Raw genomic sequence first — 57,671 nt, 5'->3', positions numbered from 1 at the left:
GCCGGCAGGCAATGCATAAATATAGTAGTATCCTTGCCTGTTTTATTCATTAATTCCTGATTCACCTGATATGGTTTTAAGAGTGCAACACGCTCTGCTGCCTTTTCTTCCTCTCCCATGGAGCACCATACATCGGTGTAAATAACATCTGCATCCTTTACCTTTTCACAGTCTTCTGTTAAGGTAATGGTGCTTCCGCTTACATCTGCATATCCCTGGCAAAGTTCCACCAGTTCCTTGTTTGGCCAGAGGCATTCCGGTGCAAGAATGGTAAAATGAACTCCCATCTTACTCATACCGATCATCAGGCTGTTGGCCATATTATTACGTCCGTCTCCTGCATAAACAAACTTCAGTCCTTTTAAGTAACCAAAGTGTTCCCTGATGGTCAGAAGATCTGCAAGAATCTGAGTAGGGTGATAATCCTCTGTCAGACCGTTCCAGACCGGAACCCCTGCATATTCAGCCAACGCTTCCACTGTTTTGTGTTTAAATCCCCTGAATTCAATGCCGTCAAACATCCGGCCCAGAACCCTGGCTGTATCCTCTACGCTTTCCTTATGACCCAGCTGTATATCATCTTTCCCCAGATATTCCGGATGAGCTCCTTCATCTACGGCAGCTACTACAAATGCACACCTGGTACGGGTGGATGGTTTTTCAAAAATAAGCGCAATATTCTTTCCCTTTAAAGAGTTTCCTGTGATTCCCTGTTTCTTCTTAGCCTTCAAATCTGCAGACAGATCCAGTAAGTACTGAATCTCTTCCGGTGTATAATCCTTTAATGTTATAAAATTTCTTCCCTTCAGATTCATATGATTTCCTCCGTTAACTGTATTTTTATTCATTATTATAGTATATCATGCATATTCATGCAAGCTATATTTTTAAAAATACAAATTTATTAAAAGGAAGGCTCTTCTCCCAGGGAATGGATCTTTTTTCGGATCTCAAAAAGAAGTGCTTCTACGGTATAGATCCGGAAACGTTTCACTTTTAACCGCTTTGCCAGGTCTTCTAAAAGCCCAAGATACATATCCTTGTAATCCCAGCCTTCTTTCAGTTTAAAATCCAAAGCAAGCTTGGGGAAAAGCGTCTCTGTAAATACCCGGTATCCGCTGAGCGCCTCCAATCCATTCTCACCAATCATATCCTTCATATACAGTTTTAAAAGTTCCATCTCAGACATCATCTTATCAAAATAATAAGGTTCTGTCTTTGGTGCGTCAATATAATAGATCCGTCCGGCAAGGTCATATAAGAACCGCTTGGCGTCGTAATAGCCCAGTGTTAAATTCTTTCTCGCCTGTTTCTTATCAAATTCCAATATTCCGCCAAGATCCTGTCTGGGCGCAATGTGATAGACTTTGGTTCCATCGGGTATCTTCACCACCCGTTCCTTATCAGCCCCCCAGCCATAAATCCGGATTACAATAATGTCCTCATAACCATGATCAATCAGCACATCTAAGGGGACATTGTTAAATCCACCCCCATCCATATACCGTTTTCCACCAAGCTTTTCATTTTTAAAAGCCAGAAAGTAAGCACTTGCCAGAAGCATATCCTTAACTGTGCCCATTTCCCCTTTTCTTAAATCAACCACCAGCTCTTTGTGATCAGAAACGGAATAAGTGACGGAATAAAGTTCTCTGTCAGAATCAACAATTCTCGCTTCATCCCCAACCACATTGGCAATCAGATCTTTCAGGGGAGTAATGTCAAATCCGCCGTCTTTCACAAGCTGGAACCCTTTGGCAATTAATTCCTGTAAATTCAGGGATTTAAAATCCTTCTTTTTCAGAGCTTCCATGGTTTCGTTGCTGACCGACATTACCTGGGAGTAATCGATGTTCTTCCAGATCTCCTCTGCCCGGTCTAAGTCATCCATGCAGATTAAGGCACCGTTTAAAGATCCGACAGAAGCACCTGCAATCCCTTTTATCTTTACTCCCTCTTCCCGAAGCGCTTTCCACGCCCCGATCTGGTACGCACCTTTGGCGCCTCCGCCTTCTAAAACAAGCCCGTATTCCCGGTTCAAATCAAGTTTAAGCTCCATAAAGACCTCCAACTTCCCGTCTTTGTCTGCAAAAACCGCAGCAAGAAGTCACAAGACATCTGCTGCGGTTAACTCACTCTTTGGGTAATTCAGTAATAGAGGAAACAAGTCCTGCCAATCCCTGAATCTCAGACGGTATAATGATTTTAGTTGCCTTACCATCAGCTGCAGCCTTAAATGCTTCCAGACTTTTAATAACAAGGACTGCCCGGTCTGCTCCTGCATCTTTTATCATACGGATACCATCTGCATTGGCCTGCTGAATCTTTAAGGTAGCCTCTGCCTGACCTTCAGCCTCACGGATTCTCTTTTCCTTTTCCGCTTCCGCCCGGAGAATGGCAGCCTGTTTTTCGGCCTCTGCATCAAGAATTGCAGATTCTTTTTTACCTTCTGCCACAAGAACGGTTGATTTCTTCTCTCCTTCAGCCCTTAAGATTGCTTCCCGTCGTTCACGTTCTGCTTTCATCTGCTTTTCCATGGCATCCTGAATGGCTGCCGGAGGCATAATATTCTTCAGTTCCACACGGTTTACCTTAATTCCCCATGGATCAGTTGCAATATCCAGTGTTTCTCTCATCTTCGCGTTGATGGTCTCTCTGGAAGTAAGAGTCTGGTCAAGCTCCAGATCACCGATAATATTACGAAGAGTGGTTGCTGTTAAATTCTCAATGGCCATAATCGGATTTTCCACGCCGTAAGCGTAAAGCTTAGGATCTGTAATCTGGAAAAACACGACTGTATCAATACGCATGGTAACGTTATCCTTGGTAATAACCGGCTGGGGCGGGAAATCTGCTACCTGTTCCTTTAAGTTCACCCTCTTAGCCACCCGGTCAAGAAAAGGAAGCTTAATATGCACTCCCACTGACCATGTCTCAAGAAATGCTCCCAGTCGTTCCACTACAAGCGCCTGAGCCTGGGGAACGATTTTCACGCATGATGCAAGTACTGCCAGAATAATAATCAAAATAATAATTACCAATGTAAATCCATATACTCTCATCTTAATCCTCCTGTTTCCTGCTTACAATCAGCTTGACACCTTTAATTTCCTTTACTTCTACCATGACCCCCACCGGATAGATGCTGTCATCATCCTGGGCTCTTGCAGTCCATTCCTGTCCGTTTAAGATCGCGGCGCCCTTGCTTTCCAGATTATTAATCTCTGCTGTAACCCTGGCATATTTACCAATCAGGCTGTCCGTATTGGTCTTCACTGTATACCGGTTTACATATCGTAAGGCAAAGGGTCTGGTAAAAAACAAAAGTATAAAAGATACAATAACAAAAATTGCAAGCTGCACCTGGGTATTAACGCCAAATAAGGCTAATACAAATGCTACCAGTGCTCCTCCAGCAAACCAGATGGTGGTAAGTGCCATCGTAGCTGCTTCAATTCCAAGGAGTACCACAAAACCTATAAGCCAATAGATCGCTGCCATTATCTCAATCCCCTTCCCTGCCATGATCGGCAAAGCACCACGGCAAATCTATCCGTTGACACTATCATACTATATGTTCAGGCATTTCTCAACATTCCCGCAGTAAAAAGCCCATTTTTTTCAAAAACTAGCCTCTGCGCTGTCTTGCAGTTTCAAACATCAGAACTGATGCCGCCACTGCCGCATTTAACGATTCCACACTTCCCATCATCGGAATCTTGATGTAAGCATCTGCAAGCCCTGCAGTATCTTCCGTAAGACCATTGGCTTCATTGCCAATTAAAAACCCTGTATCAACAGTATAATCTTCTTTTTCATAATTATTCCTGCCATCTAAGTGCGCTGCATACAGCTTAATCCCCTTCTTCTTTAACTGTAGAATGGAAGCAGTCAGATCATCGGTATAGGCAAACGGAACTCTGAAAACTGAACCCATGGTGGATCGTATCACTTTAGGATTATAGATATCCGCAGTGGTGCTGTTCATCAGTACTCCGGTGATTCCTGCTCCTTCTCCTGCCCTTATAATCGTCCCTAAATTTCCCGGATCCTGTATATTTTCAAGTATCATTAAAAAAGCAGGTCCGGGGACACGGATAAGATCCTCCGGGATATAAGCATGCTGTTTTACAAGAGCTAAAATCCCCTGGGGAGTCTTTGTATCTGACATCACCTGGAATACCTCGTCGGTAAGAACTTCATACTTCATTCCGTCGATCAGGTGTTTTCTCTCTTCTTCCTTTAGAAAGCTTTCCGAGACAAAGATACTGTCAATCTGATCACGGGGGATCTCCTTAAATATGCGAAGCCCTTCAGCCACAAACAATCCGCTTTCATTTCTGGCTTTGGCTTTCTTTATCAGGTTCATCACCTGTTTCACTTTCCCATTGGCACTGCTTGTTATCATATGGTACCTCTCTTTATAAATTTTCCAGTTCTAAAAGCCACAGGCGGCTGACTGCATCACTTGGCATACGCAGATCCCCTCTTGGAGAAACTGCCACAGACCCCACCTTCGGACCATCGGGCATACAGGAGCGTTTAAACTGCTGGCTGAAAAATCGTTTGTAAAATACCTTCAGCCATTTTAAAATGACTTCCGGTTCGTATTGCTTATCAAAAACAGCAAGGGCCATACGGTAAACTTTTGAAGGCCGGGTGCCGAATCTCAAAATCTGATAGAGGAAGAAATCATGAAGCTCATATGGTCCTACAAGGTCTTCTGTCTTCTGTGCGATTTCTCCATCCTTTGGAGGCAGCAGTTCCGGACTTACAGGCGTATCAAGAACATCCATAAGCACTTCTTTTAATGCTTCCTCCTCACAGGTATCGGCATAGTAACGAACCAGATGGCGTACCAGAGTCTTTGGAACTGATGCATTGACTCCGTACATGGACATATGGTCTCCATTGTAAGTGGCCCAGCCAAGTGCCAGTTCCGACATGTCCCCGGTACCGATGACAAGCCCTCCAAACCGGTTTGCCAGATCCATCAGGATCTGAGTTCGCTCCCTGGCCTGGGAGTTTTCATAGGTAACATCATGCTGACCCGGATCGTGTCCGATATCACGGAAATGAATGGATACTGCTTCCCTGATGTTGACCTCTGTCAATTCTGCCTCCAGCTTTTCCGTCAGTATGCAGGCATTCTGATAGGTCCGGTCTGTGGTCCCAAAACAGGGCATGGTGATTGCATGAATGCGGTTTCTTGGAATTTCAAGCATATCAAAAGCCCGTGCAGTCACCAAAAGAGCAAGCGTGGAGTCAAGACCACCGGATATACCAATTACCACATCCTTGCAGCCTGTATGCGCCAGTCTCTTTTTTAAGCCCATGGCCTGTATAGACAGAATCTCTTCACATCTTCGGTTCCGTTCTGCTTCTCCATCGGGAACGAACGGCCTTGGATCAATCCTTCTTTTTAAATCCAGCTCCACCTGTTCCATGGTAAACGGAATCACCAGATAGTTTTCCCTGTCAGGTGCCGGAAAGGTAGTCATACGCCTCCGCTCATGAATGAGCCGTTCCAGATCCATATCTGCATAAATGGTTTCATTACCAAAACGTTTTGATTCTGCAAGCAGAAGCCCGTTCTCTGCAATTAAATTCTGTCCCCCGAATACAAGATCCTGAGTGGATTCTCCTTCTCCTGCATTGGCATAGATATACCCGCAGACAAGACTGGCAGAATGTCCGGTAATCAGACTTCTCCGATAAAGATCTTTTCCAGTGGTTTCATCACTTGCAGAGCAGTTTACGATCACAGTGGCTCCTGCAACTGCATGGCGGATGGAGGGCGGATTTGGAACCCATGCATCTTCACAGATTTCTGTTCCGATTACCAGGCCGGGGATATCTTTACAGGCAAAAAGCAGATCCGTTCCCATAGGGATTTCATATCCCTCCCAGGAGACCAGAACGGGCTTTTTGTTTCCTGGCTCAAAATACCGCAGTTCGTAAAACTCAGAATAATTAGGAAGATTGGTCTTCGGTATCAGTCCAAGTACTCTGCCGTTTTGCACTGCAGCAGCGGTATTATAAAGCTTTCCGTCTCTTTCCCAGGGCAGTCCGATAAAAGCAAGTAAGTCGCTGCCCCCGGTCTCTTTCACAATCACCTTCAGCTCTTCTTTTGCTTTTGTAAGCAGAGCGTCCTGTCCGAAGAGATCTGCGCAGGTATAGGCAGTAAGGCAAAGTTCAGGGAATACCATGATTTTTGTATTTCTTTCTATTCCCTCCCGGATGAGCCTTACAATATTTTCTCTGTTAAACTGGGGGTCTGCAACTTTCACATCCGGAGTCGCAGCTGCAACCCTGATATATCCATGTTTCATTGACTTTTTTCTCCTATCTGTTCTTCTTTCCCTTTTGGTATCCATTTTGCTTTCCACGAATAGATACAGTCCATTCCCATGGTAGTAAGCCATGTTATAGGATAACACCACATCACCGCTTCAAAACTGGGGAAAAATGGTACCAGAAAATTAATATAGATCATTCGCAGGATACACATGTTTCCCACTCCGATCAGCATGGTCACCATAGTTCTTCCGCTTCCCCGAATACTGCCCATTAAGATCTGGTGTATTGCCATGGTCCAGTAAAACGGAAGCAGAATCAGCATGGAGGAATAACCGTATGCGATTACATCCTGATCCGGTGAAAATACTCTTAAAATACGCTCTGCATTCAGATAAAGAATGATGGAAATAAAAATGGTATAAATCATACTGATTATAAGACCCTGAAATACACCCTGCTTCACACGCCTGGACTTTTTGGCACCGATGTTCTGTCCGGTAAATGTGGTGGCTGCCATGCAAAAACTTTGAAGCGGCAGCATGGCAAATCCGTCAATCTTACTATAGGATCCATAACCTGCCATGGCAGCTGCGCCGAAGCTGTTGACATTGGCCTGAACGATTACGTTGGAGAGGGATATAATTGACTGCTGTATTCCGCTTGGAATTCCTATTTTTAAAACCCTTGCCATCATACGCCGGTCAATTTTTATTTTACTCAGTTCCAGCCGGTAACTGTCATCGGTCCGAACCAGCGCTCTGACTATAAGAAAAGCGGATACTCCCTGCGCAGCCACAGTCGCATAACCAACGCCTGCAGTTCCCATGTGAAATACAACCACAAACAAAAGATCCAGAACAATATTAACGACAGAGGAAATACACAGAAAAATCAAAGGCCTTCTGGAGTCTCCCACAGCCCTCAGTACACCTGACCCCATATTATATACCAGATTAAACAAAGACCCGCAGAAAAAGATCCGCAGATATGCAACAGCGCCCGGCATAACCGATTCCGGTGTTCCCATTAAAACCAGGATAAGGGGGGATAAAAGTACTCCAAGTGCAATCAGTAAAAAGCCCCCTATTATGCTTAATGCCATGGTGGTATGTACGGCCCAATGCAGTTTTTGCTTTTCCTCTGCACCATAATACTGGGATATAATAACTCCTGCTCCAGTGCCGATTCCCATAAACATACCGATAATTAAATTAATCAGTGAATTGCTGGATCCTACGGCAGCCAGCGCATCACTGCCGATAAAGTTGCCCACGACCACTGAGTCCACCGTATTATAGAGCTGCTGAAACAGATTGCCAACCAGGAGCGGCAGGGAAAAGGCAAGAAGCTGTTTCCAGATTACACCTTCTGTCATGATCACCTGGTTCGCATGCATTTTTTTACTCACAAATAATCCTCCTACTTTTTTCCAATCTCCCAATGAGTATTAGTATACATCCTTTTTCGACAATTTGGAAGCCGGATAATTTAAGGTTTACTTTTTAATCCCAATCGTGTAAAATATTTTAATATCCTACTAAACAGATAAGAATAATCAGGGGGGGGATTTACAGTGATGAAATTTTCTACCAAGGGACGTTATGCACTCCGCATGATGATTGAGTTTGCACTTCGTCCCGGTGAATGCACGAAGATCAACCATGTCGCAGAGCGGCAGGACATATCTGACAAGTACTTAGAACAGATTGTCACCATTTTAAGCCGTGCCGGATATGTGAAAAGCCGCCGGGGCGCCCAGGGAGGCTATTATCTTGCAAAAGACCCTTCCGAATACACCGTAGGCATGATCCTGCGGCTTGCGGAAGGCAGTCTGGTACCAGTATCCTGTATGGAAGAAGAGATTAATTCCTGCAGCAAAGCTGATACGTGTGCCAGCATGATGGTCTGGAAGAAACTGGACAAGGCAATCTCTGATGTGGTGGACAGTATCACACTTGCCGATCTTGTCACAGAACAGAAGCGGCTGGAAGGGATAGAAGACTGACTGGTCCGTGATCAACAACAAAATCCGTTGGATTACAGAAGCATCTTAGCTCTGCAATTCAACGGATTTTAATTTATCTGTCAGATCCGGTCTGCAATTTCTTCAAATAAACGGGCCTTGTCACGAAAATAATCTCTTGCAAATTCATCAGCTTCCCGTAAAGCTTCTTTTAGTGTTCCCGACTTAAGTTCTACGGACACCGCTTCGATTCCAGCCTCTATTACCAGTATATAAACACCGTCTCCATGCGTCTGCATCTGCAGGCTGATATAGTGATGTTCTGCTTCAATACTTTTTCTGGCTGCTGCTCCCCCATCGCCATACAGGACCCACGTATTCTCATATTCCATCTGCGATACCCCTTTCTGTCTGAAACGCCAAAAGATTCTGTATTATTATAACACAGAATCTTTTGAGTGACTACTATTTATCAGCAAGGGATGCTCTCTGCAAATTTACGGATATCAGAAGCGTTGGTGATCTTCTGAATCAGGCCATCCTTAACGACAACAAGTGTGGGCGCCTGCATAATCCCCAGCTTATGAGCCAGTTCTGCATTCTCTTCTGCATCTACTGTTTCATAATCCACATTCTGAAGGAACTGTTTTGCCAGCTTGCAGTTGGGACAGGTTTTCGTAGTAAATAAATATGCACCCGCAGGCATCTCCGGTTTCTTATCTGTTCCTTTTTCAGACTTCTGCTCCTGAGTGGCATTTTTCAAAACAGAACCGGTAATGTTATAGGTTGTACGGTTTTTATACTCCTGGGTCTTTCCCTCATTCCAGTTTTGCACCGGGCGGTAATATCCGGTGATACGGCTGTAAACTTCTGCTTTCCTGCCGCAGACCGGGCAGACATGATGCTCTCCTGCCAGATATCCATGATCTGCGCAGATAGAATAGGTGGGAGACAGGGTGTAATATGGCAGCTTATAATGATCTGCAATGGTTTTAACCAGCTTTGCAGCCGCTGCCCAGTCAGGAAGCTTTTCGCCCAGGAATGCATGGAATACAGTTCCTGAGGTATAAAGCGTCTGAAGTTCATCCTGAATATCCAGGGCGTCAAAAATATCGGCTGTGTAATCCACTGGCAGATGGGAGCTGTTGGTATAGTAAGGGGTATCCCCTTCATGACCAGCTGTCTTAATATCCGGATAGTACTTTCTGTCGTGTTTGGCAAGACGATAGGTGGTGGATTCTGCCGGAGTCGCTTCCAGATTATAAAGATCTCCATACAGCTCCTGGTAGTCAGAAAGCCGCTCCCGCATATGATTTAAAACAGTTTTTGTAAACTGCTGTGTCTTTGTATCGGTCAGGTCCTTTCCCAGCCATTTTGCATTCAGACCAACCTCATTCATACCAATCAGCCCGATGGTGGAAAAATGATTCTCAAAGCTTCCCAGATAGCGCTTGGTATAAGGATACAGTCCCTGATCCAGAAGCTTTGTAATTACCTCTCTCTTGGTCTTTAAGGATCTTGCTGACACATCCATCATGCGGTTAAGACGTTTGTAAAAGTCTGCTTCGTCTTTTGCCAGATATGCGATCCTTGGCATATTAATGGTAACTACGCCAACAGAACCTGTACTCTCTCCTGATCCGAAGAAACCTCCGGTCTTTCTTCTTAATTCTCTCAGATCCAGTCTGAGGCGGCAGCACATACTTCTTACATCGCTTGGCTCCATATCACTGTTGATGTAATTGGAAAAATAAGGTGTTCCGTATTTGGATGTCATCTCAAACAACAGGCGGTTGTTCTCAGTGTCACTCCAGTCAAAATCCCTGGTGATGGAATAAGTGGGAATCGGGTATTGAAAACCTCTTCCGTTGGCATCCCCCTCAATCATGGTTTCTATAAATGCCTTGTTAACCATATCCATCTCTTTTTTACAGTCTTTATATTTAAAAGCCATCTCTTTTCCGCCCACAATGGCATTTAGTTCAGCCATATCAGAAGGAACGGTCCAGTCCAGAGTGATATTGGAAAATGGTGCCTGGGTGCCCCAGCGGCTTGGGGTATTCACACCATAAATAAAGGACTCGATGCACTTTTTTACTTCCGGATAGGATAACTGGTCACTCTTTACAAAGGGAGCCAGATAGGTATCAAAGGATGAGAATGCCTGAGCACCTGCCCATTCATTCTGCATGATTCCAAGAAAGTTAACCATCTGGTTGCAGAGTACAGATAAATGCTTTGCAGGAGATGAAGTGATTTTTCCGGAAATCCCTCCCAGGCCCTCCAAAAGCAGCTGTTTTAACGACCAGCCTGCACAGTAACCAGTTAACATGGATAAATCATGGATATGGATGTCTGCATTCCTGTGGGCTTCTGCTATCTCATGATCATAGATCTCTGACAGCCAGTAATTAGCGGTCACTGCACCGGAGTTGCTTAAGATCAGTCCTCCTACAGAGTAAGTAACGGTTGAGTTCTCTTTTACACGCCAGTCCTCAACTTTTACGTAGCTGTTCACCACATCTTTATAATCCAGAATGGTGTTCTTCATATTCCGTATTTTTTCCCGTTGTTTTCTATATAATATGTAGGCTTTTGCCACATCTGTATATCCTGCATGTTCCAGCACATGTTCCACACTGTCCTGGATCTGTTCCACTGTAATCATACCTTCATTCATTTTCTCCTGAAAATCTGCCGTTACACGCAGAGACAGAAGCTCTAAAATCTCGTTATTGTACTCCTTTCCGGTTGCCTTAAACGCTTTTTTAATGGCTTCCGTGATCTTCCCCAAGCTAAATTCAGCTTCTTCCCCATCTCTTTTCACTACCTGGATCATTAAACCTTTACTCCTTTCACAAAAACCGCCACGACTTTTTTAGCATACAGGTGTATTATAGCAGAACGAAAAAGAAAACACAATATCTAGATTTTGTTTTTGTCCAAAAATCTAGATATTGTGTTTTTGTCATTCGTCAATAAATTCCCGGTTTTCTGCCAGACCAGCAAATAATTCTGCGGGCACATAAGCGTTGACCAGTATTCCATCATCTAAGTATTCTTCTTTTAAGAGCTGACCGTATTTACGGATCTGCTGAATCTTTCCTGCATCTTTGTAAGAATAAACTTTTTCCAGATAAATCCTTCTGCTTCTAAGAATGGATTCCAACAGGTTTTCCAGTTCGTCGATCCCTTCCCCTGTACGTGCGGAAATCCGCACCTGGAAATCCGAAGAGAAATCTTTAAGCGTAGTATCCGGCTGGGCGGCATCAATCTTATTAAATACCGTAACCATTACCTTGTCTGTAACTCCTAACTCCCGTAACGTCTCATAAACCACATGCATCTGGATCTCCATCTGTGGGTTGGAACAGTCCACCACATGGAGAATAATATCACTGTATTTGGCTTCTTCCAGAGTACTTTTAAACGCTTCAATCAGATGATGAGGCAGTTTTCTTATAAATCCTACCGTATCGGTCAATAGAATCTGCTGACCGCCTGGCAGGCTTAAATTCCTTGTGGTTGGATCCAGCGTGGCAAACAGCTTGTCCTCCGCCAGGATTCCGGCGTCAGTCAGGCGGTTTAACAATGTGGATTTTCCCGCATTGGTATAACCCACAATCGCAGCTACAGGCATATGATTTTTATCTCTCTGCTGCCTGGCCACCTCTCTGTGACGCTTAACATCTTCTAAATCAGACTTTAAAACACTGATCCGGTCATGAATCAGTCTTCGGTCTATCTCAAGCTTCTTCTCACCCGGTCCTCTGGTACCAATTCCTCCGCCCAGCCTTGATAAGGAACTTCTTAGTCCCACCAGTCTTGCAGAACGGTACTTTAACTGGGCAAGCTCCACCTGTATCTTTCCTTCTCTTGTGGTAGCTCTTGCTGCAAATATATCAAGAATCACCATGGTCCGGTCCATTACCTTAATCTGCAGGGCATCCTCTAAATTGCGCATCTGGGCAGGGGAAAGTTCATCGTCACACACCACTCCCGTTGCTCCAAGTTCGAAGACTCTTTCCCGGATCTCATCAATTTTACCTTTTCCAAGATAAGTTCCCGGATGAATCCGTTCCCTGTTCTGAATGACCTTATCCACAGTAACAGCCCCTGCTGTTTTAACCAGCTCTTCCAGCTCATCTAAGGAGGCACTCACATCTGTGCCGTCTCCTGTACTCACTGCTGTTAAAATAACCTTTTCTTCTATCTCTTTTAACTCGATCAGTTCTGCCATTCCCTCTCCAAACTATCTAGATTCCAAAAATGTAATTTCCCGTTGTGCTTCTTCATCCGGTCCATGTGTTGAAACATACTGTTCCATGGTATCCAGTGCTTTTTTAAACTCTCCCCTTCGTTCATAAACTACGGCAATGTTAAATAACAGCTCCGGTACCTGATTCGCATCAGGTGCCGACAGCCCTTTCTGGAACGATTCCAGGGCTCCATCCCAGTCTTTTTGTGCCATCTTGCATAAACCCATTCGGTTGTAGATCATGGGCCCCGCCTCTCCTCCAGCTGCTGCACTTTCATAGAGAGTCATGGCATCCGATGCTGATCCTGCTTTTTCCATGGCTGCACCTGCTGCCATAAGAGCATTCATTCTTCCCGGGGCTTTGCCATCCGGATCAAGTTCATTGCTCCGGTTATAATCAGCGATCGCTCCGTCATCATCTCCTGCACCAGCTTTTGAAGCACTCCGCATATTATAATACTCTGGTTTTTCCCCATCTACCTTGATCAGGATGTCATAGGTTCCTACAGCTGCCTGATAATCACCGGATAAATACTCCGCTTCTGCCCTGTATTTTAATACATCCATATCAAATTTTCCTACCAGGCCTTTTTTTGTATCAATTGCCTGGTCAAATGACTGTATGGCGTCTTTGTAATTTCCTTCACCCAGCGCCTTAATTCCATCATCCCGGTAAGTGTACCGATTCTCTTTTTTGCCGCAGCCCGCTGACATGGTAAGAATCAGGGTCAGAACAATTAAAAGTGTTCCATATCCGGTTTTTCTTTTCATTTTAATATCTCCAACTTTAACAAAAATATAAATGTTATTGTAATCCAGTGCTGCCGTGTCCGCCTCTGTCTTCATGATCTAACGAGTCAACAGCCTCAAAACAGATGGCTGGCTGATGCTCCATAATGCGAAACTGGCAGATCCGGTCATTGACACGGATCACGGTATCCCGAAGTGCATACGCAGGGAAAAACCACTGGTCATTGTCCCCGCAGTAAGTCTCATCAATAATTCCCATGCTGTTGGTCTGAATAATGCCGTAATTTTTAAAGGTACTGCTTCTAGGAACCACATGGGCTTCATAACCGGCAGGAAGTTCCATGGCAATGCCCAGAGGGATCAGTTTAAATTCACCTGCTTTTAACTCCACTTCCTTCGCCGCCCGTAAATCAATCCAGTCGGATTTGCCATCTATGTATCTCAGTCTTTCTATTTCGTCTGTAAAATATTTAATTTTAATATTTGCTGTCACTATATGTCCTCCTGATGCCTGTCTTCGTTGTTTTCTTCCTCCGTAAGCAATAAACCGCTTCCGGAAAGTTCTTCTTCCACTTCCATACGAATCTCCGCTGTTACCAAAGGATCTGCAGCGGGTAAATTCTGAGTGGAGCCAATGCCAAATCTTCTTAAAAATTCTTCTGTTGTTGCAAAAAGTGCCGGGCGTCCCGGTGCATCCAGCCTCCCGACCTCGTACACCAGATTATATTCTACCAGTTTGTTTACCGCATGATCGGATTTTACTCCACGGATCTTCTCGATCTCAAGCTTTGTAACAGGCTGTTTGTATGCAATGATGGAAAGTGTCTCCAGAACCACCTCCGATAATACCTGCTTTTTCGGAGCACAGGCAACACGGATTAAGTTCTCATAGTATTCCGAGCGGGTACACATCTGATAGCTGTTTTCCAGTGCAATGATCTGCATTCCCTTTTTCCCTGTCTCATACCGTTTCATCAGGCGAAGAACTGCTTCCCTGGCAGTATCCTCATCCTGGTCGATGGCTGCAGCCAGCCTGCTAAGTTCCACCGAATTCCCCATGGTAAAAAGAACTGCCTCAATGACCGCTTCCCATTTCTTTTCTTCTTTCGCGCTCTTTGCTGACCTGTCTGCTGTCAGAGTTTCTTTATCCATTAACTTTTTCTTCCTCTCCCAGATCCGAAAAATCCAGTTCCCCTTCCTCGCCTTCCGGCTCCAGGGTTTCAATCATCATATCATCAAATAAATGCTCCTGGGTCAGGGTGATCTTGCCGATCTTCATGAGTTCCAGAAGCGCTAAAAAAGTGACAACTACTTCTATCTTGTCAGGCTGTCCCTCAAGCATCCTGCGAAAGGAAAACTTCCGGTTCCGCCTGGCAAAATCCATCACTGATTTTATTTTATCTTCCAGGCTTACCGCTTCCTTACGGATATTGCCAAACCGGCTTCTGATGGGATCCACCCTGTCTTCTGTCCGTTTTGTCACCGCACGGAATATTTCCTGCAGCTTTGCCAGAGTAAGCCCGTCAAGGAGCTTGTCCAAATCTACAGGCGGCTCATATTTCGCCACCTCGGCAGGCACGGTAGGAGTCTTAAAAAACAGGCGGTCTGCCCCTACTTCCCGGTCTTTTAATTCCGATGCCATATATTTAAAATATTTGTACTCCAGAAGGCGGGCAACAAGTTCTGCCCTTGGATCTTCTTCCTCCCCTTCTTCATTGACCTCTTTTGGAAGAAGCATACGTGCCTTAATGTCAATGAGAGTTGCCGCCATGACTAAAAATTCACTGACAATATTTAAATCCTCGGTCTCCATATGATTCATGTAATCTAAATACTGTTCCGTAATTATCACAATGGGAATGTCATAGATATTCACTTTATTTTTATCAATCAAGTGAAGAAGCAGATCAAGCGGTCCTTCAAAATTATCCAGTTTATAAGAGATTCCCATATATTCCTCCAAAGCAGATTAAAACATACCAAAAAGCAGTATACCAAATTGAGACCGATCTGTAAATATATGGAAGGTTCAATTTGAGGATTTGGGTTTTAAATCCACAACTACCAGCTGAGGTTTGTTGTTCAGCCGGATATTAATGGAGTGGGTTCCAAGGCCTCTGCTTACTATCATATATTTTTCATCTTTTTGAAACGTCCCTCCACAGTAGGGATTAAAAAACTGGTACTGGGGAGTCATCACTCCTCCCAGAAACGGAAGGCGTATGGTTCCTCCGTGAAAATGACCGGAAAGGGTTAAATCAGCGCCCCAGTCCCGATAAGTGTTAAAATAAAGGGGGGAATGGGACAATAGTATCTGAAACCGCTCTTCTCCTGCCTTCCCTGCTTTCTGTTCCAGTTCTTCGGGAAGAAGGCGATCAGGTATGAAATCCTTATAACAGCCTTCTTTTAAATCCACACCGGTAATGGCAATATCCTTCCGGTATAATTCCGTCCGGTCTCTTAACACGATCACTCCAAGCTGTTTTAAGCTGTTTTCATACGTATCATACTGATCACCATAAACCAGCCGTTCCCGGTCCATCCGGTTTTCGTGATTCCCGTTTCCATAAAAAACCGGGTAACGATTTGTCAGCTTTTCCATCAGTTTTAAACTGACCCCGGTATCTGCTGTCTTCTTTACAACCATCATATCACCGCCGACAAGCACCACATCCGGATTCACATGGTCAATCGCCTTAAGAAGTCTTTTATTGTCTTCTCCAAAGCAATGACTGTGAAGATCCGAAAGGAATACCAGCCTCAAGTTTTTTCCGATCTTACTGCTTTTAATAACAGTTCTCTCTACGGAAAGCTGTTCTCTTTCGTATTCAGACCGCAGTAAGGATACTGCGCCTGCAGCAGCACAAAAAACTCCGGCAGCAAACCACATCTGTTTATACCTCATCTTCTCTCATTCCTTCTTTTGCTGTCCCTCCATCATACAATGAAGAACCTGTCCCCGTCAAGTAAAAGGCTTTCTCTTTTCCCTTCCCCTTTTGTATAATGGAAACCAATTATGGATAATATGCAATACTGGATAATCACGGTTTAATAAGAGTGTGAGGTGACTAACCATGATTGTTTATGACAGACTGTGGGAAACCATGAAAAAGAAAAACGTCAGCCAGTATCATCTGATCAAATATTGCAAGGTCAGTGCCGGACAAATCGGACGGCTTAAGAAAAACAATTTCGTATCTACTCATACGATTGATATGCTGTGCAGAATTTTAGACTGCGGCGTAGATGAAATTATGGAATATCGGGCCGATATTTGCGAGGCAACAAGTGTGACCTGTAATACTGACCCTGAGGAAAATAAATAACAGGCTTTTCCTTCAGAGGATTTGGCATAGAAAAAGAGCCGCAAGGCTCTTTTTTCTATATTATGTTCCTTTTAGGATATCCAGACACCAGCTCTGTCCAGGCGGTAACCATCGGGTGTTACCGTATCCTTTAACATCGCGCCATCACTGCCAAGATAATACCACTTCTCATTGGTTTTCACCCAGTAATTACATGCCTTGGTTCCATCTTCCCGGTAATAAAACCACTGATCCCCTGACTGCACCCAGCCGGAGGAAGCATTGGCTTTTACACTGCCGCCGCCTGACCCCTTTAAGGCAAAACCATAATCCAGAAGCGCTTTGGTATCGTCATAATGGGTGGACTTACTTTTCATAATCACTACGATTAAGCGTGATCCATTCTTCTCTGCATAAGTTACCAGGGTATTGCCAGCCGCAGAGGTAAAGCCGGTCTTTCCTCCCAACACTCCGGGGTAATAACGGGTGTCGGAAGAATTGATCATCTTATGTCCCATGGTTACCGTTCTGGCTCCCGCTTTCTTTGTTGCAGGAATCTGGTAGCGGACAGTAGAGCACACTTTTCTAACCACACCATTTTGAAAAGCTGCTTTTGCAATCAGCGCCATATCATGGGGTGTTGTATAATGATTGGAATTATTAAGACCGTTGGGATTGACAAAATTTGTATTGGTACAGCCAAGTTCTCTGGCTTTGGCATTCATCAGCTGGGCAAAGGAGCTGACGCTGCCGGATACATGCTCAGCAAGACCATTGGCCACTTCATTGGCCGACTTAAGCATAAGACCATAGAGACTCTGCTCCACCGTCAGTTTATCACCTTCCGTTATATTTAAAGTCACTGCCCCTGCTTCCAGATTGGTAGTAGCTGCCTTGGAAAAGGTAACCGTATCTGAAAGGTTGGTCCGTTCTGCCACAAGAAGCGCAGTCATCAGTTTGGTAATACTGGCCGGATAATACTTCGTCTCACTGTTCTTAGAATAAAGAAGTGCTCCGGTATCGGCATCCATTAACACAGCTCCCTCGGAAGAAATCTGAGGCACACTTACTGTGGAGGCTGATGTGGTGGACGTTGTGGAGGTGGAGGCCGCTGTGGAATCCGCTGCGGCTTTATTACTGTCTGCATTGCTCTGGTCCGCCTGTCCGCTTATGGAAGCACCTGGTCCGGCTGCTGCCTGTGTCTCCTGCGTGGAACCTGGGAAGGGCGAAACCGTGGGGATATCCGTTGCATAAGTAACAGTTGATGCCAACATGGAAAAGCCAATAATAAGACTGATTAATCTGCAAGTTTTTTTTGTCATAGCCAATTATCTCCTGTATTTTTCTGCCAGTTCGTTCTTCCATCAGTATAACATAAAATCCAGTAATTACCGCTTAAAATTTTCTTACAAATCAAAAATGCACCACTTATAAAAGTGATGCATCGTCTAAAACGACTGTATTAATCTTCTTTTTCCAATTCTTCCAGCCTGTCCATGGCAATATTTAAAATTTCTGCATGGTCAAATGCCAGCTTCTCCTGGTCAAGCATATCAATTGCAGGCAGAAGTTCAATGTCAATGTCTCTCTTCCACATCATGCCATCCCGTTCAAAGGTTTCCGTAATCCGATAGCTGATAAATATATGTTCTTCCTCATTCTCAATGGTAAGTGCATATGTCGCGCCATTCTCAAGGTCTGAAAGCTTCTTTTTCTTTACCTCAAACCAACACGCCTTGCCGGCATCGTCACCGGCTTCCACGTTTAACTGTTCCTTTGGAACTGCCGCTAAATAAGAAACGGAAATCACTCTTGTTCTGGGATCCCTTTTTACACTTCCCCAGGTATAAAGCTGTTCCATGTAGATTCCCTTTAATCCGGTTTCTTCAAACAGTTCTCTGGCTGCTGCTTCTTCCAGGGATTCATCCATGTTAACAAATCCTCCCGGAATCGCCCACTGACCGATGCAGGGGTGGTTTTTCCGCTTAATGAGAAGAATATCTGTCTTTGATTCTTCCTGGTCATATGCAAATATCAGCATATCCACCGTTACCGACGGGCGTTCGTAATCTCCCGGACGGTACTGTAAAAGAAACTCTTTTTCCGTCAGCCCTTCTTCATTCTTTCGTTCCATTCTGCCCTTCTTCCTACCAGTTTTTAAAATACAATGGACTGAAGCGCTCCAAGAACACCTGCACTGGCAAGTCCCATAATGATTCCTGCCATTAAAACTCCGCCCATCACAGCTAAAATACTGGATTTAAAATCAATATCAAGCAGGCTGGCTGCCAATGTGCCAGTCCAGGCACCGGTACCTGGAAGTGGGATACCAACAAAAATCAATAGAGCAATGAACAATCCCCTTCCGGCTTTCGCCTGCAGTTTTTCTCCGCCGCGTTTTCCTTTTTCCAGGCACCAGGTAAAAAAGCCGCCTATTACCGGCTTATCTACTCCCCACTCCAGAACTTTTCTGGCAAACAGATAGATAATGGGTACCGGAAGCATGTTTCCCAGTATGGCAACAATATAAGACTGAACCAAAGGCAGTCCCATTACTGCAGAATAGGGAATTGCGCCCCTTAGTTCAATAAGAGGAACCATGGAAATAAAAAACACTGTTATATATTTTTGTAACATCATCCATTCCTTTCATAATAAAAGTCTGCCTTTATACTATACACAAAGATGGACAGTCTATCAACTATTTTATAAAAAGATTATATTTACATACATGATTCCAAACCTTTCCTGAATAAAATATTAACATTTCTGAAATACTATTGTACTGACAAAACGAGTGTGATATAATCCTCAAAAGTTGATTATTATAATCCCACGCATTAGTTAAGAAGGGTGTCTTTTTATGAATATCAAACAGTTTCTTACCAAGTACAGGCATGCCTGGATTCTCAGCTACGCCTTCATTTATCTGCCATGGTTCGTGTACCTTGAAAAGACAGTGACAAGCAACTATCACATCATGCATATAGCCATTGATGACTATATCCCGTTTAATGAATATTTCATTATTCCCTACCTGATGTGGTTTGGTTATGTGGCCGTCTCTGTCGCCTATTTTTTCTTTCATGATGTAAAAGAATACTACAGGCTCTGCACCATGTTGTTTACAGGAATGACCATAAGCCTTGTGATCTGTACTGTCTTTCCAAACGGAACAGACTTTCGGCCTGTCGTTGATTCCAATAAGAATATTTGTGCTGCAATTGTTAATCTTCTCTACTCTGCTGATACCTGTACCAACGTATTTCCAAGCATACACGTGTATAATTCCATTTGTGTCCACATTGCCGTATGCCGGAGTGAACGTCTTAAGAATCGCACACAGCTAAAAACAGCGTCTCTTATTTTAATGATTTTAATCTGTCTGGCTACTGTGTTCTTAAAACAGCACTCTGCTTTTGATGGACTTGGCTCATTAGCAATGGCATATATCATGTATCAGTTTGTTTATTCTGATTCTCTTGTTCCTAACAGAAAAAAGGTATCCGAAAAAGCAATCAGTTAAAAAAAGACCTTCCCTGCCGGGGAGGTCTTTTCACATCCGATTCTAATTAAATCCAAAAAATTTCTGAGTCATCTTATAAATGGCGATGGGGAATTTCATTCCGCCCTTACCAGGCAGATTGACTCCCTGTCCTAAAAATCCGTAGCGAAGCCTTAAATAAAGCTTTAAATTCTGTTTTCGAAGACTCTGCCACAGCTCTTCCTTTTTCTCCATATTTTCCTCTGTTCCGGACTTAATAGCCAGAATGGAGGAAATGACCATCATAATCTCTAAATACCGCACCATATAACGACGAAGCTTGCGCTGCTTAATCTTCATTACATCATAATAGGAAAGCATCAGCTTTGTCACGCGGATCTGCTGGTCTATCCGTCCGATCATAACCTGTTCATTGACAGACTGATCGTCTCTGCCTATGAAGTAGCGATAAAAGTTTACGTTTAAATAATACAGGGTTTTCACATGGGGAAGGGGCTGATAAACAAAAATATTATCCACATAGAAGGTATGCTTTGGCAATTCCAGACCACATTGCCTTAAAAGCTCTGTCCTGTATATAACAGAATGCATCAGAATGTATTGTCCCAGAATAAAAACCTTCACATCATCCCAGTCAATCAGCTGGTTCTCCGGAAGTGCGGTCCGGTAATTCATTACTTTTTTACGATCAGATCCCTGTTTTTCATAAACAAAATTACTTACCAGCATATCAAGTGTCTTTTCGCCGTAAACGAAACGTCTGAGGGTATTAAGAATCTCCATATAAGCGGATTCATCCACCCAGTCATCACTGTCCACTACCTTAAAATAAATCCCGGACGCATTCCTTAATCCTGCATTAACTGCTTCTCCATGTCCGCCATTCTCCTGATGGATCGCCCTGCAGATTCCCGGATAGTTCCGTTCATATTCATCTGCAATTTCGGCTGTACGGTCTTTTGTGGAACCGTCATCTACAATAAGGATCTCAACCTCATCTCCGCCTGGAAGCAGGGATTCGATGCAGTGCCTCATATAGGATTCTGAATTATAACATGGAATTGCTACAGATAAGAGTTTCACACAATATCCTCCTTTAGGTTGTTTTTCCAATAAATCCGGATAATACATATTACAGTTACAACGAATGATAACACTACTACAGCTGCAGTCACTCCTGCATGTTCTCTTTGAAACAGAAGCCCGGACAGTTCCGTGTTGGTTATAAAAAGCGAAAGTATATTAGCCGAGATGTGAAGCATAATAGGTGCCGACAGGGCTTTTGTTCTCTCATAAAGCCATGCTGCGGTAAGACCAATGATAAATGCATATACTCCCTGGGGAAGATTTCCATGATAAAGGCCAAACAAGCCGGCTGATACGACAGCCGATAAAACAAAAGAAAACTTGTCCCGGATGGAAGCAAAAATCATTCCTCGAAATATCAGTTCCTCCGCTACAGGTATGATAAGTCCGGAGGCCAGAAGCTGAAGCGCAAATGGCGGAGAATACAGTGCCTTGGCCGCTTCCTGGTACGTCCTTGATATTCTGGTCAGTCCCATAACTTCCACAGCTGAATTCCCCAGAATGCAAAGAGCTGCTCCAAGCAGCCAGATCGAAATCAGGCTGTCTGCAGGTTTCAAACTCTCTGTCATGGAAGATCCTCTGTTTTTTTGATCGTAAGAATAAAACCACAGCAAAACCGGAATATTCAGTAATGCAGATACTCCCGTAGCCAGAAGTGGTTCAAGAGGCACCGCCAGATACAGGAACGTGGTGGCTAACGTGTAGGTAAACAAAGGAAGAATCAGATGCAGAATCATTACTATCATAAGTACCTGTCCTTTCATTTTCTGTATCTTCTTAAACATTATACCACCTGATTTCAGGATATCCACTTAATTTTTTTAAAATTATTTCTAAAAACTATTGAAATCTTTTCTCATACCCCCTGATACCCGAAAGCGGTTGCTTTTTTTATCTGCTGATAATATAATATCCTTATATTTTCTGATTAAAACTACATGAAACTGAGAGGAAATAATATGGCAAAAAAACGTATTGTGATAGCTTTGGGACACCATGCTTTGGGAACAAACCTTCCGGAACAAAAGACAGCAGTAGCCAGAACTGCCAAAGTAATTGCAGATTTTATTCAGTCCGGCTGGCAGGTGGCCGTTACTCACAGCAACGCTCCACAGGTTGGAATGATCCACACTGCAATGAATGAATTCGGAAAACAGCATGACGGTTATACCTCAGCTCCCATGTCTGTCTGTTCTGCCATGAGCCAGGGATACATCGGCTATGACTTACAAAACGGAATCCGTGCAGAACTTATGACACGGGGCATATATAAGTCCGTAGCTACCATTTTAACCCAGATGATGGTAAATCCATATGACGAGGCTTTCTATACCCCCATGAAGCCCATCGGCCGTTTCATGACTGCAGAGGAAGCAAAAGAAGAAGAGAATAAGGGGAACTATGTGGAAGAAGTTCCTGGCAAGGGATTTCGCAGAGTTGTGGCTTCCCCTAAGCCAGTTTCCATTGTTGAGATTGATATCATAAAAGCCGTTATGGATGCAGATCAGATTGTGATCGCCTGCGGAGGCGGCGGTATTCCCGTTATGGAACAGGGCTGTTATTTAAAAGGTGCCAGCGCTGTAATTGAAAAGGACAGGGCTGCCGGGCTGCTGGCTAAGGAAATCGATGCCGATGTGCTGATGATTTTAACAAATGTGGATAACGTAACCTTAAACTTTGGAAAGCCGGATGCCAAGCCAATCAGCCTCTTGAGCAAAACGGAGGCAGCTTCTTATATTGAGGACAATCAGTTCGAATCCTCTTCCATGCTCCCTAAAATTGAGGCATCTCTTGATTTCATTGAACATGGTAGGAATCGGAAAGCGATTATCACTTCCCTGGAAAAGGCAGAAGAAAGCCTTGAAGGAAAAGCAGGTACTATTATAACAGAAGCATAAGTATAAAAAGGATTTTTGTCCTATTGTAAAACAGAGGACAGAAATCCTTTTTTCTATTATTATAGAACCAGTTCTGTTTTGAAAACTGTCACAGCTTCACCAGTGATTTTAACCTGAACCGGATTGCCGTCTGTAATTTTTACAGAAACGAAAAATGGTCTGAACGTTAATCCTCCAGCATATATTCCCGAAACTCCGTCATATATTGAAACAAATGGATTCGACGGAGTATTACTATGAAATGGTTTAACCGATTAAGACTGGCGGAGAAAATCAGAACATTTTCCATTTCGCCGGAAAATGGAAAGAAAGGCCTGAAGATATTTCTGTTCCTTTTATGTGCCTTTTTTGCCGGGCGTCTGGGAGCTATGCTGATGGAACATCATCGCGCTGTGGAAACTGCTGCAGAAGGAAACTGGGGATTAAGCTTCCAGCAGGAAGGGCAGCCTCCTGTTGCCAATGCCACCATGGATTATTTAAAGCAGTTTAATGCCTATTATGCACAAAAAACCCAGGATAAGGTTTTATATCTCACCTTTGACGCCGGATATGAAAACGGAAATACTGCTGCGATCTTAGATGCACTGAAAAAGCATCACGCACCTGCAACCTTCTTCGTTGTGGGCAACTACATAGAAACTGCACCAGAACTGGTTAAGCGGATGATTGCGGAAGGTCATACAGTTGGTAACCACACCTATCATCATCCGGATATGTCAAAGATGAGTTCTAAGGAATCTTTTGAAAAAGAGCTGGGGGACTTAGAAACTTTGTTTGAACAGACCACCGGTCAGAAGATGAAAAAGTATTACCGCCCGCCGCAGGGCAAATACAGTGAATCCAATCTTCAGATGGCAAAGGATATGGGATATAAAACCTTTTTCTGGAGCCTGGCTTACGTGGACTGGTATCAGGATAAGCAGCCTACAAAGGAAGAAGCCTTTAAAAAACTGTTAGGACGGATTCATCCCGGTGCTATCGTTCTTTTGCACAGCACTTCCAGTACCAATGCACAGATTCTTGATGAACTGCTGACTAAATGGGAAGAGATGGGGTATCAGTTTAAGTCTTTAGATGAACTGTGTTCACAACAATAAAAAACAGAGGTAAACCTTACCCTTTCTATACGAGTATCGTTTACCTCCGTTCCTTTTTTAGATGGAATAATCTTTTGACGTCTCATCTTCGTTCATAATATGGGAGAGAATAATTTTTTCATAATAGCTGCTGTCATTACCGGTAACTCTTGGACGAGGCAGCTGGATTTTTATATCCTGCCTGACTTTATGTTCATCAATGATTATAACACGATCAGCCAGTTTCACTGCTTCTCCAACATCGTGGGTCACAATAATTGCCGTAAACCCAAGTTCTTTCCATAGCTTTTCAATGAGCTGCTGCATATCCAGCCTTGTGAGCGCATCCAATGCCCCCAGGGGCTCATCAAGAAGAAGTACCTTCGGCTGACCGGCAAGAGCTCTTGCCAGTGAAACACGCTGCCTCTGACCTCCGCTTAAGACATGGGGCCAGCAGTCACTCTTATCCATTAGTCCCACACTGCTTAAAGCCCTTTTCGTTAATTCCGGGGTATGCCCGTAGCTTCCAAGGCGAACGTTTTCTGACACTTTCTTCCAGGGAAGAAGCCTTGGTTCCTGAAACACAAACCGAATGTTGCTGTCCACTCCTGCTTTTGTCACACCATTGACTGTAATACTCCCATCAGAAGGAACCTCCAGACCTTCAATGAGCCGTAAAAGCGTACTTTTTCCACAGCCGCTTTTGCCTACAATTGCGACAAATTCTCCTGGTTTTATCTCTAAATTAATGTCATTAAGAATTATTAAAGGTCCATAGTTTTTTGATAAATTCTCTATTTTAATTCCATATCCATTTTGCTTTTCTTCCATGTTTTATACTTCCCTCCAGCGAATGAGTTTCCGGTCCAGGAATCCTGCTGCAGCATCAGACAGTTTTCCCAGTATGGCATATAAAATAATGGAAAGAAGTATCTTATCCATCTGCATCAGTTCCCGCGCAGACATTGCCATATAACCGATTCCGGCATCAGTAGCTATCTGCTCTGATGCAATCAGTAAAAGCCACATGGTTCCAAGGGATAGCTTAAAGCCGACTAAAATGGAAGGAAGCGCTCCAGGGAGGATAATTTCAGTAAATATTTTAACTTTTGAAAAACCGTAAACCCTTCCCATTTCCATTAGTCCTTTATCAATTGTCTTAATACCATGATAGGTATTGATGTAGATTGGAAAAAACACACCGAAAGCAACCATATAAACTTTGACTCTTTCGCCTATTCCAAACCAGATAATCATTAATGATATGGCGGCAAGAACCGGAATCGTCCGAAGCATTTGAATGGTTGTGTTAAGCGTTAAGTCCAATCCTCGGTTTAATCCTGTCATAAATGCAAGTAAAAGTCCGATTAACCCGCCAAGCAAAAGTCCTTTTCCCGCACGTCCTGCACTGACCGTTATATATTCTAAAAGCTGTCCGTTTCCAATCATATCCACCGTGCGTTTTAAAACTTTATCTGGTGATGGCATCAGTGTATTATTCATGCCTGGCAGCGTCGTCAGATACCACAAAATAAGAATCAGCGCCGGTATCAGCCAAGGGACCAGCGGCTTAAGTAGGTTTCCTGTCTTTTTCCAGTCCATATTCACTCTCCGTTTTATTTTAAATCTGCCAGCGCCTTCTTATATTTCTCATAAAATGATTTTTCGTAGAATGATGACACATCAACCTTTTGATCCAGTACGTTCAGCTCATAAAAGGAATCTGCAACGCTTTGTTCTGAATGCACCACCTGATCGTCAATTCCCACAAAATGATATAAATAACCTCTGTCATCATAGGTTCTCTTTAAAAGATCATAAGCCTCATCGTATGTATTTCCGGTTGGCTCCGCCTGAATTTCAGCCCACTCTTTCAGGTGACCCTCTGCCCATTCGTAACTCTATTGCACTCTTGCAAAGTAGTCTGCAATTGCCCCCACTTTTGCTTCATCTTTTAACACAGCATCTGATATCTCAAAAGGGAAGTTACCGGACAGAATATTAACTGCAGAAGCAATTGTAACTGCACCATTGGCTTTTGAAGCGTTAATAGAGTTTCCATAGCTGGCAAATGCATCAATCTGACCTCCTGTTAAAGCGGTGACACCATCGGCAGTTGTTATTTCAACTGGTTCAATATCCTTCCAGGAAAGCCCTTCCTTTTTTAACATTTCATTCAGGAAATAATGAGCCGTTGTATTTTTAATATAGCCCACCTTCTTTCCTTTCAGATCAGCAATTGACTTTATCCCCGATTTTTCCAGAGCAACTACTTCCTGATTCTGCGGACTGCTGCTGTTAATCAATACAATTTTAAAATTACCGCCGTTTTGTGCCATGGAGGCAGATATAGGGGGAATTTCACTGGTACCTGTAAAATCAATCTGATCGGCAGCCAATGCCTCCATGCAGAGATTCCCTCCCTGAAAAACAAAGTATTCTACGTCATATCCTTTAAAATCATCCAGTCCTGCTGCCTTTAATAATGCTTCGTGGTTTTTCCACCCGGTAATTCCATAGCGGAGGTGAATCTTTTCCGAAGAGGCCGGTACCGATTCAGAAGAAGCAGTTTTGCAGCCAGTTAGTCCTACTGCCAGCAGGGCCGTCATAACTCCCAAAAGTCCATTTCTAAATCCCTGTTTCATAATCGTTTTTCCTCCTGCCAGTCTGCCTCTCTGCTATTGTTTTCAGTACTTCAATTACTTTTTCATTCTCCTCGTATGTCCCCACTGAGACGCGGATCCAGCCATCAAGCCCAAACTCACCGGCATTTCTGACAATAATTCCATTTTGCAAAAACGTGTTGTCTACTGGCTCTTTTCCTGTTTGAATGAGTAAAAAATTGCCGTTGGACCGGATATAGGGAAAACCCAGTTTCTCCAGCTCTGTATAATACAGATTGAGACCTTTTCTGTTATTATCCAGGACAGAATTTTTAAACGCCTCATCATCAAGGCTTACCTCAGCCGCCTTCTGCGCGGAAAAATTCACATTGATGGGACTTCTTACCCTGTTGATCCGTTCAATTAATTCCTTATCTCCAATTCCGTATCCAATACGAAAGGACGCCAGGCCATACAGCTTTGAAAACGTGCGGAGCAGGATTATATTTTTATGCTCCTTAATTAAATCAATGGTATTGAAATATGGTTCTTCGGTAAAATCGATATAAGCCTCATCAAGGACTATCAGTACATGCTTAGGAACCCTGTTAATAAAATCATTCAGCTGATCTTCGGCTAAAATGGTTCCCGTTGGATTATTGGGATTACAGATCCAGATGATCTTTGTTCTTTCACTAATGATCTCTAAAATCCGGCCTGTGTCAATGGTAAAATCCTTTAAAGGTACCATAACAGGCGTTCCATTCATCTGCAGCGTAACATTACGATACCAGCCAAAGGATGGATCCGGTATCACTGACTCCTCCCCTTCTCCCAGAAACGCATGTGCTGCCAGCGAAATCAGTTCAAAGGAGCCGTTCCCAAAAATCAGATTTTCAGATGACACATGATGAAGGGTGCTTAACCGTTCTCTTAATATGGTACAGTTGGGATCCGGATAAAAAGCAAACTGGCTATTCAGCTGATTTAACACTTCTCCCACTCTGGCAGAACAGCCCATACGATTTTCATTACCGGCAAGCTTTATAACCTGACTAAGACCATACTCCCTTTTTATTGATTCCAGTGACTTGGCAGCCTGATATGGAGCTATTTTATCCACTCCGGACCGTTCCCTAACCATTGGCATATGCCCCCTCCCTTCCATACTTTTTCACATATCCATCAGCCTGATAGGCTGCTTCAATCAGTGCCCGCTCATCCTCATAATCTGCCAGTATACGAATGCCACCAAATAACTCATATATTCTGTCCGATATGATCTGCAGCTTTTCTTCGGTCTGCTCGGATATGCCGATTTCCTCCAGGGTGAATGCAACCTTTAATTCCTGGAATCTTGATACAATTTCAGCAATTTCAGCCTCACTCTTTCGTTCCAGTATAGCCTGCATGATCAGCCCAAACGCCACCAATTCCCCATGCAGCGTATCTCTGGTCTCTTTAATGATACGGGATGAGTGGTAAAAGGGATGGGCAAATCCTGAAAATGCTTTTTCTCCCACATAGCTTCCTACATTTCCTGCAAGAAAAATGATTGCATCTACAGTCTTAACGGTGTATTCATCAATGATATTTTCCTCTGCATTTTTTATTACTACTGTTCCGTATTCTTTCAGAAACTCAAATGCCAGCCGTGCAGTATTAATGGAATTTATGTAGGAAAAGTCAAGGATTTTGCTGTCATAAGAAACTGTTGTCTCATACCATTTTGCAAGGGTATCAACAATGCCAGCCCTTAAATACCGGCTGGGGGCACCGGCTAAAATATTCGTATCTGCAATTACTGCTTTGGGGGAATGATTATTACGCCAGAACTGATCAAAATTACCTTCGTCTGTATAAAGAACAGATAACGCTGCCCAGGCCGCACAGGTAGCAGCAATTGTGGGGACTGATACGACTGGTATATTGGCCAGATCTCCGGCAGCTTTTGTTACATCCATGACTTTACCTCCGCCTATGGCTATGAATACCGTAATATCATTCTCTTTTGCCAGTTCTGCCAGTTCGCCTGCTTTTTCCAGAGTGGGATAACCTTCGAACAAATACTCTGTGAGTTCAATGGATTGTGACTCCAGGCTTTCCGTCACAGCTTCCTTCGTAACCTCTCTGGCAGTTTTCGACCAGATAATGAGTGCCTGCTTTCCATATTCTGAGACATAAGAGCCAAGGAATTCTATGGCGCCGGGTTCACTTATATAAATATCAGGGGTTTTAATCTGCAGCATTTATATCTCCTTTCTTTCGGCAGGTACTTTTCCCGCCACTATATGGAATAAGTGGGTTCCAGTGAGATGATTCTGGATAAAAACTGTTTTGTCCTCTCTTCTTTTGGGTTTGTAAAGATTTCCTCTGGAGGTCCTTCCTCTACTACAACACCGCCATCCATAAAGATGACCTTGTCAGCCACCTCCTGAGCAAACGACATTTCATGAGTCACCACAATCATGGTAATTCCCTTTTCAGCCACTTTTTTAATAATCTCAAGTGTCTCCCCCACAAGTTCCGGGTCAAGGGCGGATGTGGGCTCGTCAAAGAGAATTACTTCCGGATCCAGGACAAATGCCCTGGCGATACCAACACGCTGCTGCTGGCCTCCGGATAGCTGGGAAGGATAATAATCATATTTATCTGACAGCCCTACCCAGTTTAACGCTTCCTTTGCCCGCTTCTGCGCAATATCCTTTGGTACACGTCTTGCTGTTACCAGCCCTTCCATTACATTTTCAATTGCGGTTTTATTTGCAAATAAATTGTAGTTTTGAAAAACAAAGGAAGTTTTTCTTCTTATGGCAAGAATCTCTTTTTTTGAGGCTTTTTTAAAGTCAACCTGGATATCTCCAACAGTAAGTTCCCCGCTGTCAGCATTCTCAAGAAAATTAATACAGCGCAGCAGTGTGGTTTTCCCAGAACCACTTGGTCCCAGGATTACTACCACCTCACCATCTTTTACCTCAACAGAAACATCCTTTAGAACTTCCAGTTTGCCAAATACTTTTTTCACATGCTTCACTTCAATCATAAAGATTCCTCCTGAATCTTCCGGTATGCTTTCTCAATATTTTTGCTAAATATTCAATCATGACTGTAAATATCCAGTATATCAGCGCAGCCGCCACATACCCCTCAAAAAACGAATAGGTTCTTGAGCTTGGAATCGTAGCTCCCGCAACGATTTCAATAATCCCGATTGCCATGACTACGGAAGATGCCTTAATTAACCCAACCACATGATTGGTAAGCATTGGAATTGCAATGGGTATCATCTGGGGAAGGATAATCCGGTAAATCGTCTGTATCTTTGTCAGACCTACCGAATATCCGGCTTCATCCTGCCCTTTATCGATGGATAGCAGAGCCCCTCTTATGGCTTCTGATACGGAACATATTGCCGTCAGACTGAGGGCGAATATTCCGATCCAGATCTGATCTACATCTGCAATTGTTCCTTTTAAATGCAGGAATGCTGCCAAATCATTATATTTCATCATAAAAATCAAATTGTATATCATCAGCGCTACGATAATTGGTACTCCCTGATATACCGTAATCACGAAAGCAAGGATTTTACAAAGCACCGGTACTTTATAAACCCGTATCAGGGCTGCCACCGTTCCAAGTACCAGACCCACACTAAGGGGAATAAACACCAGGCGCAGAGTATTGGGGAAATATTTTATTCCGTAAATAAAGCTTTCCGCAAAGTTATTTATGTTGAAATCCATGGAATTCCCTCTTTTCCGCCTGTTTTTCTTCCATTTGTGTAATCCAGCCTTTTGTTTAAGTACCAGAACAACAGCCGGACTGCCAGACTGATTATGATATAAATGATTACATCAAACACATATGCTTCCAAAACATGCTTCGTGGCTGATCCGATTGTTTTAGCCCTTCCCATAATATCTGTGACACCGATTAAAAAAACCAGTGAAGATCCCTGAAACAATCCCACCAGATCTGAACCAAAGGGCGGCAGAGCGACCCGTATCATCTGAGGCAGTATGATTCTTATAAATGTCTGATAATGAGTCAGACCTACGCTGAGTCCAGCTTCCGTCTGGCCATAGGGGATGGACGTTACCGCACTGTAAAATATTACAGAAAGAAATGCTCCCTGGTTTAAAATAAACGTCACATAAGCAAACACAACTGCACTCCAGTCCCGGTTGATACTGGTACCCAAAAGGGGATCAATGATAGCGGGCAGGCCGTAGTAAATAAGCATCAGCTGAACCAGCATGGGGGTGCCCCGCATGAAAGAAATATAGACCTTACTGATCTGATAAAGCACCCGTATTTTCTTAATCTGGATCAGCACAATGAATACCGCCAAAAGGACTCCGAAGATGGTCGCATAAAATACAATGGAAAAGGTCACCGTCAGATATGGAAGTATTTTAGGAATATTTTCAAAAAAGCGGCTCCATTCAAACAGTTTCCCCATATCTCTTACTCACTTTCTGTATAATCACCGCCGATTACATCAATGGATAACTGTTTTAGTTTTCCGTCTTTCTTTAACTGCTTTAATGCCCCGTCAACTGCTCCCTGCAATTCGGTGTCGTTTTTGGAAAAAACAAAATAGGTGGAAGAAGTCTGAACCGGATCACCGGTTACTTTAAGAGCCGTCTTTCCATAATTTTTATTTAACTTATCTGCATCCCTCTTTGTCATAACCGTGGCATCCCATACTCCATTTAACAGTCCGGTTATGGTCTCTTCATCTGTGGAGTTATTGACATATTCAATCTTTATGGGATTATCCTTATGATCTTTGTTATAAGTTTCCAGTATGTAGGATGTGTTAGAGCCGGCAGAACTCTTTACCTTCTTTCCCTGTAAATCATCAAGGGACTTGATATCCGGATGATTCTCAGCCACAGTGATGTATGTGACATAGGTGGTGTAAGGCTCCTTTCCAAAGAGATACTTCTCATCCCGCTCCTTGTTCCACTCATACTGATGGGCTGCAAGATCGATTTTTCCTGCATCAAGAGAGATCAGCACATTGGCGAAATCTGATGTTTTATATTCAAATTCGTACTGGGGGAGCAGATCATCCACTGCTTTTAATACTTCATATTCATAGCCTGCAAGATTTCCTTTATCATCAAGATAGCAATAAGGCTCGTAGGAATTGCCGGTTCCCACTACGATCTTTTTAACTTTGCTCTCAGATGCCGCTTCCTTTTTTCCGCACCCTGCAAGTGCCGCCACACTTAAAATGGTTAGCAGCGACACTGCCGCAACATATTTCTTTCTTTTCATAATTGTCCTCATCCTTTCTTACTGCTCATTGTTTTGCGATGCCTTTTAAAGTCTGATGATGATCGGATCTGTAAAAATAAAGGGTTATTTTATCCAATACCTCATTTAAGCTTCCTGATATTTCAAATGTACTGATCGTCTTTTTTTCAAATTGCTTCTGTATGGGAAACCCTATTTTTTTACACACAATACATCTGCAGTCTGAAAGGAGATCCACGTTCCGACTGACAGCTCCTGATCCATGACAGCCGCCTCCCCCGCCGCCGCAGCTCTGGCTGCCACAACCGGAAGGCTCTTTCAGTCCCTCCGGTACACTTCTTTCTTCCAACAGTGTCCATACCCCATCTTCATTTACTTCGTAGATCAGAAATCGCTGTGCCGCTCCAAAATTTAAATTGATTTGCTCCCCATCTTCTGAGGCAGCTGCAATTTTATAGGACATATCATTTCCTCCCCTTCTTAAACTAGTTGAATCTTGTTTTTGCAACGGAATAGATATCCTCAATGAGTTTAAGACCGCCTTCGTATCCTGCGTAATAGCTGTTCATAATCAGGCGTTCATTCACCGGCCATGATACGTTTAAAAAATGAGCATTGGTCTGTTTTGCGACCTCCTTTTCCCAATGACCGCCTAAAATCAGGGGATATCCATGATAGTCATGAGCTTTTATTTCATTGTGTATGTTAAATCCATCGGTTTCAAAGCTGACTTCCGCCTCAATGTCATAATTCAAATCTTTGAAATAGGAGCGGACGTTTTCCTGATACTCCCTGGGTGTATCATCTACAACAAACTGCTTAGCCGGAAAAAGCCCCAGGTCATTAACCAGAAATTTTGTTATTCCCAGCGCATACTGGGCATCTGCCACTACGGTAAACTGCTTTGACATGACTCTGGTTTCCAGAAACAGATCTGCATAGCGCTCAATGTAGTAATAGTACGACGACTCTTCCTCTGCTATAACTGCTTCCACTTTTTCTTCCGGCACTCCCGCATATGTTCCGATTTCACGTAAGAATTTACTGGTTTCAAATGCACCAATTGGGAGGGTTGGATAATGCAGATATGGAATTCCAAGCTTTTGCTCCATCTTCTTCATATTGGTAAGCCCTACCCACGGAGAGATCAGTAAGTTAAACTCAGCTGCAGGAATCTTTTTAATATTCTCAATTCCCCGATTGTATCCGAATATTATGTTGGGGGTTAATCCCAGCTTTTTCACCAGACGTTCCAGTTCCTTATAATTTCCATGCCAGAACTCATCCTGATAAGGAACGTCTGCCCAGATATTAACGAGCCCCTTAATCCTGATCTTAGACGGTTCTAAATACTGTTCCGTCAGCGCATCAATCACCTGTTCATGACCTTTGTAGTTATTGCCCTTAAATCCGGCAGTCAAGGCATAAATCACAGGCTTTTCTTCCTCCTTGAATCCAGATACCACTTCTTCTGTGTTATCTCCCACAATCTCAGGAATGCATCCGGTTAATACCACATATAAGTCTGCATCAATCACTTCAAGGGAGTGGCGGATGGTGGATTCCAGCTTCTTTACTCCGCCAAAGACCACATCCCGCTCATTGATGCTGGTACAGGGGTAAATATTGGGAGAGAAATATCCGGAGCTTCCGGTGGAACCGGATAGCTTTTGAGCACAGCCGGGTCCTGAATGAAGAACAGGAATTGCTCGTTCAATTGCCTGAACTGTCTGCATTGCACTCATTGCACATTTATATCTTTGTTTATCCAGAATTTTTGCCATCAGCTGATCGCCTCCTCTAAAAATCTTCCTACATCCTGCTGATACCACCAGTCGGTATAGGGCAGCTTCACCCTCTTTGCCAGATTCTGTTCAAAGCTTCGGTTGCGAATGGTATCTAAAATTGCATGAGCAAATTCCAGAGTATGTTTATAACCGAAAATCATATACTCATCTGCCACATAAACAGCTGGTGTCCCCTGCTTGATTGCCCATACTGTGGAACCCGGATGTCTGGAAAGGTATAAATCCGGCCGGAATTTATTTAAAATATTCATAACTTCAAAATTCTGCTGATCTGCCACGCTGGCTTCGAAATTAATATCATTTTCCAGAAGATAGCTCATGGCGGGCGGGATCTCTCCATTTTCATACCGTTTGTCATAATGCCACGCCAGTGCCCATACCACTTCTATTCCCAGTTCGTTCAGCACTCTGGTCACCTCAAAGGTATAACCGGGTCCCATTCCAAGAACTGCTTTTAAGCCCTTTAATTCTTTTTTCACCGCCTCAATCTGAGGGATATAAATATTTCTCTGCTCCTCAATATAGTGTTCTACCTGGGGCTGTTTTCCCGCAACTCTTCCGATTTCACGAAGCCAGGTTTCAAATCCGGTGATTCCAAGGGGGTTAATGGTTCTGATATAGGGAACTCCATAAACTTCCTCCAGACCATTTCCAAGGTAATTTCCAAGCGTTCCGCAGATGCAGGTGGTTGCAACCGCCTCTGATAAATGCTTCAGCTCTTCTACCGTAGCATTTGCATAGAGAAAAACCGGTTCCAGATCAAAATTCTGAAACATTTCTATGATTTCATTTCTGGCACTTTCATAGAAATTTTTAAAATTAATGGTGTTTTGCTTTTTTCTGGGAGGCTCTACAATTCCGCTTAGAACAGCGTGATCGGAAATATCAAAGCCGGTAGCCCATATCCGGGATTTAAAACCTTCACAGTGGACTGCAATGACCGGCACAGGAATTGCTTCCTTCACTTCATCCACCACGCTGTCAATATCTTCTCCAATAATTCCTGTTGCGCAGGAGCTGCTGACAAAAATTGCTTTTGGATGATACCGTCTGTTTACTTCAAGAATAATTTCCGCCAATGCATCTGTGGATCCAAAGATGGTATCATTCTCATCCATATCCGTTCCAATGTATACAGAGCTGTTAACCACGCCTCGCTTTGCTGCAACCTGATTGGTGACAATATATTGGGAACTGGCTGTTGCCGAACAGCCTGCCGGGCCATGATGAATGATCGCCACATCCCGGATTCCTCCAAGCTGACCCAGTGCACAGCCGGATAAACAGGTGCTGGACTGGGAAAAGCAGCGGCTGCATCCAGTCAGGGTCCCGCATTTGCTCTGACTGGCAAGGTCTTCTAAATCTCCCACATACCCGGTTATGGAACCCAACCGGTTCTCTCTGGTTCCAAGATTGGAGCCTGATAACTGAAATGCCATTTTTAAACCTCCATTTAACCTTATACTTTATTCAAACAGTTTGGTTGACAGGTAGCGAAGACCGGTATCAGCCAGAATGACTACAATATTCTTTCCTCTGTTTTCTTCCCTTTTCCCAATCTGAACCGCAGCATAAATGGCTGCTCCAGAAGAGGTTCCAACTAAAATCCCATCTGTTCTTGCCACGTCTCTGGCTGTTTCATATGCCTGGTACGTTTCTACCTCCACCTTTTCATCGTATATGGAACGATCCATATTCTTTGGTATCCGTTCCTCCGGTACTCCTTCAAAAGGGTGAACACCGGTTATGTCGGGAGGTAATGGATCCGACTCATTGGGAAGAGATCCTGGCCCCGGCTGGATAGCGATAATCTTAAGATCCGGATTCTTTTTCTTTAGATACTTACCTGCTCCTGACACGGTTCCCCCTGTGCCCACACAGGCTACCAGTATATCCACAGTTCCATCGGTATCTTCCCATATTTCAGGACCGGTGGTTTGTTCATGAACGGACGGATTGGCTGGATTCTCTATCTGATTTACGAAGAAAATATTGCTTTCTTTGGACAAAACTTTCTCCTCAAGCACTTTAATCGCCGCCACAAAATCACCGCCTGTTTCATCAAGAACCGCTTTCACTTCTTTTACTTCTGAAAGCTTAATGGTTTCTCCTCCAAACGCTCTGATATTCTTAAACCGCTCCTCACTGACCTGATCCTGTATGTATACCCTAAACCCATAGCCTTTGCTGGCCGCTATGGCTGCCAGACCAATACCAGTATTTCCGCTGGTTGTTTCCACAATGGTATCACCTGGTTTTAACAATCCTTTTTCCTCTGCATCCTCGATCATTGCCCTTGCAATTCTGTCCTTCACACTCTGATTGGGATTAAAATACTCCAGTTTTGCAATAATTTTCGCATTTAATCCCAGCTTTTTTTCATAATTAACCAGTTCCAGAAGGGGTGTTTTTCCAATGAGTTCCGTAATTGATTGATGTATGGCAGCCATATAGATTCTCCTTTCAGGGCTCGTAAACGTTTTTATATTTTATAATCATCCTTGATATTCATCAGTCCGAATTCCAGCAGAATCTCTTCTAACCGGTCCTGTTCCATGGGAGTTGGGATGGTGAAATCCTGATTATCGATAATCGCCTGGGCAAGACTGCGGTATTCATTGGCCTGATTGGAATCCGGCCGGTATTCAATCACTGTTTTTCGGTTAATTTCCGCATGCTGCACAATGTTATCTCTTGGAACAAAATACAAAAGCTTTGTTCCAAGCTCCTTTGAAAATGCCCGGAGCAGATCCAGCTCTCTGTCTACATTTCTGCTGTTGCAGATAATGCCGCCAATGCGGACACCTCCTGTTTTTGCATACCGCTTAATGCCTTTTGCAATGTTATTTGCTGCATACAGTGCCATCATCTCTCCACTGGCGACGATATAGATTTCCTTTGCTTTTCCTTCTCTGATCGGCATGGCAAAACCACCGCATACAACGTCTCCCAACACATCGTAAAATACGTAATCCAGATCCTCTGTGTAGGCGCCTAAATTCTCCAATAGCCCAATGGAGGTTATAATTCCTCTTCCTGCACATCCAACACCAGGTTCCGGACCTCCGGATTCCACGCATCTGGTTCCCCCGTACCCCTCTTTTAAAATTCGGGAAAGAGCCACTCCGTCTCCTTCCTCTCTTAAGGTATCCAGCACCGTCTTTTGCGCCAGCCCTCCAAGAAGCAGTCTGGTAGAATCTGCTTTTGGATCACACCCAACAACCATAACCTTCTTCCCAAGTTCCACCAAACCTGCTGTTAAATTCTGTGTCGTCGTGGATTTTCCGATTCCCCCTTTCCCATAGATGGCAATCTGTCTGATCTGTCCCATTGCTCTGACCTCTCTTTCCTGTTCTCAATTATAAATTGTCGTATAAATCTTCTATCAATGTTAAACTTCCCCTGTAACCGGCATAGGCTCTGTTAAAAATCAAACGATCCTTAATGGGGAACGCTGCAACAATATTTTGAACTTCTTTTAAAGAACTGACCTCCTCTTCATTGCTGCTTCCGATAATCAGAGAAATATCCTCCTGCTTTAACAGTTCCTGATTGATCTCATACTGATCTGCACAGAATACAACTCTGGGCGGTTTGGCATATTCCAGTGTCATAAGTTCTGTGACAATTCTCTCTTTGTCTTCCTGTCTGAAAAGAGGCTCCGAAATAATAACAAGCACCGGCGTAAAACTATAGTCATTGGCTAAGTAGCGGGTAATGCCCACTGCTGTTGATCCGTCAGCAACTACTGCAAATTTCTTCCAGCTCAATGTTCCAATGGCCTGAGCCAGATATCGGTAAACATAAACCTCCTCTTCTTCCAGAACCTGGTTTACCAGCCGGTCATCAAGCTTTAATGCTTCTGCTACTGCCAAAACGAAACGTTTGGTATCGCTGGCTCCGATTGGAAGTCCGGGATAACGGATAGAAGGAACATGAAATTTCTCTTCAAACCGTTGTGCAGGGCCTTTTAATATCCAGGGATGGATAATAATATTTAATGATGCACTTGCACAGGACTTTATGGTTTCCATCCCCTGCTGTTCTGTAAAAAAAGTGTTGACTTTTAGTCCAAGCTTTTTTAAAATGCGGGAAATCTCCTCTAAATTCCCACTCCAGAAAGGATCGTGGTATGGAATAATTCCAAACAGATTAACGAGATTTTCTTCCTTTTCTTCCGCCGGTTCAATCACCTGGTCAATCATGGTATTCCATATTACTTCATAACCTAAATTGCTGTCTCCTGCAAATCCCGGAGTTTCAATGGGAAAAACAGGGATACCCTTTTCTCTAAATTCAGTGGTTACGCTCATAATATCATCTCCTATAATACCTGCCGTACAGCCAGTCAGTACAAAGTAGGCGTCTGCATCGATAATTTCAACCGCCCCCTCAATGGTGGTTTTCAGTTTCTGACTTCCTCCAAATACTACTTCACGCTCCAGCATATTGCTGGATGGAATGGAAACGCTGCTTACAAAACTGGAACTTTTATTCCCGGACTGTCCCGGATCAGAAGCAGTTGTCTGCATACAGCAGCCCGGTCCTGCATGGTAAATGGGGCATACCCGGTTAAGGGCTCCCAAAACGGAATTGATTCCAGCCAGCACACAGCCCCCTCTGGGATTTTCTATCACCTGAGACATCTCATTCACCTCCGATTATGTATTGAAATGGATCTTTTTCATACCAGCTCTCTTTATATGGAAGCTTTACGTGCTGGGAAAGTTTTACGTTAAAGCCTGGATTTTCAAGCTGGTCTGCTATTTTATTTCCCAGAAACAGAAGCCCGTCATAGCCCATGGTAGGACGTTTCATATCAAGAACATGGGTTGTGGGAATTCCAAGCTTTGCTGCCCACTCCGGTACACCGATAAAGACATCAGGTTTTAACCGTTTCACCAGATTCACCTGCTCGAAGGGCTGCATATTTGCAATATCAATCACATAGTCCGAATGTATGGTATTTAAATATTCTATATCTGCCTGTGCGTCTTCATCGTAAGTCGGTGTCTCAAGCCCTACCAGCACCATACCAAAATCATCAATCAAGGCCGCCGCTGCAAAAGACCGACCTGTTCCGCCGCAGATAAATACCCGTTTTCCCTTAAGCCGGTCTTTTATGGATTCCACTAAAGGAAGAATTCTTTCATGTTCTCTCTGAATAATTTCTTCTGCTTCTTTTTCTTTTCCTACAATTTTTGCAACTCCCCGAAACCAGATATCCGTATTCCTTACACCAATGGGCATAACCGTGTGGGAATAGGGTATCTTATAATCCTCATAAAGAGTCTTCATAAACTCATCTGCAAAAACCTTACAGATGGAGGTAGATGCCTCTGCAGCGGGAATTTCCTTTATTTTTTCCAGTGAACTGTAAAATGGAATATAGTTTACATGAAGCCCCAGAAGGGACAGCATGCGTTCCATCTCCTTTTGATCGGAATAGCTGATGGATACGGGGGCAAATAAATTAATCAATCCTTTTTTCTTCTCCAGTTTTTCCTTTTTTAATATGTACTGGTTAATGGAAAGAAACGCTGCATCAAATCCGGAAGCGCATATTTTGGATTTAAATCCTTCACAATGAATGGGAATGAGAAGAGCCTGTGTCTCTTCCTGCAATTTTCTTAAAATGGCATCAATATCATCTCCGATAATACCGGAAGCACAGGAAGCAAATACAAAAATCAGCTTGGGGTGATAGCGTTTCATTGCATCGCCAACCGCTTTCTTAAGCTTATCTTCACCGCCGAAGATTACATTGTTCTGATCCAGATTTGATACTATGATCCGGGGATTTTTGATGTTTTTTACTCCCCGGTGCGCCTGCCCTACCCGGTACTGGTCCACGGCCAGAGAGGTACATCCCACACACCCCTGAGGGGAATGGGCAATAAACACGGAATCCTCCAGTGACATAAGTGCTGCCATGCTGTTAATCTGCTGACATTGAAGCCCCTGGGCAAAGCTTCGGTCTGCCTTTTTTAAACAGCCATTTTTAAAATCTTTCTCTGCCTGACTTCCTGTAGAACCCAGATCGTTATACCGGTTTGGACGGCTTTCCCGGATTCCTGAATAATTTTCACTCATGCTCTTTCATCCCTCTCTTCTTTCTTAAATAAATTCTGGACTTCTATATAAGAAAGAAGTCTCTGAACAGAATCCTCGATCAGTCCTGGCAATTCAAAGGCCCATGTTCCATTTTCTGCAAGAGCAGATCTGGCTCCTTCACCAATTCTGCTTACCAGAACATAATCACAATCTCCCAGCAGGTCTGCCACTGTTCTTAGTTCCCGGTCATCGTGTTCCTGCTGTTTGCAGGCCGGAGCCGTCTTTCTGGTCTCCTGATACCAATAAGTTCTGTCGGAACTGTCTGCTTTTATAATGTGAAATTCTTCTGTTCTGCCAAAATGCTGATTGATTACCTTTCCGTCTGACGATGCTGCTGCAATTTTGTAAATCATTGAAATTCAACCCTCTTTCACGATCAGCCATGAGAAAATGTATCACTTCCCACAATCCTTCTTTGATATATTAAATCTCCATAATCCTTTCCGCCCAAAAGCCCTACCGCATCTGCACGGCAATGCTGACAATGGCGGAAGACATCAATATGTTTTCCAGCCTGGGCTCTGGCCTCCTCAATCTGACTGCATACAGGAGCCTGCTCATTTCTTAAATCTGACTGGGGAATCAGCGGAATCAGATTATAAATCTGTGCCCCTCTTTCTTTTACAGCCCTGGCAATGTCTTCAATGTGCTCTCCGTTAATGCCTGGAACCAGCACGGTATTTACTTTGACTGTAATTCCCGCGGCCGCAATTTTTTCAATCCCCTTTAACTGGTTCTCGATTAAGATGGCAGCGGCCTCAACTCCAATGTATACTTTTCCGTGGTAGACAATCAGGCGGTTAAGCTTTGCCTCGATTTCAGGATCTACGCCATTCACCGTAACTGTCAAAGAATCCACTCCTGCTTCTATTATTTCTTCCGCCCGCTCAGAAAGAAGAAGTCCGTTGGTGCTCATACATTTAATCAGCCTGGGGTATTTTTCTCTGATCAGACGGAATGTTTCCAGTGCATAATCCGTAGCCAGTGTATCCCCTGGTCCTGCAATTCCGGCAACCGTAATTTCCGGACACAGCGTTAATGCTTTTTCAAGAACTTCCATGGCTTCCAGAGGTGTAAGTACCTGCGACGTTACGCCTGGTCTTTCTTCATGATCATTAATCTTTCTGTCACAGAATTTACAGGATATATTACATCCAGGGCTTACGGGAAGATGAATCCTTCCGGTATTGTTTCTGTTTCCTCCAAAGCATGGGTGAAAACTTTGTAGTTTCTGATATGTATCGGCCATCTTTACCTCACTTTCAAAAATTGATAACAAAAAAGACAACCTTCGTCTGATATGCATGATTTTGCTTATCAGAACCTCCGGTTGTCCAGTCAGTCCTTTAATCTGATTTTTTCATTTTTTTCAATCTGTACGATTTTCCCGTCTTGAATGGTTATGGTTATGGAACCATATTTTACATCTCTCGCCATCTCGTTGATCAGATGCAGGTAATCTTTATCCGACTTTGATGAATCTGCATAGGGTATAGGAATCACCTTCTCTCATTTCATAATGGTTGACTGGTGTTAGTCCTGGGCGGTATGCAAATGTTGTTGATCTGGTTTTCTCATTAACATTTTTTTATAAAAAAAACAGGTACAATAGAAGTACCTGCCACCCCTCAGTAACGGACTCAGGTATTTTAATGCATAGAAAAACAAACTGTATTCTTACACTCGAACTCAGCTTTACAACAACAACTCATCTGATATGTAAATTGAAAATTCACGGTATTAATTACAGAATTTTTCATATGCTGGTTACCTCTCCTTTGCATTCCCTATTAAAGTTATATGTTAATATGCTTTGAATTATAATCTTATCTGATTAAGTTGTCAATCTTTTTTTTTATTTTTATTTCCGCTCAACGCTTTACTGATTTTCAACCAATAGGCAGAATAAAGAAAAACCAGAGATGGAAAGACAGAATATTCTGCTTTACTTCTCTGGTTTATAATCCTGATAGTCAAATCACATGGCTTTTGCCATTAAAAGCGCCTCATCAATGCAACCTGCAAGGTTCTCTCTCCCCACTGACTCCAAAAAGCCCGCCCGCTCCATCATGGACATGGGCTGGTCATTCACATGGGATAAAATAAGGGTCACATGCTTTCTTTTTAAATTCTGATTTAGTTTTTCCAGACTTTTTAATGCAGTCGCATCCATAGCCGGAACACTTCTCATTCTAAGAATCAGAACCCGTTTGCCCTCTTCTATAATCAGCTGGGAAATCTTTTCCGCTGCACCAAAGAACATGGGACCGCTTACTTCAAAGACCGCGACATGCTTTGGCACAGGTTTTAAGTCTATGGACTCACTGTTGTTTTCTTCATCCTCTAAGTACTTCCAGCTGCTAACTTCTGTCACATCTGCCATACGTTTCATGAACAGCAGGGAAGCAAATAAAATTCCAACCGCAATGGCTGTCACCAGATCAAAAGCAACGGTAAATACAAAAGTAACAAGAAGCACGGACCAGTCGCTTTTGGGAGCTGTCTTCACGATGGAAACAAAGACTCTCCACTCACTCATGTTATAAGCTACCATAAAAAGAATAGCAGCGATAGCCGGCATGGGAATTAATGCCGCATAAGGCATTAAAAATACTAAAACCAAAAGAAGCATCACTGCATGAACCATGCCTGCTACAGGCGTTCTTCCGCCGTTTTTTATGTTTGCAGCAGTTCTTGCTATGGCTCCGGTGGCTGGTATTCCGCCAAAAAGGGCGGAACAGATATTACCGGCACCCTGGGCTACCAGCTCCATATTGGAATTATGTCTGCTTCCTACCATTCCGTCTGCAACTACGCAGGACAACAAGGATTCTACCGCTGCCAGAACCGCTATGGTCACTGCATCCGGCATTACTCTTTGTACCATGGCAAGAGAAAATACAGGAAGATGAAAGGTGGGAAGATCCGATGATATGGTGTACAAATCTCCGATGGTATTCACCGGAAGTTGAAACACTTTTACAAGACCCGCCGTAAGGATGACGGCAATCAGTGACGGCGGTATGGTCTTAAAAAATCTGGGCCATACAACCAGAACAATGAGCGCTGTAAATCCCACTGCAAGAGCCATGGGATTGAGGGTACCAATGCTGTGCACCACCTCACTGACTTTTCCAAGAGTTTCGATTGGGGCATGCTGAAAGGTAAGTCCCATAAAATCCTTGATCTGACCAATGAATATGGTAACAGCGATTCCTGTGGTAAAACCTGTGGTAATGGTATATGGAATAAAGCGGATCAGGCTTCCCATACGCAAAAATCCCATGATAAGCAGAAAGATTCCTGCCAGAATAGTTGCCATAACCAGCCCGTCAAAACCGTTTTTTGCTGCAATCCCCGCTACGATAGATGCAAATGCGGCGGTGGGGCCTGCAATCTGAACCTTGCTTCCTCCCAGAAAAGAGATCACAAATCCGGCTGTAATGGCGGTGTAAAGCCCCTGCTCCGGTGTAACACCGCTTGCTAATGCCAGGGCAATGGAAAGCGGAAGGGCAATGATCGCTACAATGATTCCGGAAACGAAGTCTTTCAAGAACTGCTCCTTCGTATAATGCTTCATTGATAAAAAAAACTGAGGTACCAAATCTTTCATTTCTTCATCCTCTGTCTATTATAAAATTTTTATAAACTTTTTATAATATAACGTTCCAGATAAAAGAAAGCAAGTTTATTTTTCATGTTCTTTAAATAGTACATACAAGTTCATCTCAGACTATGGGCAGCCAGCACCTCTAAGCCCTTTTCATCCAGAAGCTCTACAGTCCCTCTTGTAATCTTCACCAGACTCTCTCCCTGAAACAAACGAAGCAGACGGGTTACCACCTCTCTGGCAGTGCCTAAGTGCCGGGCGATCTGCTCATGGGTGATGGAAAGCTCCATGGTATCATTCAGCCTGCACTCTTCCAGTAAGAATGCAGCCAGTCTTCCATCCATCTTTTTGTTCATCACCTGATCCATCAGCCACATCACATCGGAAAATCTGGATGCCATCAGTTCATTGGTGAAGTTTGAGACTACGGCTGATTCTTCCATTAAATCACGATAGATATCAGCTGGAATCTGGAACACTGCCGTATCCTGTTCTGCTTCCACAGTCACATCAAACTGAATGTTCTTCACCATACAGGACCCGGAGAACAGACAGATATCCCGATCAAACAGCCGGTACAAAGTCAGTTCCCGGCCTTCATCCGATATGGTAAACACTCTTAACTGACCTTCTGTTACAAGAAGAAAACCGCTGCATTCATCGGACTCTCCGTGTACCAGCATTCCCTTTTCGAATCTTAATTTTTTGGATTTGGATGACAGCTTTTCTCTTTGTTTCTCTGTAAGTTTGTTCCAAAAAGGAAGATAATCTCCCAGTGTCATAGTATCAAACCTCCCTGTAATGATAGATGTGGAACTGTAATTTCATCGTTTTGATCAAACAATTGAAAAAATTCCTCATAGCTCATCGTACCTGATTTTAACTGTTCTGCAATGATAAGCAGATTTGCAGAATTCACCGCTGCCCCTTTGATACCGGAACGCATGGAGATATGGTTTAATCTGTCTTTAAAACCTCCGGTAAACTCTCCGGACAGAAAGGCAAAGCGAAATGTTTTCACGCCTTCATCAAAGATGTTCCACCAGCAGTTGGGATTCAGCAGCTCACTTCGTTCCTTATTCTCTTCTATATACCGGTACATCTCATCGGCTTGCTTAATGGGAAGGGAATACCCCTTTCCATAAGCCTTGTTATCGATGATCAGACCGTTGTCTTCGTAGTAAATACAGACATCCGGCTTTCTGGTATCTCCAAGTCTTCCACCAAGAAAGGACAATTCTGCAGTAAGAAGCTGGGCCGTCTGAATCTCGTAATCCCGGTCGGAGGTGCCGTCAAAGCCTAAATCCAGCAGAATTAAATACTTATGGTCCACATGCGACAAGCAGGATCGTAAATAATCCTTCAGTATGGATACCTGGGATTTTACCGGGAGGAAAGACTGTGCTTCCGGAAATAGAAGTCCTGTAATCTCATCTGTAATCCGGTATGTATCTCTGGTCTTTTGGACCTGCAGTCCGATATTCTCCAGACTCTTGATGTCATCAAGTATGGTTTCTGCCTCTTCCTCTATCCCCTTCTGCCTTAAATACTCCTGAATCTGCAACGGGGTGAGGGGCGATTTTTCCAGACACGATATAATATGAGCCCGCCGGTTTCTTAAATATTCCCGGTCTGCTGCCTTGGTGGCCAGCATATCCCACATCACCCGCTTTGGCACTTTTTTATATCTGGATACTCCTGTTATATGATTGCATATGGTTCTTCCCTTTAGTGTCAGCTGATACGACTGGGGAATTACCTCTGTCTCTTCCTTGTGGTCATAAAGACCGGGTATCTCTTTTGGAGTTTTCCTAACCCAGCCGACAGAAATTAACCAGCTGCAAATGGTTCTGACGTACTTGTCGCTGGTTCCTTCCGTGTCCTGAAGCAGCTTTGTCTTTTCTTCCTTCTCTTGCGCTGCTGCAAGTCCCTCTAAAATCATGGACTGGGGAATGGAAGTAAAACCGGCTTCTCCGATAAAACCAAGCCTGGCTCCTATCTCGAATTTAGTCATATGCCCTTCCTTCATCAGAAGAGACAGCACTCTGCATACCGGAGGGTAGGAAAGAAGGGCATCTTTTAATACTTCTTCTTCCTCTTTGCTTCCCGCCTCTGCGTTTGCATACTGCCTTCCTAAGTCAGATATAGAGCATTCATCAGACGTCCTGTCATAGTCCAGAAAACCAATACTGACTGCCCATCTTAAAAAGGAATCCGCCGGCCAGTCAGACTGATATTCTTTTCTCTGTCCAGGCAAAACCGCCTGGATAATGCCGGAACAGGGGGCATTGCTTCTGGTATAGCCTTTTGGTGTTCCTTTTCCTTTTAAATGGGTATAGGGAATGCGGATTTCCTCCTGGTCCAGTTCTTTTATAAACTCATCTCTTTTCTCTTCTTCCTGAATGAGTCTTGGAATCTTATCCGTTTTCAGCAGCCGGTTTATACTGGAATCCGGTACAAATACGGATACCACATTTTTTAAATTGTCCAGGGTATAGGCCTCCTGTACCCAGCCAAATGTTCTCTCAGCCACGTTTCATTCCTCACTGTAGTTTTCTTACAGTATAGCATAGCCATAACAGATAGGCAAAATATTTTGTCCCTATTCTTCTGGCTCTTCCTCGTAAGAATGCTGGGCTGCAATTGGTCTTACAGTAATACCATTAATTTCCACATGTTCACTGATGCCGATAACAATACAGGGACGCCCCTCGATCATCCGGTTTTCCACAAGATAAGTTTTATCCGGTGCTACCTTAATACTCACATCTGTGGTCTTGATTTCAAAGCTCCTTGCATTGACAATATTGGAAGCAAGAAATCCCGGATTTTTCTCCTGTTCATCCTGAGTGAACCGCTGCTCTAATTCCTCAAGCTTTTCCTGGGATGCGCCATTGTTCTCCAGAAGCTTCTTCATCTGGTATTTATCGATAGTAAAGGGTGCTGGTTCATCTTTTGTCTCTTCCAGCATCTCATTGATGGTTTCATGAATGTTCTTTACTGTCTCAAAATCACAGTTTTCTCCCAGAGTCTCCTCAATGATGGTCTGGAAGGTCTCCTTCTGGCTCTTTGCTGTCATTGGAATTACGCAGCCTAAGAGTTCGTCGATCATTCGTTCCGGCAGCAGTTCCGGATTCTTGGAATAATAAACAAGTCCATGAATATCCGTATTACGGTCTGTAAATGCAGGAAATAAAAATCCGGTCTCCGGAGCTTCCACGATCCAGTCTCTGTTTCTGTTCTCGATCACATTGGCCTGAGAGTTATAACAAAGACCTGCCTTTGACAGCTTCACCGGACAGATGGTGCACTGGATAAATTCATAGACAAAATCAGAGGCGTCGTACATCTCCAGTCCGTCGGAGGATCTTGCCGGTATATCATAGGCACAGTGAATCAGGATGATGTAATAGTTCTCGCCGTAATCATAGCTTGCGATCACCTTATCGTAAAATTCTTCAATCAGGCTGTCATCTTTTAACTGGCTGTCCCTTAGTTTTAATAAAAAATTCTGTGTTCCGCCCTCTTCTTCTGTATGGAGAGGAAATTCCATATTTACCAGATTTTTTCCCAATGTACCGGAAAGGGCGCTTTTAAAAATGGTAAAATATTTAAATGCTTCCTCTTCCGGAAGAGAGAGAAAGGCCTCCTTTAATTCTGTCCGCTTATTCTTTTCTGCGTCAACATAGCAGCCGCAGATCCGGCTGATGGCGCAGTTCGCCGGGGTAAAAAGCTTTTTTAATTCGCTTGCTTCTTTCTTGTTCATGAAAGGTACTCTCCTGTCTTAACGCTGTCTGTTTCCTTGGATACGACCAAAAAGCCCACGGACCAAAGGTCTGTGAGCTTTTTAATTCTATTTATTTCTCTGCTTTCCACAATCCGTGAAGATTGCAGTACTCATAGGCTGCCAGAACCTCGTCGCCTTCACACATCATGAATTTAGCAACTGGTTTGTCACCAGGATTTAAGATCTTTCTCTGGTTGCCCATCTTTGTCTCTAATACAATCCAGCCAATGAAATGTTCAGGCAGCATCGGATGCTCTACAGAACCAACCGTAACCGTAACGCTCTGGCCATCGATTTCGATCACCGGTACATGTTTCTCAGTGGCTGCATCTGTGGTATTGGCTTTCAACTCCTGCATGTTATCTCCGCAACAGGTAATTGTACCGCCTTTTTCTTCTACAACCGCTACAATATTTCCGCAATGATTACACTTTAAAAACTTCATGTGAATACCCTCCTTTTTCTTCTGACTGCTGTGATTTTGCATGGTAATTATACCATAAATCCCACAATCTTACAACACAATCCTCCTTTATCCGATTGACCAGTTCTGGCTTTGATTCTGCAAGTCCGTCATATGACGGTAGATTCCATTCTTCCTGTATAGAACCTCCGGACTTCCCTCTTCTGCCACTTTGCCGTCTTTTAATACCACTATTTTATCTGCCTGGGCAACTGTTCTCATCCGGTGGGCGATAATAAGAACGGTTTTATTCCGAATCAGATTTGATATGGCGCTCTGTATGAGAGATTCATTTTCTACGTCCAGGGAGGCTGTGGCCTCATCAAGTATAATAACTGGCGCATCTTTTAATAACGCCCTTGCAATGGACAGCCGCTGCCGCTCTCCACCAGAAAGTGCTGACCCGTTCTCACCGATCCTGGTCTGAAAACCTTCCGGCAGCCGGTGGATAAAATCCATGCACTGAGCCGCTTTCGCTGCTTCCATGACTTCTTTGTCCGATGCATCCTTTCTGCCGATCCGGATATTTTCCATAACTGTATTGTTAAAAAGCATCACATCCTGAAATACCACAGAGATATGCTTTAAGAGATATTCCGGATCAATCCCCTTTACATCCATTCCCCCGATGGTAACCCTTCCTTTTTCCACATCCCAGAAACGTGCTGCCAGTCTTGCAGCCGTACTTTTGCCGCCGCCGGAAGGGCCAACCAGTGCGGTAACCTGCCCCTGTCTGGCGCAGAAAGAGATGTCCTCCAGTACAGTTTCATTCTGGTGATAGGAAAATCCCACATGATCATACACGATATCATATCCACTGAGTTTTCTGATTTCTTCCCCCTCCTGTACCGGTTCCTCCTCAATGGCTTTCATTCGTTCTACCTGCAGCAGGGTGGAATAGACAGCCGATAAATTATTCAGACAGCCGGTCAGGGGACCGTAAATACGGGTAGCTGCAACCATGAACATAAGAAATACCATAAGATCCAGCTTTCTCTCTGTCATGAGAAATGCACCCGTAAGAACGGTTGTTGCCATACCGAGGCGTAATACCATCTGGGAAGCCGTTACAAAGCTGCCGTTTAATACTTCCATCCGGACAGTCCCTTTCTCAACCGCAATGATTTTTGAATCCAGATCCTTTAAATAAGTCTCCCGCTGGTTATTGGCTTTTATATCCTGAATATTTTCAATACACTCCTGAATTCCATCGGAAGCTGCCAGCTTCTTCTTTTTTTCTTTCCGCTCCATCCGGTCAATGAGAGGTCTGGTCCCCGCTGATAGCATAAATGCCGCAGGAATCACCCACAAAAGTGCCAGAGCCATTTTCACATCCAGAAAAAACATTCCCAGTCCTACTAAGGCGGTAGAAAGCAGGGCACCGATCAGTTCTGGTATAAAGTGGGAAAATGCAGTCTCCATCCAGGCACAGTCCCCCATTATGGTAGTGGTTAAATCTGCCAGATCCCTTTTTCCAAAGAACGACAGAGGAATCTTTCTTAACTTTTCTGCCAGCCGTATGCGCAAATTGGCGCTTTCCTGATACGAAGCAAGAAAGGTTCTATTATACTGTATATATTGAAGGATAAAAATAAGAATCAGAAAGAGTATGCTAAGCCCGATAAATCCAAAAAGTCCTATTTGTACTCCCTTTCCTCCTGTTACAGGCGTCAGCAGTTTCTCAAGAAAAAGAATTAATAGTCCCATGGGAAAAATAAGTCCTAAATTTGCCGCTGCACAGGCAAATACTGCCTTTGTCAGATCTCTCCCTCCCTGTTCACTAAGAGCAAACCGTCTCTGTAAATACTTACTCATGTTTTTCACCTACTTTCCATGAAACTGAGGTCTGATAGTCCTTCCACATAGCAGCATACAGCCCCTGCTTTTGAATCAGTTCCTCATGGTTTCCTTCCTCCTCGATCCGTCCCTGATTCATCACTAAAATCCGGTCTGCTCCTCGGACAGTTGAAAGACGGTGGGCAATCATTAAAACGGTTTTACCTTTAACCAGGGTTTCAAATGCTTTCTGGATCTGATATTCATTGTCAGGATCAGCAAATGCCGTGGCTTCATCAAGAAGAACAATGGGGGCATTCTTTAATACGGCTCTTGCTATGGCAATTCTCTGACATTCTCCGCCTGATAAGTAAACGCCCTTGGTACCCACCACAGTTTCATACCCATCGGGGAATTTGTCAATAATGTCCTGACAGCAGGCTGCTTTGACCGCCTGCTCCACTTCCTTTTTTGTTGCTTCCGGCCTTGCAGCCCGGATATTATTCAGGATGGTATCTTTAAAAAGATGGCTGTCCTGGAAAACAAAGCTGATCTTCTCCATCAGTTTTTCCGTATTCATTTCCCTGATATCGACTCCACCAACACAGATACTTCCGCTGTCAACATCATAAAAACGGGGAATAAGACTGGCTGCCGTGGTTTTTCCTCCACCTGAAGGTCCCACAATCGCCACAGTGGAGCCCTGAGGGATTTGAAAAGATACATTTTGCAAAGCTGCCTCCTTTCCTTTTTCATAGGAAAAGGTAACATTCTTAAATTCCACGGATGAATCTTTTGGAATTCCCCCATATTCCGGTTCTTTTAAAGGCGGTTCTTCTATTATAACCATCACCCTGTTTAAGGCATCCTTTGCTTTTAACGTATTCTCACTGGTCCACATGATTTTATCCATCATAGTTACGCAGACCGGTGTAAACAGAACATAAAACAGAATGTCCAGAACCACTTTAAGATAAGAAGTTCCACGGCTTAAATCTGCGGTCAGAATCAGACCTGCCGGAATGAGAAAAGCAAAAATACCATTGATGCTTACGGTGTAGGCACACATGGGGATCCGCAAAGAAACAGTATAGTTAACTGCCCAGTTTTTATAACGGAGTATGGATTCATGAAAGTTTTTAAAGGAAAAAATACTCTGTTGAAATGTTTTTACAACCGGAATTCCTCTCACATATTCCACAGCCTCATTGTTCATATCCTCCAGTGCATTCTGGTACTGTGCCATGGAATTTTCCATATCTCCCATCAGCACTCTGGTTAAAACAAAAAGCCCGACTGCCATAGGCAAAAGACTGATCAGTCCAAATCTCCAGTCAAAAAACAGCAGGAGAAACAAAACGGCCACTGGTGTCACCATTGCCCCCGCCAGATCCGGAAGCTGGTGAGCCAGATAGGTCTCGGTCTGTCCGGCTCCATCGTCAATAATCCGGCGCAGTTTTCCACTGCCCATACGTTTCACATATCCCACAGGCAGCCTTGTTAAATGATGAAGTGCCACTGTCTTCATATTTCTGGCTGTACGGAACGCGGACAAATGGGTGCATAAAAGCGCACCGAAATAAATCAGCATACTGCCAAGTGCTGCCCCAACAGCATACCAGCCATAAGTGATCATCTCTCCTGCTGCGGGGACATCCGGCCAGGCGGTTACTGCAGATTTTACCGCCTTCCACATAAATAAATAGGGAAACAGCCCGATTACGGCACTAATTCCGGACAGAAGACACCCCAGCCACGTTAAATATTTGTAACTCCCTGCAAACGTAAGGAGCGTGACCTTCCCGGTAACCGGAAGTTCTGTCATCAGATTCTTTTTTTCTTCCACCTTTTTTCCTCCTCTGGCTGAAATTATTCGGCCATTAGTTAGTTTAAGCTAATTTCAGTTCAAAATAATATGGAGCATTAAAGCCCCATAATTTTTTTCCAGCCCGCATGCTGGAAGGTTCCAAGCACCAGCCCATAAGACAGAGCCTTCTCTCTGGGAACATCATGAGCGACAAACTCCCAGAGCTGCTGGAAAAACGATCGTGCTAAAATATGAATGATGGTGCTGTCAATCTCCATGACATCATGCCCCAGTTCCTTCATCGCCTCTACAAACTCCCAGGTTGAGGCTTCTTCAATCTCCGTCAGCTCACTTAAATAACTGTCACAGTATTCTTTGCTGCTTTTACAAAAGATCAGTTTAAACAAATCAAAGCGGTCATAAACATAATTTACCATCCATGGAACATTATCATCGGAGATCACATCAAGGGCTTCCGCCTGTTTTTCCGGGGGCAGTGCGGCAAATTCCACATGTACCGCTCTGTATTTTTCCATTAGTCCGTCTGCTGCATCTCCGGTCAATTCCTCAAAAAGCGCCTCCTTGCCTGGAAAATATCCATAAATCGCTCCTGTTGTCACACAGGCCTCTTTTGCAATCCGCCTTAAGGAAGCACCTTCATAACCATATTTTAAAAATTCCTGTTTCCCCGCTTCCAGGATAGCGAGGCGTGTATCATTTCCCTGAGTACTCATTTGTTCTCCTTTATAACACTGTTATATAACGATGTTATTATCATACAAAAAATGCAGGGCGTCAATACGCCCTGCCGGTTATTTTTTCTCAATAATATTTAAATCTAAACCTGACCGCCTTCCACTACCAGATTCTCCGGATCAATTTCATCTCCGTATACAGGTTCTAAGGTTTCTTTATAATCCTGATGGAAGAACTGCTCTCCTGCTAATGATTTAATTTCCCCATTCAGCCACTCTAAAAGTTCCGTATTGCCTTTCTGCACTGCCGGAGCGATGGTGTCAAGATTTCCAATGGATTCAATTCCTACTGTAAATCCCTTGTTTTGAATCGCCCATGCAAGAACTTCCGTATTATCTGTGGAGAACGCATCTCCTCTTCCGTCGGCAAGAGCATCATAAGCCTCCTGGTACTCATCAAACTTTAACAGCTTTACTTCCGGGTGATTCTGGGAGAAATAAGTCTCTGCAGTCGTACCTTTTACTACAATTAAGGTTTTATCTTTTAACTGGGAAACATCAGAAATCAGAGCCTTATCCGGTGATACCACTCCCAGCGCAACTTTCATGTAAGGAAGTGCAAAATCTACCTGCTCTTTTCTTTCGTCAGTCACTGTAAAATTAGCCAGTATGACATCAACCTTGGCAGATTTTAAGTATTCCACACGGCTTGCGGCTTCCACATAGACAAATTCCACTTTATCCTCACTGCCAAACAAATCTTTTGCAATTCTCTTTCCAAAATAAACATCATATCCCTGGATCTTACCATTGGAATCCACATATCCAAATGGATTTTTATCACTGAACACACCGATGCGGATGGTACCGGCTTTCTTAATTTCATCAAGAGATCTGGCTTTTGCAGAGGGAGAAGCCTCCTGCGCCGGAGCTCCTGCCGGTGCTTTTGCCTGACTGCAGCCTGCTAAAATCCCCGCTGCCATGGTAATTCCAAGTAATGCGCTTAATAATCCCTTTTTCATAAATAATATCCTCCTTTTCTATCGAGCTTCATAATGAAACATATTTAAAAATTGCTTTGCTCTCTCTGTTTGGGGTGAGCGAAAGAACTCCTCCGGACTTCCCTCTTCTACCACTACTCCCTGATCCATAAACAAAACCCGGTCTGCAACTGCTTTTGCAAATTCCATCTCATGGGTTACAATCACCATTGTCATTCCCTCTCTGGCAAGCTCCAGCACTACCTGAAGAACTTCCCGGACCATCTCCGGATCCAAAGCAGCTGTTATCTCATCGAGAAGAAGAATCTCCGGATGCATCATAAGCGCCCGCACAATGGCAACTCTCTGTTTCTGCCCGCCTGACAGCTGTCTTGGGTAGACCTTTGTTTTATCTGACAGACCGACCCGTTTTAAAAGTTCCTCTGCTTCTTTTGCCACCTCTGATCTTTCCCTCTTTTGAACCTTAATGGGAGCCAGAAGTATATTATCCAGAATGGTCAGATGAGGAAATAAATCATAGCTTTGAAATACCATTCCAATTTTTTGCCTCAACTCATAAACATCTTTATTCGCCCTGTCAATGACACGGTCTTTAAAACGAATGGTGCCGGAATCCACTGGCTCCAACATGTTTAAACATCGTAAAAAGGTGCTTTTTCCACAGCCGGAAGGACCAATTATTACAACCACCTCTCCCTTTTTCAGAGAAAATGTAATGTCGTTTAGAACCTTTAACCCATTTTCATAGGATTTATTCAGCTGCTCCGTTTTTAAAATTTCTTCCACATTCATAATCAATCCCTCAATTTCTTATCTAACAGAGCCGCTGCCCTGGAAAATGGATAACAGACTGCAAAATACATGATAAAGATAACGCCGTATACCCAAAGAGCTGCATCCGGAACTGTATAGCGGGAGGCGTCAATAATCTGCTTTCCTACCTTGACCACTTCAATTACGCCGATCAGAACCACTAACGATGTGGTTTTAACCATTCTAGTCAGAAGATTCATCATGGACGGTAAAAGCCGGCGAATGGTCTGAGGTATGATGATATGGCGGTAAACGCCAATCTTACCAAAACCCAGGGCATAACCACTCTGATACTGATGAACAGGGATGGACTCCAGTGCACTCCGCACCAGATCCCCCATTTCGGCAGTTCCCCAGAAGGTGAATACCAGCACTGCGGCGGTTCCTCCTGATAAATTCACATTTAAATGCTTTGCCGCCCCAAAATAAACCAGAAACAAAAGTACCAGCTGGGGCATGATCCGTACTGTCTCAAGATACAGACGGCAGAAAAAACGTACAAGCTTATTGGTACTGGTCATTACCATGCCAAACAGCATTCCAAGACAGATGGAAAAAAACATGGACATAACCGCAAGCTTTAATGAAACCCATAAGCCTTCCCACAGCCTTAAAAAATTATTTCCCTGAAACAGGATTTGAATTCCCAAATTCTGCATACCGCACCCTCCTTTCCAACAAGGTACAAAAAGCGGATACTGGCAGAAGAATCAGTAAATACGAGATGACCAGCATGAAAAGTGCCTCATCTGTTTTATAGTAAATACCAATCAGATCCTTTGCCACAAACATAAGATCTGCAAGGGCAACTGCGCTGAATACAGAGGTTTCCTTAATCAGGAAAATGATATTGGCACAGAAGACCGGAACGCTGGTTGCGATTGCCTGGGGAAGTATAATGAAACGGAATATCTGAAGTCCCGTCATACCCAGGCTTAAACCGGAATCTGTCTGGATCTTTGGAATCTGTTCAATTCCAGTGCGGAATGCCTCCGCCATATAACTTCCTCCAAGGAATGCCAGACCTGTAATGGCACAAGTCTCAGAGCTTAGTACAATTCCAATTTTAGGCAGACCGAAATACAGGAAAAACAGCTGGATTAGCAAGGGTGTATTTCTTGATATCTCTATGTACCCGTTCACAATGGCTGTTAATACCGGTATTTTAAAAATCTTTACCAGACTGCATAGCAGACCGATCACAACTGACAGCAAAATTCCAAAAAATGCAATGGTCAGTGTTAAGACTGCGGCACTGGCGTAAAGCGGCGCATACGCACGTATAAATTCAAAGTCCATATTGGTATCTCCTTTGATTTCATGAAAAAAGGAAGCAGATGAACGCCCATCTGCCCCCCTTTTTCCATGTCTGGTCTGTCACAGGAATTTGCAGGAAATCAGATATTCATATGCGCACTGGAAAAAACCGTATCTCTTCTTGCGAAGCATCTACAGCAAAAGCAACTCAGCCTCATATTTTCCAGTACCACCATAAATAAATGATTCATTTTCATTCTCCCTATAAACATACTATTTATATATGTATAATACTATGATGAAAACTATTTGTCAATTATTTTTTATCGGAAAATAGCTGGCACAAAAAAATACCCTGGTAAGCAGCTATTAACCGCTTATCAGGGCATATCTTATTTATTAGAAAGAATTTAAAGCTGGTCTCTTGTATCAGAAAGCTGGAACTGCATAATCAGCTCTTTTAACATCTGCATCTGGCTTAACAATTCTTCACTGGTGGCGGCACTTTCTTCCGCTGTTGCTGAGTTAGACTGGGTAACCATGGATATTTTCTGCATACCATCTTCTAACTGAGCCACACTGTCCGCCTGTCTCTTTAATGACTGGTATACCTTGGATACAAGTGTATCGATTGTATTGGTCTGCTCCACAATTTTTTCAAATACTACAGCAGTGGACTCTGTGTTTCGTTTTCCCTGGGCAACGGATTCCATGGTGCTGTGGATTAAATCCGTAGTCTGCTTTGCAGCATCTGCACTTTTTCCAGCCAGCTCTCTCACCTCATCTGCAACAACGGAAAATCCTTTTCCTGCTTCTCCTGCACGAGCTGCCTCTATGGCGGCATTTAATGCCAGAATATTGGTCTGGAATGCAATATCATCAATAATATGTATGATCTCCTGGATCTTCTTGGAGGAAAAATCAATGCTTACCATGGATTCCTGCAGCTTCTTCATCTCCTCATCTCCCTGTCTGGTCTCAAGAATTGCTGACTCCGTCATATCCTTAATGGTAAGGGTATACTGGGCATTATCCTTTATATGACTGGAGACCGTCTCCAGAGATGAAACCAGGCTCTCTGTGGTAGCCGCCTGTTCCGTGGAATTGGCAGCCAGATTCTGTCCTCCCAAAGCGACCTGGGCGGAGCTTGCACCAACCTGTTCTGCTGAACAGGCGATGTTTTTCAACGTGGCGTTAAGGGAAGACAGGATCTTTTTAAGGGCTGTCTGGATAGGAACAAAATCTCCCATGTACTCCACCGAACTTGTAACCGTCAGATCGCTATTAGCCACAGCATTCAGCACATGGGATATATCCATGATATAAGAACGAAGCTCTCTGATGGTATTGTGAAGTGCAAGAATTAAACGGGCGCTTTCATCTTTTCCTTTGGTGAGTTCCACATCATCTTGTAAATCGCCATGAGCCAGACGCTCAAGGCGCTGGGTTGCCTCAAGAATCGGCTTCGTGATCCGCTGTGCAAAGACTCTTACAATCAGAATGGATACTGCAAGTAGAAGCAGACCGGTAATCACACTCATCAGCAGAGTAAGGCGGACATTTCCTTCAATCTGAGTCAATGGAGTTGTCACAGCCACAGACCAGCCCTCCGGACCACTAAGAGGAGTATATCCCACCAGACGGCGGACCCCGTTGTAATAACTGAATCCCGTATCTGTCTTCCCATCCATCATGGCCTTAAAAATCTTAGCGGTTGGCTCATAGGAGGGATCCTGCTTTGCCAGTTCAAAGTAATCCTTTGGATTACTTACGTTGCCGGCATCTGGATGAATCACAGTTTTTCCTGCCTTATCTGTAACAAATGCATATCCGCTTTCTCCAATCTTAATCTTTGTCAGTTCATCGCTGAACGCTTTATAAGGGAGAAGACCGTAAAGCACTTTTCCAGTGCTGCCAATGGGAGCCCCAATATAGAACACGATATCAGTATCTCCCTTAACAAGTGGACTGGAAATACAAGTAACTCCGTTTACCGCCTGCTTAAAAAACTCCTGATCTCCAATCTGATCTCCTTTATCATTGTTCCCATTGGAATCAGCGATTGTAATATAATTAAAACCAGAGACCTGTGCTTCTTCTTCCAGAAGACGCTTCTGCTCTGCTGCAGAAGTTTTTCCGTCTGTCAGAAAACTCTTTGATGCAGTAATCTTAATCTGGTTCCTGTAGATGTCAAGTACAGAATCAATTCCCTGTTGATACGATGCTGCCAGATAGGATGAATTCTTCTTCGCTTCTTCAATAGAACTCTGATAATGAAAAATAGAAGTGAGAGCAGTTAGAAATCCAACTGTTAAAACCAATAACAATGAAACAAAAACTATAAGCTTGCTTTTTAAGTATTTCATAAATACTTACGCCTCCTCCGTTAAATAGTCCGGAAAGTAAACACCCTGGTGCTTTAAATCTCCGGAGTAAAAAAGTGTCTTCGACACTCTCAACTCCCCTGCCCCTCACTCATGAGGGGTTTGGGGTTTTTCTTTGTGCTACTTTATTGTAAAATTCTTTTA

General features: G+C 43.6%; 58 protein-coding genes (1 of these 58 running past the window's edge). 5 read left to right on the top strand and 53 right to left on the bottom strand.

Features of this window, described 5'->3' with window-relative positions:
* The 7 genes from argF to BXY41_RS18780 all read right to left on the bottom strand — a co-directional run.
* Positions 1-815, bottom strand: partial view of an ornithine carbamoyltransferase gene (gene argF / locus BXY41_RS18810; RefSeq protein ID WP_104438412.1) — the 5' portion only. Its footprint begins 121 nt before the window's first position; 815 of the gene's 936 nt are visible here — the first part of the coding sequence; its start codon is at positions 813-815; the stop codon falls past the left edge of the window.
* 89 nt (positions 816-904) lie between these two features.
* Complete coding sequence (locus BXY41_RS18805; protein WP_104438411.1) at positions 905-2,059, bottom strand: patatin-like phospholipase family protein; 1,155 nt, start codon at positions 2,057-2,059, stop codon at positions 905-907.
* A 73-nt stretch (positions 2,060-2,132) separates the two neighbouring features.
* On the bottom strand, positions 2,133-3,062 hold the full coding sequence (locus BXY41_RS18800; protein WP_104438410.1) for an SPFH domain-containing protein: 930 nt from the start codon (positions 3,060-3,062) through the stop codon (positions 2,133-2,135).
* Between the two features lies 1 nt (position 3,063).
* Positions 3,064-3,501 carry an NfeD family protein gene (locus BXY41_RS18795; RefSeq protein ID WP_104438409.1) on the bottom strand — a complete coding sequence of 146 codons (438 nt, stop codon included), beginning with the start codon at positions 3,499-3,501 and terminating at the stop codon, positions 3,064-3,066.
* Positions 3,502-3,628: 127 nt separating this feature from the next.
* Positions 3,629-4,408, bottom strand: a complete 780-nt coding sequence (locus BXY41_RS18790; RefSeq protein ID WP_104438408.1) for a TrmH family RNA methyltransferase — start codon at positions 4,406-4,408, stop codon at positions 3,629-3,631.
* 13 nt (positions 4,409-4,421) lie between these two features.
* Positions 4,422-6,332: an NAD(+) synthase gene (locus tag BXY41_RS18785; RefSeq protein WP_104438407.1), complete on the bottom strand. Its 1,911-nt coding sequence runs from the start codon at positions 6,330-6,332 to the stop codon at positions 4,422-4,424.
* Positions 6,329-7,696: an MATE family efflux transporter gene (locus BXY41_RS18780; protein ID WP_104438544.1), complete on the bottom strand. Its 1,368-nt coding sequence runs from the start codon at positions 7,694-7,696 to the stop codon at positions 6,329-6,331. The genes BXY41_RS18785 and BXY41_RS18780 overlap by 4 nt, the downstream gene beginning before the upstream one ends.
* 180 nt (positions 7,697-7,876) lie before the next feature.
* Here BXY41_RS18780 and BXY41_RS18775 point away from each other — a divergent pair, with 180 nt between their 5' ends.
* Entirely contained in the window at positions 7,877-8,305 is a 429-nt protein-coding gene (locus BXY41_RS18775) for an RrF2 family transcriptional regulator (RefSeq protein WP_104438406.1), read from the top strand.
* Positions 8,306-8,385: 80 nt separating this feature from the next.
* Here the strand turns inward: BXY41_RS18775 and BXY41_RS18770 are convergent, their stop codons facing one another.
* From BXY41_RS18770 to BXY41_RS18735, 8 genes are all read right to left on the bottom strand, one after another.
* A complete protein-coding gene (locus BXY41_RS18770; protein WP_104438405.1) occupies positions 8,386-8,655 on the bottom strand; it encodes a hypothetical protein in 270 nt (89 codons plus the stop codon).
* A gap of 80 nt (positions 8,656-8,735) precedes the next feature.
* On the bottom strand, positions 8,736-11,102 hold the full coding sequence (locus BXY41_RS18765) for a ribonucleoside triphosphate reductase (RefSeq protein WP_104438404.1): 2,367 nt from the start codon (positions 11,100-11,102) through the stop codon (positions 8,736-8,738).
* 129 nt (positions 11,103-11,231) lie between these two features.
* Complete coding sequence (gene hflX / locus BXY41_RS18760) at positions 11,232-12,503, bottom strand: GTPase HflX (protein WP_104438403.1); 1,272 nt, start codon at positions 12,501-12,503, stop codon at positions 11,232-11,234.
* Positions 12,504-12,515: 12 nt separating this feature from the next.
* Positions 12,516-13,292: a tetratricopeptide repeat protein gene (locus tag BXY41_RS18755; RefSeq protein ID WP_104438543.1), complete on the bottom strand. Its 777-nt coding sequence runs from the start codon at positions 13,290-13,292 to the stop codon at positions 12,516-12,518.
* A 34-nt stretch (positions 13,293-13,326) separates the two neighbouring features.
* Positions 13,327-13,764: a dUTP diphosphatase gene (locus tag BXY41_RS18750; protein WP_104438402.1), complete on the bottom strand. Its 438-nt coding sequence runs from the start codon at positions 13,762-13,764 to the stop codon at positions 13,327-13,329.
* On the bottom strand, positions 13,764-14,423 hold the full coding sequence (gene scpB, locus BXY41_RS18745) for an SMC-Scp complex subunit ScpB (protein ID WP_104438401.1): 660 nt from the start codon (positions 14,421-14,423) through the stop codon (positions 13,764-13,766). The genes BXY41_RS18750 and scpB overlap by 1 nt, the downstream gene beginning before the upstream one ends.
* Entirely contained in the window at positions 14,416-15,222 is an 807-nt protein-coding gene (locus tag BXY41_RS18740) for a segregation and condensation protein A (protein ID WP_104438400.1), read from the bottom strand. Before BXY41_RS18740 ends, scpB begins: the two co-directional genes overlap by 8 nt.
* Before the next feature lie 78 nt (positions 15,223-15,300).
* Positions 15,301-16,161, bottom strand: coding sequence for a metallophosphoesterase (locus tag BXY41_RS18735; protein WP_104438399.1), 861 nt, complete (start codon positions 16,159-16,161; stop codon positions 15,301-15,303).
* Positions 16,162-16,345: 184 nt separating this feature from the next.
* Between BXY41_RS18735 and BXY41_RS18730 the strand changes: the two genes are divergently transcribed.
* Complete coding sequence (locus BXY41_RS18730) at positions 16,346-16,597, top strand: helix-turn-helix domain-containing protein (RefSeq protein WP_104438398.1); 252 nt, start codon at positions 16,346-16,348, stop codon at positions 16,595-16,597.
* 71 nt (positions 16,598-16,668) lie between these two features.
* Here the strand turns inward: BXY41_RS18730 and BXY41_RS18725 are convergent, their stop codons facing one another.
* The 3 genes from BXY41_RS18725 to BXY41_RS18715 form a co-directional block, all read right to left on the bottom strand.
* On the bottom strand, positions 16,669-17,898 hold the full coding sequence (locus tag BXY41_RS18725; RefSeq protein WP_104438397.1) for a D-alanyl-D-alanine carboxypeptidase family protein: 1,230 nt from the start codon (positions 17,896-17,898) through the stop codon (positions 16,669-16,671).
* Between the two features lie 140 nt (positions 17,899-18,038).
* Positions 18,039-18,710, bottom strand: coding sequence for an NUDIX domain-containing protein (locus tag BXY41_RS18720; protein ID WP_104438396.1), 672 nt, complete (start codon positions 18,708-18,710; stop codon positions 18,039-18,041).
* 23 nt (positions 18,711-18,733) lie between these two features.
* Positions 18,734-19,213, bottom strand: a complete 480-nt coding sequence (locus BXY41_RS18715) for a COG2426 family protein (protein ID WP_104438395.1) — start codon at positions 19,211-19,213, stop codon at positions 18,734-18,736.
* Positions 19,214-19,439: 226 nt separating this feature from the next.
* On the opposite strand from BXY41_RS18715, the gene BXY41_RS18710 reads away from it, so the two are divergent.
* Entirely contained in the window at positions 19,440-20,102 is a 663-nt protein-coding gene (locus tag BXY41_RS18710) for a phosphatase PAP2 family protein (RefSeq protein WP_185140374.1), read from the top strand.
* A gap of 42 nt (positions 20,103-20,144) precedes the next feature.
* On the opposite strand, the gene BXY41_RS18705 is transcribed toward BXY41_RS18710, so the two are convergent.
* On the bottom strand, positions 20,145-21,164 hold the full coding sequence (locus BXY41_RS18705; protein ID WP_104438394.1) for a glycosyltransferase family 2 protein: 1,020 nt from the start codon (positions 21,162-21,164) through the stop codon (positions 20,145-20,147).
* The gene (locus BXY41_RS18700) at positions 21,161-21,952 is read right to left on the bottom strand and encodes a CPBP family intramembrane glutamic endopeptidase (protein WP_104438393.1); all 792 of its coding nucleotides are present in this window, start codon (positions 21,950-21,952) and stop codon (positions 21,161-21,163) included. Before BXY41_RS18700 ends, BXY41_RS18705 begins: the two co-directional genes overlap by 4 nt.
* A gap of 174 nt (positions 21,953-22,126) precedes the next feature.
* On the opposite strand from BXY41_RS18700, the gene arcC reads away from it, so the two are divergent.
* The gene (arcC, locus tag BXY41_RS18695) at positions 22,127-23,065 is read left to right on the top strand and encodes a carbamate kinase (protein ID WP_104438392.1); all 939 of its coding nucleotides are present in this window, start codon (positions 22,127-22,129) and stop codon (positions 23,063-23,065) included.
* Positions 23,066-23,301: 236 nt separating this feature from the next.
* Positions 23,302-24,162 (top strand): delta-lactam-biosynthetic de-N-acetylase, encoded by an 861-nt coding sequence (pdaA, locus tag BXY41_RS18690; protein ID WP_104438391.1) that lies wholly within the window; start codon positions 23,302-23,304, stop codon positions 24,160-24,162.
* Positions 24,163-24,219: 57 nt separating this feature from the next.
* Here pdaA and BXY41_RS18685 read toward each other — a convergent pair whose 3' ends face one another.
* The 33 genes from BXY41_RS18685 to BXY41_RS18530 form a co-directional block, all read right to left on the bottom strand.
* Complete coding sequence (locus tag BXY41_RS18685; RefSeq protein WP_104438390.1) at positions 24,220-24,972, bottom strand: ABC transporter ATP-binding protein; 753 nt, start codon at positions 24,970-24,972, stop codon at positions 24,220-24,222.
* Between the two features lie 3 nt (positions 24,973-24,975).
* Positions 24,976-25,743 (bottom strand): ABC transporter permease subunit, encoded by a 768-nt coding sequence (locus BXY41_RS18680; protein WP_104438389.1) that lies wholly within the window; start codon positions 25,741-25,743, stop codon positions 24,976-24,978.
* 14 nt (positions 25,744-25,757) lie between these two features.
* On the bottom strand, positions 25,758-25,910 hold the full coding sequence (locus tag BXY41_RS26850) for a hypothetical protein (protein WP_170072459.1): 153 nt from the start codon (positions 25,908-25,910) through the stop codon (positions 25,758-25,760).
* Positions 25,911-26,042: 132 nt separating this feature from the next.
* The gene (locus BXY41_RS18675; RefSeq protein ID WP_104438388.1) at positions 26,043-26,786 is read right to left on the bottom strand and encodes an ABC transporter substrate-binding protein; all 744 of its coding nucleotides are present in this window, start codon (positions 26,784-26,786) and stop codon (positions 26,043-26,045) included.
* Positions 26,770-27,894, bottom strand: coding sequence for a histidinol-phosphate transaminase (gene hisC, locus BXY41_RS18670; protein WP_104438387.1), 1,125 nt, complete (start codon positions 27,892-27,894; stop codon positions 26,770-26,772). The genes BXY41_RS18675 and hisC overlap by 17 nt, the downstream gene beginning before the upstream one ends.
* Positions 27,881-28,993 carry an iron-containing alcohol dehydrogenase family protein gene (locus BXY41_RS18665; protein WP_104438386.1) on the bottom strand — a complete coding sequence of 371 codons (1,113 nt, stop codon included), beginning with the start codon at positions 28,991-28,993 and terminating at the stop codon, positions 27,881-27,883. Before BXY41_RS18665 ends, hisC begins: the two co-directional genes overlap by 14 nt.
* A gap of 38 nt (positions 28,994-29,031) precedes the next feature.
* A complete protein-coding gene (locus BXY41_RS18660; RefSeq protein WP_104438385.1) occupies positions 29,032-29,787 on the bottom strand; it encodes an amino acid ABC transporter ATP-binding protein in 756 nt (251 codons plus the stop codon).
* Positions 29,780-30,490: an amino acid ABC transporter permease gene (locus BXY41_RS18655; protein ID WP_104438384.1), complete on the bottom strand. Its 711-nt coding sequence runs from the start codon at positions 30,488-30,490 to the stop codon at positions 29,780-29,782. The genes BXY41_RS18660 and BXY41_RS18655 overlap by 8 nt, the downstream gene beginning before the upstream one ends.
* Positions 30,475-31,209, bottom strand: coding sequence for an amino acid ABC transporter permease (locus BXY41_RS18650; protein ID WP_104438383.1), 735 nt, complete (start codon positions 31,207-31,209; stop codon positions 30,475-30,477). Before BXY41_RS18650 ends, BXY41_RS18655 begins: the two co-directional genes overlap by 16 nt.
* Positions 31,210-31,214: 5 nt before the next feature.
* Complete coding sequence (locus BXY41_RS18645) at positions 31,215-32,033, bottom strand: transporter substrate-binding domain-containing protein (protein WP_104438382.1); 819 nt, start codon at positions 32,031-32,033, stop codon at positions 31,215-31,217.
* A 25-nt stretch (positions 32,034-32,058) separates the two neighbouring features.
* The gene (locus tag BXY41_RS18640; protein WP_104438381.1) at positions 32,059-32,475 is read right to left on the bottom strand and encodes a NifB/NifX family molybdenum-iron cluster-binding protein; all 417 of its coding nucleotides are present in this window, start codon (positions 32,473-32,475) and stop codon (positions 32,059-32,061) included.
* Between the two features lie 22 nt (positions 32,476-32,497).
* Positions 32,498-33,796: a nitrogenase component 1 gene (locus BXY41_RS18635; RefSeq protein WP_104438380.1), complete on the bottom strand. Its 1,299-nt coding sequence runs from the start codon at positions 33,794-33,796 to the stop codon at positions 32,498-32,500.
* Positions 33,796-35,259, bottom strand: coding sequence for a nitrogenase component 1 (locus tag BXY41_RS18630; protein ID WP_104438379.1), 1,464 nt, complete (start codon positions 35,257-35,259; stop codon positions 33,796-33,798). The genes BXY41_RS18635 and BXY41_RS18630 overlap by 1 nt, the downstream gene beginning before the upstream one ends.
* Before the next feature lie 27 nt (positions 35,260-35,286).
* Positions 35,287-36,270, bottom strand: coding sequence for a PLP-dependent cysteine synthase family protein (locus BXY41_RS18625; RefSeq protein ID WP_104438378.1), 984 nt, complete (start codon positions 36,268-36,270; stop codon positions 35,287-35,289).
* 32 nt (positions 36,271-36,302) lie between these two features.
* Positions 36,303-37,142 (bottom strand): nitrogenase iron protein, encoded by an 840-nt coding sequence (nifH, locus tag BXY41_RS18620; RefSeq protein ID WP_432765524.1) that lies wholly within the window; start codon positions 37,140-37,142, stop codon positions 36,303-36,305.
* Between the two features lie 37 nt (positions 37,143-37,179).
* Positions 37,180-38,466: a nitrogenase component 1 gene (locus BXY41_RS18615; protein WP_104438376.1), complete on the bottom strand. Its 1,287-nt coding sequence runs from the start codon at positions 38,464-38,466 to the stop codon at positions 37,180-37,182.
* A gap of 1 nt (position 38,467) precedes the next feature.
* Positions 38,468-39,913 (bottom strand): nitrogenase component 1, encoded by a 1,446-nt coding sequence (locus BXY41_RS18610; protein ID WP_104438375.1) that lies wholly within the window; start codon positions 39,911-39,913, stop codon positions 38,468-38,470.
* Positions 39,910-40,287: a NifB/NifX family molybdenum-iron cluster-binding protein gene (locus BXY41_RS18605; RefSeq protein WP_104438374.1), complete on the bottom strand. Its 378-nt coding sequence runs from the start codon at positions 40,285-40,287 to the stop codon at positions 39,910-39,912. Before BXY41_RS18605 ends, BXY41_RS18610 begins: the two co-directional genes overlap by 4 nt.
* A 23-nt stretch (positions 40,288-40,310) precedes the next feature.
* Positions 40,311-41,183: a radical SAM protein gene (locus BXY41_RS18600; RefSeq protein ID WP_104438541.1), complete on the bottom strand. Its 873-nt coding sequence runs from the start codon at positions 41,181-41,183 to the stop codon at positions 40,311-40,313.
* Positions 41,184-41,272: 89 nt separating this feature from the next.
* On the bottom strand, positions 41,273-41,437 hold the full coding sequence (locus tag BXY41_RS18595; RefSeq protein ID WP_349670438.1) for a YezD family protein: 165 nt from the start codon (positions 41,435-41,437) through the stop codon (positions 41,273-41,275).
* 475 nt (positions 41,438-41,912) lie between these two features.
* Positions 41,913-43,547 (bottom strand): SulP family inorganic anion transporter, encoded by a 1,635-nt coding sequence (locus BXY41_RS18590; protein WP_104438373.1) that lies wholly within the window; start codon positions 43,545-43,547, stop codon positions 41,913-41,915.
* A gap of 110 nt (positions 43,548-43,657) precedes the next feature.
* Positions 43,658-44,326 (bottom strand): Crp/Fnr family transcriptional regulator, encoded by a 669-nt coding sequence (locus tag BXY41_RS18585; protein ID WP_104438372.1) that lies wholly within the window; start codon positions 44,324-44,326, stop codon positions 43,658-43,660.
* Entirely contained in the window at positions 44,323-46,077 is a 1,755-nt protein-coding gene (locus tag BXY41_RS18580) for a restriction endonuclease FokI C-terminal domain-containing protein (protein WP_104438371.1), read from the bottom strand. The genes BXY41_RS18585 and BXY41_RS18580 overlap by 4 nt, the downstream gene beginning before the upstream one ends.
* A gap of 69 nt (positions 46,078-46,146) precedes the next feature.
* On the bottom strand, positions 46,147-47,310 hold the full coding sequence (locus BXY41_RS18575; protein WP_104438370.1) for a DUF4317 domain-containing protein: 1,164 nt from the start codon (positions 47,308-47,310) through the stop codon (positions 46,147-46,149).
* Between the two features lie 91 nt (positions 47,311-47,401).
* Entirely contained in the window at positions 47,402-47,776 is a 375-nt protein-coding gene (locus BXY41_RS18570; protein ID WP_104438369.1) for a desulfoferrodoxin family protein, read from the bottom strand.
* A gap of 87 nt (positions 47,777-47,863) precedes the next feature.
* Positions 47,864-49,609: an ABC transporter ATP-binding protein gene (locus BXY41_RS18565; RefSeq protein ID WP_104438368.1), complete on the bottom strand. Its 1,746-nt coding sequence runs from the start codon at positions 49,607-49,609 to the stop codon at positions 47,864-47,866.
* Positions 49,602-51,395 carry an ABC transporter ATP-binding protein gene (locus BXY41_RS18560; RefSeq protein WP_104438539.1) on the bottom strand — a complete coding sequence of 598 codons (1,794 nt, stop codon included), beginning with the start codon at positions 51,393-51,395 and terminating at the stop codon, positions 49,602-49,604. The genes BXY41_RS18565 and BXY41_RS18560 overlap by 8 nt, the downstream gene beginning before the upstream one ends.
* A 98-nt stretch (positions 51,396-51,493) precedes the next feature.
* Complete coding sequence (locus tag BXY41_RS18555; RefSeq protein ID WP_104438367.1) at positions 51,494-52,111, bottom strand: TetR/AcrR family transcriptional regulator; 618 nt, start codon at positions 52,109-52,111, stop codon at positions 51,494-51,496.
* 104 nt (positions 52,112-52,215) lie between these two features.
* Positions 52,216-53,094: a cysteine ABC transporter substrate-binding protein gene (locus BXY41_RS18550; RefSeq protein ID WP_104438366.1), complete on the bottom strand. Its 879-nt coding sequence runs from the start codon at positions 53,092-53,094 to the stop codon at positions 52,216-52,218.
* A gap of 18 nt (positions 53,095-53,112) precedes the next feature.
* Positions 53,113-53,865, bottom strand: coding sequence for an amino acid ABC transporter ATP-binding protein (locus tag BXY41_RS18545; protein WP_104438365.1), 753 nt, complete (start codon positions 53,863-53,865; stop codon positions 53,113-53,115).
* A 2-nt stretch (positions 53,866-53,867) separates the two neighbouring features.
* On the bottom strand, positions 53,868-54,545 hold the full coding sequence (locus BXY41_RS18540) for an amino acid ABC transporter permease (RefSeq protein WP_104438364.1): 678 nt from the start codon (positions 54,543-54,545) through the stop codon (positions 53,868-53,870).
* Positions 54,505-55,185 (bottom strand): amino acid ABC transporter permease, encoded by a 681-nt coding sequence (locus tag BXY41_RS18535; RefSeq protein WP_104438363.1) that lies wholly within the window; start codon positions 55,183-55,185, stop codon positions 54,505-54,507. The genes BXY41_RS18540 and BXY41_RS18535 overlap by 41 nt, the downstream gene beginning before the upstream one ends.
* 368 nt (positions 55,186-55,553) lie before the next feature.
* Complete coding sequence (locus BXY41_RS18530; protein WP_104438362.1) at positions 55,554-57,509, bottom strand: methyl-accepting chemotaxis protein; 1,956 nt, start codon at positions 57,507-57,509, stop codon at positions 55,554-55,556.
* Positions 57,510-57,671 lie beyond the last annotated feature (162 nt).

The organism is Lacrimispora xylanisolvens (assembly GCF_002934545.1).
Classification (GTDB): Bacteria; Bacillota; Clostridia; order Lachnospirales; family Lachnospiraceae; genus Lacrimispora; species Lacrimispora xylanisolvens.
Note: the sequence above shows the minus strand (reverse complement) of the source record. Positions and strands in the feature narration are given on the sequence as shown.

Bases quoted from the DNA above. Each gene is read 5' to 3' on its own strand.
- BXY41_RS18805 (WP_104438411.1), bottom strand. From the start codon at position 2,059: ATGGAGCTTAAACTTGATTTGAACCGGGAATACGGGCTTGTTTTAGAA.
- BXY41_RS18800 (WP_104438410.1), bottom strand. From the start codon at position 3,062: ATGAGAGTATATGGATTTACATTGGTAATTATTATTTTGATTATTATT.
- BXY41_RS18795 (WP_104438409.1), bottom strand. From the start codon at position 3,501: ATGGCAGCGATCTATTGGCTTATAGGTTTTGTGGTACTCCTTGGAATT.
- BXY41_RS18790 (WP_104438408.1), bottom strand. From the start codon at position 4,408: ATGATAACAAGCAGTGCCAATGGGAAAGTGAAACAGGTGATGAACCTG.
- BXY41_RS18785 (WP_104438407.1), bottom strand. From the start codon at position 6,332: ATGAAACATGGATATATCAGGGTTGCAGCTGCGACTCCGGATGTGAAA.
- BXY41_RS18780 (WP_104438544.1), bottom strand. From the start codon at position 7,696: ATGCATGCGAACCAGGTGATCATGACAGAAGGTGTAATCTGGAAACAG.
- BXY41_RS18775 (WP_104438406.1), top strand. From the start codon at position 7,877: ATGAAATTTTCTACCAAGGGACGTTATGCACTCCGCATGATGATTGAG.
- BXY41_RS18770 (WP_104438405.1), bottom strand. From the start codon at position 8,655: ATGGAATATGAGAATACGTGGGTCCTGTATGGCGATGGGGGAGCAGCA.
- BXY41_RS18765 (WP_104438404.1), bottom strand. From the start codon at position 11,102: ATGATCCAGGTAGTGAAAAGAGATGGGGAAGAAGCTGAATTTAGCTTG.
- hflX (WP_104438403.1), bottom strand. From the start codon at position 12,503: ATGGCAGAACTGATCGAGTTAAAAGAGATAGAAGAAAAGGTTATTTTA.
- BXY41_RS18755 (WP_104438543.1), bottom strand. From the start codon at position 13,292: ATGAAAAGAAAAACCGGATATGGAACACTTTTAATTGTTCTGACCCTG.
- scpB (WP_104438401.1), bottom strand. From the start codon at position 14,423: ATGGATAAAGAAACTCTGACAGCAGACAGGTCAGCAAAGAGCGCGAAA.
- BXY41_RS18740 (WP_104438400.1), bottom strand. From the start codon at position 15,222: ATGGGAATCTCTTATAAACTGGATAATTTTGAAGGACCGCTTGATCTG.
- BXY41_RS18735 (WP_104438399.1), bottom strand. From the start codon at position 16,161: ATGTGGTTTGCTGCCGGAGTTTTTTGTGCTGCTGCAGGCGCAGTATCC.
- BXY41_RS18730 (WP_104438398.1), top strand. From the start codon at position 16,346: ATGATTGTTTATGACAGACTGTGGGAAACCATGAAAAAGAAAAACGTC.
- BXY41_RS18725 (WP_104438397.1), bottom strand. From the start codon at position 17,898: ATGACAAAAAAAACTTGCAGATTAATCAGTCTTATTATTGGCTTTTCC.
- BXY41_RS18720 (WP_104438396.1), bottom strand. From the start codon at position 18,710: ATGGAACGAAAGAATGAAGAAGGGCTGACGGAAAAAGAGTTTCTTTTA.
- BXY41_RS18715 (WP_104438395.1), bottom strand. From the start codon at position 19,213: ATGTTACAAAAATATATAACAGTGTTTTTTATTTCCATGGTTCCTCTT.
- BXY41_RS18710 (WP_185140374.1), top strand. From the start codon at position 19,440: ATGAATATCAAACAGTTTCTTACCAAGTACAGGCATGCCTGGATTCTC.
- BXY41_RS18700 (WP_104438393.1), bottom strand. From the start codon at position 21,952: ATGTTTAAGAAGATACAGAAAATGAAAGGACAGGTACTTATGATAGTA.
- arcC (WP_104438392.1), top strand. From the start codon at position 22,127: ATGGCAAAAAAACGTATTGTGATAGCTTTGGGACACCATGCTTTGGGA.
- pdaA (WP_104438391.1), top strand. From the start codon at position 23,302: ATGAAATGGTTTAACCGATTAAGACTGGCGGAGAAAATCAGAACATTT.
- BXY41_RS18685 (WP_104438390.1), bottom strand. From the start codon at position 24,972: ATGGAAGAAAAGCAAAATGGATATGGAATTAAAATAGAGAATTTATCA.
- BXY41_RS18680 (WP_104438389.1), bottom strand. From the start codon at position 25,743: ATGGACTGGAAAAAGACAGGAAACCTACTTAAGCCGCTGGTCCCTTGG.
- BXY41_RS18675 (WP_104438388.1), bottom strand. From the start codon at position 26,786: ATGAAACAGGGATTTAGAAATGGACTTTTGGGAGTTATGACGGCCCTG.
- hisC (WP_104438387.1), bottom strand. From the start codon at position 27,894: ATGCCAATGGTTAGGGAACGGTCCGGAGTGGATAAAATAGCTCCATAT.
- BXY41_RS18665 (WP_104438386.1), bottom strand. From the start codon at position 28,993: ATGCTGCAGATTAAAACCCCTGATATTTATATAAGTGAACCCGGCGCC.
- BXY41_RS18660 (WP_104438385.1), bottom strand. From the start codon at position 29,787: ATGATTGAAGTGAAGCATGTGAAAAAAGTATTTGGCAAACTGGAAGTT.
- BXY41_RS18655 (WP_104438384.1), bottom strand. From the start codon at position 30,490: ATGGATTTCAACATAAATAACTTTGCGGAAAGCTTTATTTACGGAATA.
- BXY41_RS18650 (WP_104438383.1), bottom strand. From the start codon at position 31,209: ATGGGGAAACTGTTTGAATGGAGCCGCTTTTTTGAAAATATTCCTAAA.
- BXY41_RS18645 (WP_104438382.1), bottom strand. From the start codon at position 32,033: ATGAAAAGAAAGAAATATGTTGCGGCAGTGTCGCTGCTAACCATTTTA.
- BXY41_RS18640 (WP_104438381.1), bottom strand. From the start codon at position 32,475: ATGTCCTATAAAATTGCAGCTGCCTCAGAAGATGGGGAGCAAATCAAT.
- BXY41_RS18635 (WP_104438380.1), bottom strand. From the start codon at position 33,796: ATGGCAAAAATTCTGGATAAACAAAGATATAAATGTGCAATGAGTGCA.
- BXY41_RS18630 (WP_104438379.1), bottom strand. From the start codon at position 35,259: ATGGCATTTCAGTTATCAGGCTCCAATCTTGGAACCAGAGAGAACCGG.
- BXY41_RS18625 (WP_104438378.1), bottom strand. From the start codon at position 36,270: ATGGCTGCCATACATCAATCAATTACGGAACTCATTGGAAAAACACCC.
- BXY41_RS18615 (WP_104438376.1), bottom strand. From the start codon at position 38,466: ATGTCTCAGGTGATAGAAAATCCCAGAGGGGGCTGTGTGCTGGCTGGA.
- BXY41_RS18610 (WP_104438375.1), bottom strand. From the start codon at position 39,913: ATGAGTGAAAATTATTCAGGAATCCGGGAAAGCCGTCCAAACCGGTAT.
- BXY41_RS18605 (WP_104438374.1), bottom strand. From the start codon at position 40,287: ATGATTTACAAAATTGCAGCAGCATCGTCAGACGGAAAGGTAATCAAT.
- BXY41_RS18600 (WP_104438541.1), bottom strand. From the start codon at position 41,183: ATGGCCGATACATATCAGAAACTACAAAGTTTTCACCCATGCTTTGGA.
- BXY41_RS18590 (WP_104438373.1), bottom strand. From the start codon at position 43,547: ATGAAAGATTTGGTACCTCAGTTTTTTTTATCAATGAAGCATTATACG.
- BXY41_RS18585 (WP_104438372.1), bottom strand. From the start codon at position 44,326: ATGACACTGGGAGATTATCTTCCTTTTTGGAACAAACTTACAGAGAAA.
- BXY41_RS18575 (WP_104438370.1), bottom strand. From the start codon at position 47,310: ATGAACAAGAAAGAAGCAAGCGAATTAAAAAAGCTTTTTACCCCGGCG.
- BXY41_RS18570 (WP_104438369.1), bottom strand. From the start codon at position 47,776: ATGAAGTTTTTAAAGTGTAATCATTGCGGAAATATTGTAGCGGTTGTA.
- BXY41_RS18565 (WP_104438368.1), bottom strand. From the start codon at position 49,609: ATGAGTAAGTATTTACAGAGACGGTTTGCTCTTAGTGAACAGGGAGGG.
- BXY41_RS18560 (WP_104438539.1), bottom strand. From the start codon at position 51,395: ATGACAGAACTTCCGGTTACCGGGAAGGTCACGCTCCTTACGTTTGCA.
- BXY41_RS18555 (WP_104438367.1), bottom strand. From the start codon at position 52,111: ATGAGTACTCAGGGAAATGATACACGCCTCGCTATCCTGGAAGCGGGG.
- BXY41_RS18550 (WP_104438366.1), bottom strand. From the start codon at position 53,094: ATGAAAAAGGGATTATTAAGCGCATTACTTGGAATTACCATGGCAGCG.
- BXY41_RS18545 (WP_104438365.1), bottom strand. From the start codon at position 53,865: ATGAATGTGGAAGAAATTTTAAAAACGGAGCAGCTGAATAAATCCTAT.
- BXY41_RS18540 (WP_104438364.1), bottom strand. From the start codon at position 54,545: ATGCAGAATTTGGGAATTCAAATCCTGTTTCAGGGAAATAATTTTTTA.
- BXY41_RS18535 (WP_104438363.1), bottom strand. From the start codon at position 55,185: ATGGACTTTGAATTTATACGTGCGTATGCGCCGCTTTACGCCAGTGCC.
- BXY41_RS18530 (WP_104438362.1), bottom strand. From the start codon at position 57,509: ATGAAATACTTAAAAAGCAAGCTTATAGTTTTTGTTTCATTGTTATTG.